Here is a 52,137-nt window from a genome sequence, read left to right as displayed (position 1 = left end):
GTGGTGTGACGAGATACTTCTCCCCCGTCGCCTTCTGCAGGTAGCTGTGGAAGGCCTCCGGCTGGAGCATGCCGGCCAGGGAGACCTCTTGGGTGTAGGTGCTCGCGAACGTCGTGGTGAGTTCCGCGGCGACGCGGGCCCGCAGCCGGGCGATGGTCTCCGGGCCGGCATGCTCCAGCCGGAGGCCTTCCACAGCTACCTGCAGAAGGCGACGGGGGAGAAGTATCTCGTCACACCACAGGCCTAAGTGCCCAGCTGCTCACCGGTCGGTGATGTCGGCATACTCCGGATGGGCATCGATGTACTCGGCCACCGCCCAGCACGTCGGCACGATCCGCAGCCCGGCCGCCCGCGTCGAACGTAGGGCTTCGGCGATCAGGATCGTGGCCAGACCGCGGCCGCGGTACTGCGGATTGACCTCGGTGTGCGGAAAGATCCGGCGGCCATCGCGATCGTGGAAATCGGCCAGTCCGACGGTGTGGCCCTCGACCTCGATGGTGAATCGGTCGGAGTGTTCGGTCACGGTGGTCGCCGCACCGGTGCGGTCGAGGTGCGTCTCGGAACTCATGTGGGCCTCCATTCGCCTTATTCCACGATAACCACGGCCCTCGAAACCGGCTCATTCCCACGGAGATACGCCTGCCTACACTGCGGACATGACAGACCGTCGTCTCGCCCTCGCCGGCCTGGCATTCGGCATCTTGTCGCTGATCGCCGGGGGTCTGCAGGTGTGGGCGTTCGTCGCCACCGACGGCGTCCGGCACCTGGTTCTGGCGGTGTTTGCGTTGAGTGTCGGGATCTCGGTGGCGGTGGCAGCGGTGCACTCACTGCGCCGAAAATCGGGCGATTGAGAGTACTAGCTGCCCATCTCGGTATCTCGGTTTCTGCTGACGCGTCGTTGTCCCCGGTGTTACGTTCGGGAAATGAACCCAAAGCTGATCAAACGCACAGGTGTGCTAGCTGCAGCTTTCGCCATCGCCGGCGCGACTGTCGTTGCATGCTCGGAAGAATCGAAGGACCAGACAAGGGATGCCTTGTCGAGTGCGACGAGTGCCGCGTCGTCGGCGGTCGACGCCGGCACGAGTGCGGTGAAATCCGGGGCCAGCTCGGCCTCGACCGCGGTTTCGTCGGCCGTCGAAGGTGCGCCCACCACGATCAACGCTCCCGGTGTCGGCGAGGTGACGCTCGACGCTCCGACTGCGAAGGCCTATTCCGACGCCGGCGGCGAGGGTGCATTGGGCGCTCCGACAGCGCAGCCACAGAAGGTCGGCGACGGCACGGTGCAGGCGTTCGCCAACGGCACCATCTTCTCCTCACCGTCGACAGGTGCCCATGTGGTGCAGGGTGAGATCTTGCGGGTGTACAACGAAAATGGCGGCCCCGCAGGCACCTTGGGCTTCCCGACCGACGACGAATCCGAGACGGGCGGCGGTCCGGATGCCACCAACGGCGGCTGGGTCACCGAGTTCCAGCACGGCAGCATCAGCTGGCTGAACAAGGGCGGCGGCACGTTCGCCGAGACCGTCACTCCGAAGTAGCGGCCACGCCGCCGCAGAACCAGCCCTCGGGAACGGCGGCGGCGCTGAACAACTCGGCCAGTTCGTCGAGGTCGCCCTGCGCCAGGGTGCCGTCGGCCTGCGGGTAGAGGATTCGCTCTTCCTTCATGTTGTGGGTGTTGAGCTGTTCCAGCAGGTCTCGACACAGCTGCGCGGCGGCGGCGTCTTCGTCGTCGACAACCAGCCGCTCGAGTTTGTCGAGAAGTGGCCACATCAATCCGTGTTCGTGCACCATCACCAGCACCGGACCGAACAGGCCGGCCGCGCGTAGTGGCGGAAACAAGTACTCCTCTTCGATGTAGATATGGCGCCGGAGCAGCGCGATGGCATCCCGTAGGCCGGTGCGCTTTTCAGGGGTGACTGTCGAGGCGTCGGAGCGAAGGAAATCGATGATGCCCTCGTCGATGGTGCGGTGTTCGCGTTCGAGGGTGGCGCTCACAGTCATTCGAGTTCGGCTTCCACGCTGATCTTGGCTCCGGCGAACAACCGGGACACCGGGCACAACGCAGCGGCCTCGTCGACGATCCGCTGGAAACTTTCGCCGTCGACGCCGTCGACCTGCGCTTTGACGGTCAAGGCCGAGGTGACGATGGTGGGCAGGCCGTCGATCTCGTCGAGCGTCACGGTGGCCTGCACGTCGAGCCGGCGCGGGCTCAGATGGTGCTCGCCGAGCTTGAGTGCGAGCGCCATCGAGAAGCACGACGAGTGCGCGGCCGCGGCCAGCTCCTCCGGACTGGTTTTGCCGCCGGGCGCCTCGGTGCGGGCCGCCCAGGTGACGTCGAGCCCGGTCAATGCCCCGCTGCCGGAGGTCAGTTGCCCCGTTCCTGACGCGAGCGGTCCCTGCCAGACGGTGCCGGTGCTGCGTTCGGCGATGCTCATTACCCACCCTCCGCGTTTTTACAATATGGACTTGTAGAAAAACTACGCCGAAGTCCCGGGTAAGGCCAGAGCCAAGGCCGAGATGGCTACAGCGGTATCGGCCTCGGCGCATCGGCGTGGCCATCACCGAACCGTTCGTGCAGGGCGGCGAGGACGGCCGCGCAGGCGGCCCGCTGGGCGGGGTCGATCTGGTCCAGGACTCGGCTCAGCTCGCGGCGACGGCGGGTCGCGGCCCGTTTGACCAGCTTGCGTCCCTGCGGCGTCAGCTCCAAGGCGACGATTCTGCGGTTCGACGGGTCGGTGACCCGCACCAGATGGCCCGAAGCGTGCAGCCGATCGGCCAGGCGGGTAACCGATGACCCGGCCACTCCGAGCGCCTTCGCGCACTGCGTGGACGTGGACCGACCCCGGTCCTGCAACGCAGCCAGCAGCCGGAACTGTGGCAGCGAAACCTCAAGCTGCTCCAGGCTGCGCAACGCCACCCCGACCAGATCGCGGGTCGCCGTTTCGAAGGCCAGCAACTCGTCGACGGCGGTCTTGGTCATCCGCGTTCGGCAAGCTGACGGCGTAGTTCGCGGGTTTCCTCGAAACGGGCGGTGACATCACGCAACGTGGCGGCGATACCGAGGAGTTGGCCCTGGTTGTCGGCCAGCGGGTGGATGACGAACTCCACCGAGATCGTCGAGCCGTCTGCCCGCACGGCCGGCACTGCGAGCATGTCCCCGTCGCCGTAGCGGCTTTTCCCGGTCTCCATGACCTGGTGCCACCCGGCCCAATGCCGGGCGCGCAGCCGCTTCGGGATGATCAGGTCCAGCGACTCACCGATGGCATGCTCGGCGGAAAACCCGAACAGCCGCTCGGCGCCGCCATTCCAGAACGTGATCAACCCGTTTCGGTCTGCGGCCATGATTGCATCAGGTCCGGAAAACAGTGCAGTGGCGATCATCGTCTCGTCCATAAAATTCAGTATTGCACTCAACAACCCTTGCTTTATGCAAGATTAGGGGTCATGGTGAGGCTTGACGTGCCTGGATACCGGATCGACGTGGCGGAAGTGATGTTTTGGGGTACATGCCCCGATTGACAGCCCAGAAAACAGCCCAACTGAACGGAGAATGACATGAGTGCATCCCCAACCGGCTCGACCACCGGCAGCGGAGCGCCGGCCGCCAGTGACCGCAATTCGCTGACCGTCGGGCCCAACGGGCCGATCGTCCTGCACGACGTGCACTTTCTCGAGCAGATGGCACATTTCAACCGCGAACGCGTTCCGGAGCGCAGCCCGCACGCCAAGGGTGCCGGCGCCTTCGGCGTCTTGAAGGTCACCGAGGACGTCTCGCAGTACACCAAGGCCGCGCTTTTCCAGAAGGGCGCCGAAACCGATCTGCTGGTGCGGTTCTCCACCGTCGCCGGGGAGCAGGGCAGCCCGGACACCTGGCGTGACGTACGTGGCTACGCGATGAAGTTCTATACCTCCGAAGGCAATTACGACCTCGTCGGCAACAACACACCGATCTTTTTTCTGCGGGACCCGATGAAGTTTCCGCACTTCATCCGCAGCCAGAAGCGCCTGCCGGATTCCGGGTTGCGCTCGGGCCAGATGCAGTGGGACTTCTGGACCCTCAATCCTGAATCGGCACACCAGGTTACGTATCTGATGGGGCAGCGGGGCCTGCCGCGGACGTGGCGGCACATGAACGGTTACGGATCGCACACGTTCATGTGGGTCAACGCCGGAGGCGAGAAGTTCTGGGTCAAATACCACTTCCACACCGAGCAGGGCATGGAGTTCCTCACCAACGCCGAAGCCGCGGCACTAGCCGGTGAGGACGCCGACTTCCACCGCCGAGACCTGTTCGACGCCATCGAACGCGGCGACCACCCCAGCTGGCGGCTCTCGGTGCAGGTGATGCCCTACGCCGAGGCTGCCGACTATCGGTTCAACCCGTTCGACCTGACCAAGACGTGGTCGCATGCCGACTACCCGTTGATCCAGGTGGGCACCTACACGCTGAATCGAAACCCGGAGAACTTCTTTGCCGAAATCGAACAAGCCGCCTTCTCGCCGGGCAACACCGTGCCCGGCATCGGGCTGTCGCCGGACAAGATGCTGCTCGGCCGCGCCTTCGCCTACAACGACGCCCAACGCAACCGGATCGGCACCAACTTCCACCAATTGCCGGTCAACCAACCGCGCGAGGGTGTCGACGTCAACACCTACATGTTCGACGGCCAGATGACCTACCACCACGCCGGGGCCGCGGCGGTCTACGCACCCAACAGCACCGGCCGTTCGTTCGCAGACATCACCGGACCGGCCGAGGACGGCTGGGAAACCGACGGCGAATTGCTCCGCGCGGCCTACAGCCTGCATTCCGAGGACGACGATTTCGGTCAGCCCGGCACGCTGGTCCGCGAGGTCTGGGACGACGCGCAACGCACCGCGGCCGTCGAGCAGATCGCCGGTGCGCTGGACGGCGCCGTCACCGGCGATGTCTTGGAACGCGCATTTGAGTACTGGCGCAACGTCGACGCCGATCTCGGTGAGCGCATCGAGAAAGCCGTACGCCAGGGCGCTGTCCCCGAACCCGTCGAGGGGATGAGCGAGGCCTGACGCCCGGCTGCGCCAACTGATCTCGGCGAATCCCGCCCGCAAAGCCACCCGCTCCCGTTAGCGTGCCAGAGGTCGAAGTGGACGCACAGGGGGGCGGGAATGACACGAGTCGCAACGTGGGTGGGCGCCGGGGTTTTCACGGCGGGAATATCGGCGGCCATGCTCGCCGGGGCGGCAACCGCCCACGCCGACGAGGACGGGCCGTCGAAGAAGGATGCGGGGTCGGCGGCCACCCACAACGATTCCTCACAGCGATCCCATCAGCGAAAGGCGCACGTCGCGAAACAGCGGGTGAAGCCCGGGATTTCGCGAACCAAGGCCGACAAGCCAGATAAGGCCGAGAAGACAGACAAAGCCGACAAGACGGACAAGACGGACAAGCCCGAAAAAGCAGAGGCCGAGAAGAACCAGAACAAGACCTCGACCGACGCCGCAACGACCGAAGTCACCGATTCGGTTGCGACCAAGGCCCGCACGTTGTTTCGGGATGACAGCCGTGCCACGACCGAGGAGGCGCCGAAGGCCGTCGAAGTCCGGGTGCGGCCGCCGATCAAGATCCGCTCGGCACGGGCTGCAGCCCGCGAGCGGGTGAACCCGCCGACACCGACGCCCACACCGGCAACCGAACCGGCCGCCGAAACCGAGGCATCGATCGGCACGATGTCGCGCAACGTCGTGACGTCGGCGCCGTCAGACCTGGACGGTTCCGCAGGGCGCATCCGCAGCCTCGCTTCGACGACGGCCAACCCGAGCCCCCACGATCCGCTCGAGACGATCCACGATGTGCTGCGCAGTCTCGGGGCGCTCGCCCTCAACCCCGAGCCGCAGAATTACCCGAAGCCGCTGTCGTTTCTCGGGGACGTCGTGTTCGATACGCTCGCCACGCTGGAGCGGGTGGTCGGCGGTGACCCGGTGATTCCCGCGGGCCTGCGGGACTCGGTGCAGGTCAGTACCTCCACGCTGGTGGTCTCCGAAGGCCATGAAGTCGAGTCGAATTGGTATGTCCCCACCACGCAGGAGGGGCAGCCCGCACCCACCCGGATGATCTACCTGCAACACGGGTTCCTGGCCAACGGCCCGCTCTACAGCTACACCGCGTCATACCTGGCGCATTCGACCAACAGCATCGTCGTAACCACCACCTACACCTCGAACCCGTTCGAGGCCGACGGCATGTGGCTCGGAGGCGACAAGCTGCACGAGGCCGTCGCGCAGTTGTTCCTCGATCCGGACCGTACCGCACTCAACGCCAGCCTGGACACCGCCGAACTCAAGGCCGGCCGCACCGGCGATCTCGACGTGCCCTTGGACTTCGTCGTCGTCGGGCACTCGCTCGGTGGTGGCTTCGCCCCCGGGGTCGCCGGGTACTACGCCGAGGGACTGACCCGTCGCCGCGAGGACCCGACCTACACGGGCGACACGACCAACCACCTGGCCGGCGTGGTGACCTATGACGCGGTGCCGATGGGCTCGATCGTCCCGGACGCGATGAGCCGGCTCGACGAGCTGGAAACGAACGGCACCATCGACCCGAGCGACGACGACCCGAACGACTACATCCCGGTCTACGAGATCGGCGCCCCGCTGAACTTCCTCAACGTGTTCAGCGACGTCAACAGTCAACTGTCGCAGGCCAGGCCGGGGCAGTTCACCGGGGTGGTGCTCGAAGACGGCGTGCACATGGATCCCATGCAGGGCGGCAATCCGCTGATCCAGGTGGCCGCCTACCTCATCGCCGGGTTCCCGCAACCGCAGAACCCGCTGGCCGTGCGGGAGCTGTCGTCGGGATGGATCAACGACATGTTCGACGAGAAGATCGATCCCACGACGGGGGCGTGCGAAACCGACTGCGCGGGACAGTACGGCGACGGCGACGACTCGTTCACGATCACCACCGCCGAGGGTGACGCCGTGGCAGTGCTGATCGGCACACAGAAAGCTGCCGATATGACGTCGTTGCGCGCCATCAGCCTGACCGACTTCATCTCCGCCATCCCCGCCGGTGTGCTCAACGGTCTGGAGACCACCTGCGACCTGTTCTCCGGTGGCTCATGCGTGGTGTAACCGACATGCTGGGCGGTATTCGCCAGACGCTGCAGCGGGCGGCCGAGTCCGGGCACGCGGTCCAGCGCCTGACCGCCACCGGCGTGCTCGACCTCAAAGACCTGAAGTCGGCGGTTCGGGCCGCAAAACTCGCCCCCGTGTACGGACCACAGGCCACGATGGCGATCCAGGGCGCCCACCGGTTCCCGACGTTGCCGGCCATCGTCGACGAGCGCGGCACGTTGACCTATCAAGAGATCGACGATCAATCGTGGGCCCTGGCGCATGGACTGCAGTCTCTCGGCGTCGTCGAAGGTTCGGTGGTCGGCGTGCTGTGCCGTGACCACCGCGGCCTGGCGCTCGCGATGGCCGCGTGCGGCAAGCTGGGCGCCCGGATGGTGTTGATGAACACGGGCTTCGCCAAACCACAGTTCGCGCAGGTCTGCGAGCGCGAGAAGGTCAGCGTGATGCTGCACGACAGCGAGTTCCTCGGTCTGCTCGACGCGCTGCCCTCCGACCTGCCGCGCGTGGTGACGTGGGTGGACGACGGTGCCGAGCTGCCACCGGGAGCCCGTACTCTCGATGCCCTCGTCGCCGCGAATTCCACCGAGCCGTTGCCGCCGCCGAGCCGGCCAGGCGGTTCGGTGATCCTCACCAGCGGCACCACCGGGCTACCCAAAGGCGCGCCGCGCGGTTCGGTGTCGCCGCTGGCGACGGCACAGATCATCGACCGAATCCCGTTCCCGCGCAAGGGAACCATGGTCATCGTCTCCCCGATCTTTCACAGCACCGGCTGGGCCACCTACGGGGTGGGCGCGGCGTTGGGCAACAAGGTCGTGACGGCCCGGCGGTTCAATGCCGAGGGCACCCTCAAACTCATCGCCGAGCATTCGGCCGACATGCTGGTGGCCGTGCCGACCATGCTGCACCGGATGGTCGAACTCGGTCCCGACGTCATCGCCAAGTACGACACGTCGTCCCTGAAGGTCATCCTGATCGCCGGGTCGGCGCTGAGCCCCGAGTTGTCCACCCGGGTGCAGGACACGTTCGGCGACGTCCTCTACAACATGTACGGCTCGACGGAATGCGCCATCGCGTCGGTGGCCACCCCGGCCGAGTTGCGTGCCGCACCCGGCACCGCGGGTCGGGCCCCGGTCACCTGCGAGGTGGTGCTCTACGACGAACACGACCAACGCGTCCACGGCCGAAACCGCCGCGGCCGCATCTTCGTCCGCAATGGTGCACCGTTTCAGGGCTACACCGACGGCCGCAGCAAGCAGATCATCGACGGCTACATGTCCAGCGGCGACATGGGCCACTTCGACGACGACGGACTGCTGTTCGTCGACGGCCGCGACGACGACATGATCGTCTCGGGCGGTGAGAACGTCTTTCCGCAGGAAGTGGAGAACCTGCTGGAGCAACGCACCGACGTCGCCGACGTGGCGGTGGTGGGCGTCGACGACGTCGAGTTCGGAAAACGGTTGCGCGCCTTCATCGTTTCCGAGCCCGGCGCGACGCAGAACCCAGCCGACATCAAGCAGTACGTGAAGGACAACCTGGCCCGCCACAAGGTGCCACGCGACGTGGTGTTCATCGACGAACTGCCGCGCAACGCCACCGGAAAGCTACTCCGGCGGGTGCTGACCGAAATGCAGATCGAACCCTGAGCTACCAGACGCGCACGTAGTCCACGAGCATGTCGGCCGGATAGGTGCCCCCGCTGGGATCTTCTCCGCCGGAGCCCGCGACGGCAAGGTTCAGCACGACGAACATCGTGTAGCCCGGTTGATTGAACGGCCAGTCCGGCAGCTGGCTCGCCGCGACCTCGAAATACGGTTTCGCACCGTCGGTGTAGTCCTGCCAGAACCGGGCACCGTTGGCGTCCCACTGCGTGCGCCAGGTGTGCCAGCCGGTGTCGACGGCGATGTTGTGGGTCTCCCACTCGCCACCGTTGGACTTGGCGTGCACGGTGGTGGCCGAGGGCCATTTGCCGTTGCCGTACCACTCGACGATGTCGAGCTCACCCTCACCGAGGGTGCCGAGCCAGAAGGCCGGCCAGGCGCCGGCGGTCAGGCAGTTGAACTTGATCCGCGCCTCCCAGGTGTGCCCGGCGCCGCCCTCCCACACGCTGGCCAGCTTGGCCCCGTAGTAGGTGTCGCCTTCCTTCGTGGCGCGGATGACGAGGTTTCCCTTGCCGTCGAGGAAGGCGTTCTTGCGGTCGTCGCGGTACTGGCCGATGCGACCGGGCTGCTCCCAGTAGGTGGGGTCCTTGATGGTCTCGCGGGCCTTGGCGATGGTCCACTTCGCCGTGTTCGGCGACGAGCCCGCAGGCCCGTCGAACTCGTCGGCGAACACGTAGTTCACCGCGGACGGCGCCGGAACACGCGGGGCCTGGGGCTTGGCGGGAAGCGCGTGGGCCTGCTGGGCGGGTAGCGCCGCCGCCATCACGCCGAGACCCGACAACATCATCATTTTTCGACGGTCCAAGTTGGCCATGGTGGACCACGATAGCCGTGCACCGGGACCGCCCGGCGCCCGTTGGCATGCTCACACCTCCTGCGGTCCGGTTTCAACCCCGAGCGCGATGGCTATCGCTGTGAGGAAGCTGCACCGGAATTGGAGGAGAAGATGAGCACCGACGACACCGGCGCGAGCGCCAATGACCTGGGCGGGGCCGACGACATGTTGAGCCCGATGGAGGCCACCGATTCCGATGACGTGCGCAACGACGACGGCGACGAAGTGGTCGACCCGCCGGAGGACTGGAGTGAGGCCACCAAGTTCGGTGTGTCGGCGGCAGAGGAGCGTGAAGGCGAGTCGTTGGACCAGCGGCTGGCCGAGGAGGAGCCCGATGTGACGGTCGACGACGTCGATCCGCGGGACGCCGACGGGGTGTCGCGCGCCGACGAGTCGATCGGTTCAGATGCAGGCGACGACGGCCCGGGGGAGCACCACGGTCAGATCGACGGGACGCCCGAGGACGGTGACTCGCTGTTCACCGTCGTCGAGGAGTGAGTCGACGAGTGAGCCAGGAGTGCGTCGAAAACGATCAGAAATCGGGTGTGCTGACGTCCTGCAATGACTGCTCGGGCCCCGACGGCGCAACCGATCCGGGCAGCTCAGACCCGGAAGGGCTGGCCTTGCCGCCGGTGGACGGCGTGCACTGCGACCCGCTGACCCCGGGAGGGCACAGGTCCGCGTCCGGCGTCGGCGCAACCGCAGGCGCTTCGGGCGAATTCGGCACCAGGTACGGCGCGCAGGTACCGGTGTAGACGTCGCCATCTTCGCCGGTCGGGCAATCGGCCAGGGGAGCGACCGAATTGGTCGGTGCCGCAGCGATTCCCGTGACCGCCGGGGCGAGCGCCACGACCGCGAATGCGCAGGCGGTCAGGAGCCGGCGGGCCGTCACCAGTATTGCCGTCATCTGTTCCCGCTTTCTGGAGTCCGAACGATGTGAGCGCAGCGATCGACCTGACCGTATCGCGCCGGCGCCGCGTCGGCATCGCAGACGCGGGGGTCAATCAAAGGTCAGTCGATGACCGCGGCGGCCTTGTGCACCGTGATCGGTGCGGCCAACTGCTGCTCGTCACAGATCCGTTGCAGTTTCTCCAGCGTGGCGGCCAAACCTGGACCGCGCCGCGGGCCCGGGGTGAAGGTGGCGGGTAGGTGCTGCATGCCCTGGATGACACCGATGGTCTCGTAGTGCACCGTGCCGGCCGGGTCGCAGTGGTAATCGGGCAACCGGTCGAGCACCCCGGTGAGCATGGCCTTGAACACCGTGCGGGCCACGTTCGAGCCGATGCAGCGGTGTACGCCCAGCCCGAAACTGAAGTGGCGGTTGCCGGTGCGGTCCAGCTGGAGTTCATTCGGCGCGTCGAAGACACGCGGGTCGCGGTTGGCCATCGCCCACGACAGCCAGAGCCGCTCACCCTCTTTGAGCCCGACGCCACCGACCTCGATGTCCTCGGCGACGGTGCGGCCGTCCCCGGGCGCCGGGGTGAAGAACCGGAGGAACTCCTCGGTCGCCGAGTCGAGCAGCCGCACGCGGTCCCGGCTCAACCGCCCGCGCTCGTCGGGATGCTGGGACAGCCATTCCAGTGAGTGCGCGGTGAGCGCCGTGGTGGTGTCGAAGCCGCCGCCGATCAACAGCATGAGCATGCCCATGATCTCGGAGTCCGGGGCGGGTTGGCCGTCGATCCGCATTCGGACCATGGCATCGATCAACCCCGGCCGCGGGTTCTCGCGGATCACCGCGACATGCTCCATCATGTGCACGGCCGAGGCCACCGACAGGTCGAAGACCCGTTTGGCGTCGGGGGAATCGGCGCGGGTGTAGACCGACGCGTGCGCCGGTTCGCAGTAGATCTCCCATTCGGTGAGCGGGACGCCGAGCATCCCGAGCGTCAACACCGCCGGGACGATGTTTGCCAGATCGTCGACGAAATCGATGGTGCCGCTTTCGATTTTCTCGTCCAGACAGGCCCGGACCAGCTCGTCGACCACCGGTCGCCAGCGGGCCACCGCAGCCGGTGAGAGGTAGCCATTGAGCGGCGTGCGGTAGGCGCGGTGTTCGGGATCGTCCATCTCCAACATGCCGCCGCGGAACTTCGTGCTCGACTCGGCGCGTGGAATGCTGATGCCGCGGTAGCCTTTTCGCTCGCCGAGGAAGTCGAAGTCGTTCGAGATGTGCGGGCAGCGGGCGAGTTCGAACACTTCACTGCTGCCGGCGGCCACCCAGTGCCCGCCGTAGGTGTCGGTCCAGGCCAACGGACAGGCGCCCAGCATCTCCGAGGTGATCGGCTCGAACTGATCGCGGTATTGCGGAGTGTGCCGATCGAAGTGGTAGCTGTGACTTTCGCGTCGGGTGTCACCCCGCACCCCGGCGGTCGCACGGTCCGTCATCTGCACCTCCAACGTCGTTGTCGGTATGCAGCTGACAATAGGAACTATGCGCCGCGTCGGGGGCGGATCACGTGAACTACACGCAATCGATGCAGAGCTGCTGCTCACCCTTCTGCAGCGCCAAGCGGTTGCGGTGCTGCACGAGGAAGCAGCTCGAGCAGGTGAACTCGTCCGCCTGCTTGGGGACGACGCGCACGCTCAGCTCCTCGCCGGTGAGGTCCGCGTCAGGTAGGTCGAACGAATCGACCACCTCGTCCTCGTCGATGACCGCGGTGTTGGCCGCGGTGCGCCGCTGCGCAGCCAGCTGTTCGAGGGACTCGTCGGTCGACTCTTCGGTCTCCTTGACCCGCGGCGCGTCGTAATCGGTAGCCATTGATGATCCTCCTGATAACAGACCAATGCTTGGCCAACGCCACAGCGGGACTCGTTGTTCCCCGGGCGAACAGCCTGTAAACGTCGGATGCACGTTAGCGGCTGAGAGCCGGACAGTCGTCATCCCGCGGACGTGATTCTGGGTACAGTCTGTCCCGTGCATGACGATGTCAGAGATCCGGATGCCGAACTCTTCGACGACGCTGAGCTCGACGACTACGACGCCGAGGACCTGGAATCCAACGGACAGGTGATCTCGATCCGCCGCGCGGACGGTGAGGAGATCCTCACCATCGTCGCCCAGGACGACGAGTGGAACGTCGACCTGCAACCCGGCGGCTCCGTGCAGAGCGCGTTCCTGGGTTCCCGACGCGACACCCCGGTCTGGGTCAACAGCCTCGACGGGCAGATCGAGCGCGACGACGACGGCACCTACGTCATCCGGATCGACTGACGGTTGCGCTCGCGCTGAGCGCAAACGTGGTGTTCAGACCCGCGCTCGGCGAGTGTGACGCGGTGTCCACTCTGCGTGTAGTGAAGCTCGGCGCCCACATCGGGGCCCGCATCGACGGAATCGACGTCAACGGAAACCTGGACGCGGCCACGGTGTCCGCGATCAACGAGGCCCTGCTCGAACACAAGGTCATCTTCTTCCGGGGACAACACCACCTCGACGACGACGGCCAGTTGGCATTCGCCCGGTTGCTCGGTATCCCCACCGCAGCCCACCCGACCGTCACCTCACGCGGTGACCGGGTACTGCCCATCGACTCGCGGTATGACAAGGCCAACAGCTGGCACACCGACGTGACGTTCGTCGACCGCATCCCCAAGGCCTCGGTGCTGCGGGCGGTGACGCTGCCCGACTATGGCGGCACGACGACGTGGGCGTCGACCGAGGCCGCCTACGACCGGCTGCCTGAACCGCTGCGCGTGCTGGTGGAGAACCTGTGGGCGGTACACACCAACCAGTACGACTACGCAGCCGATTACGACGGGCGGCATGAGGAGATCGCCGACGGTCACCGGCAGTATCGCGAGGAGTTCGAGTCCGAGTACTACGAGACCGAGCATCCCGTGGTACGGGTGCATCCTGAGACAGGCAAGCGGGTGCTCCTGCTGGGACACTTCATCAAACAGTTCGTCGGGCTCAGCGCCGCCGAGTCGGCCACCCTGTTCCAGCTGCTGCAGAACCGGGTGATCAAGTTGGAGAACACGATTCGGTGGAGCTGGGAGCCCGGCGACCTGGCGATCTGGGACAACCGGGCCACCCAGCACTACGCGGTGGCCGACTACGACGACCAGTTCCGGCGGCTCAGCCGCATCACGCTGGCCGGTGATGTGCCGGTCGACGTGCACGGCCGGCGCAGCCGCCCCATCGCCGGTGACGCGTCGCGCTACTCCGACGTGGTCGCCCCGGTGGTCGCGCTGGCCGGCTGATCAGAGCCGGTCCATCTCGCGGGCCATCAGACTGTGTTCGAGGTAGGGCATCCGCGGCGGGTAGTGCGGGCGGACCTCCCGTGTGCGCCAGTGCGTCACCGCCGATGACATCGCATGGGACATCGCCTGTGACATCGTCGTCATGAGGGTGTGCCGCGACGGGGCCCCCACGGCCGCGGCAGTGCTGAACAGCACCTGCTGTTCGGTGATCAGCACGGGCTCGTGGGTGTGGGCCGCCGGTGTGGTCTGTGGTGCGGCTTCGCGTTTGATGACGGAAACCGGATGGAAAACGCTCATGTCGGACTTCCTCTGAACCAGGCGCTGAACTTTCCGACGCCCTGATGCAGAAAACGTACGGCCGGTGACGGCGTTACCTCACGCGTAGTGCACTACCCCTTTGGGCGGCTTCTCCTCACGCGTCACTGCAGGAACGTCTGGAGCCGACGCGCCACCTCATCCGGCTGGTCCTCGGCCAGGAAATGTGTTGCGTCGACGGCCGCGCCGGACACGTCCTCGGCCCAGCGGGCCCACACCCGCAGCGGCTCGTACCACCTGTCGATCACGCCGCGCGAGCCCCACAGGACCAACAGGGGCACGGTGATCTTTCGACCCGATTCGCGGTCGACGCGATCCAGCTCGGAGTCGATGCCGAACCCGGCGCGGTAGTCCTCGCACATCGCCTCGATCGTGTGCGACCGGCGCCACGAGGAGCGATACGCCTCCAGTGCCTCGGGGGCGAACGTCGTCACCTTCATGAGCGAGCCCTCGAAGAACGCATCCGGGTCATGACCGATCAGCGTCTCCGGGTAGGGCGCAGGTTGAGGCAGGAAGAACCAGTGCCAGTAGCCGAAGCCGAAGTCTCGATCGGCACTCTCGTACATCTCGACAGTCGGCACGATATCGAGCACAGCCAGCCGCGAAACCCGCTGCGGATGGTCCAGTGCCATCCGATAGGCAACCCGTCCGCCGCGATCGTGACCACACACCGCGAACCGGTCGAATCCCAACTCGGCCATCGCCGTCACGAACTGTGCCGCCCAGGCCCGTTTGGAATGCGGCAGATGATCGGCTTGTACCGATGGCGCCTCGGAGGCACCGTAACCGGGGAGATCACCGACGACGACGGTGAAACTGCGCGCCAGCAGCGGGGCAACGGCATGCCACATGACATGCGTCTGTGGATATCCGTGCAACAGCAGCAGCGGCGGTCCACTACCGCCCACCCACAGCGCAATCCCGTTGGCGGCGCGGTGAACCTCGAAGCCATCGAACACCAGCCCATTGTCGCCTGCCGAATTCTCCCGTTCGGCCACGGGCTAGCGATACGGTGGGCTTCGCCATTGCCGCGCCGAGGGGAGTTGCCATATGCGAGCTGGTTCGCCACAGTCGCTTCGCAGTCGACGATCGGGCTCGCGAATACCGCTGCATCTGCTCACGCTTCTGGCCTTGCTGGTCGGCCTGGCCGGCGCCACCATGCTGACCCCGGCTCGAGCTTCGGCCGAGGGGGAAACCTACGTCGTCGCCACCGACATCACGTTCGCACCGTTCGAATTCCAGGACGTGGACGGGAAATTCGTCGGCATCGACATCGATCTGATCAACGAGATCGCGGCGAACCAGAAGTTCAACATCACCATCAAGCCGCTGGGCTTCGACGCCGCACTGCAGGCCGTGCAGGCCAACCAGGCCGACGGGGTGATCGCCGGCATGTCGATCACCGACGAGCGCAAGAAGGTGTTCGACTTCTCCGACCCGTACTTCGAATCCGGCGTGCAGATGGCGGTGTTGGCCACCAACGAGGACATCAAGTCCTACGCCGACCTGCGCGGCAAACGGGTTGCGGTCAAGAACGGCACCGAGGGTGCGGAATTCGCCCAGTCGATCAAGGACAAGTACGGCTTCCAGATCGTCTCGTTCGCCGATTCGGCGTCGATGTTCGAGGAAGTCAAGACGGGTAACTCGGTGGCGATCTTCGAGGACTACCCGGTGCTCAACTACGGCATCCAACAGGGCAACGGGTTCAAGACCGTGACGCCGAAGGAGAAGGGCTCCAGCTATGGCTTCGCGGTCAACAAGGGACACAATGCCGAACTGCTGACCAAGTTCAACGCGGGTCTCAAAGAACTCAAGGAGTCCGGTCGCTACGACGAGATCCTGGAGAAGTACCTCGGCGAGGGGGCCTCCGAGGCGGACAACTCGTTCCTCGGACTGCTCAAGAGCACGTTCCCGTTCCTGATGACCGGTCTGAAGATGACCCTGATCCTGACGGTGGTGTCGATCGCCATCGCATTGGTGCTGGGCATCATCTTCGGGCTCTTTCGGGTGTCACGCTCGGTCATCCTGCGGGCCATCGGCACCACCTATGTCGACATCTTCCGCGGCACCCCGCTGCTGGTGCAGGCCTTCTTCATCTACTTCGGTATCCCCTCGGCGCTGGGCTTCCAGATGTCGGCCCTGACCGCCGGCATCATCACGCTCTCGCTCAACGCCGGGGCCTACATGACCGAGATCGTCCGCGGCGGAATCCAATCCGTCGACAAAGGCCAGATGGAGGCCTCGCGCAGCCTGGGCATCGGCTATCTGCCCACGATGCGCAAAGTGATTCTGCCGCAGGCGGTTCGCACGATGATCCCGTCGTACGTCAACCAGTTCGTCATCACCCTCAAGGACACCTCGATCCTGTCGGTGATCGGGATCGCCGAGTTGACCCAGACCGGGCGGTTGATCATCGCGCGTAACTACCAGTCGTTCACCATGTGGCTGATCATCGGCATCATCTACTTCATCGTCATCATGGCGCTCACGAAGCTCTCGGATCGACTCGAGAAGAGGATCAAATGACGCAGTTGGTACCGGACGCCGCCGCCGCTGAACCCGAAGGCACGGTCAAGATCCGGATCGAAGGGTTGAAGAAATCCTTCGGCGATCTGGTGGTGCTCGACGGCATCGACACCACGATCAGCAAGGGCGAGGTGGTGTGTGTCATCGGGCCCTCGGGTTCGGGCAAATCCACGTTCCTGCGGTGCCTGAACAAGCTCGAGGACATCACCGCGGGCAAGGTCACCGTCGATGATTTCGACCTCACCGACCGGAAGGTCAACCTCGACAAGGTCCGTCAGCACATCGGCATGGTGTTCCAGCACTTCAACCTGTTTCCGCACATGACCGTGATCGACAACGTCACGCTGGCGCCGTTGTTGACCAAGAAGATGGACAAGGCCGGCGCCGAGAAGCGGGCCATGGAGCTGCTGACCCAGGTCGGTCTGGCGGACAAGGCAAACGTCAAGCCGGACACGCTGTCCGGTGGGCAGAAGCAGCGCGTCGCGATCGCGCGGGCGCTGGCGATGAACCCGTCGATCATGCTGTTCGACGAGGCCACCAGCGCGCTGGATCCGGAGATGGTCGGCGACGTGCTGGAAGTGCTGCGTGAGCTGGCCGAGGGCGGCATGACGATGGTGGTGGTCACCCACGAGATGGGCTTCGCCCGGGAGGTGGCCTCACGGGTCATCTTCATGTGCGACGGCAACATCGTCGAGGATGCGCCGCCGGCCGAACTGTTCGACAACCCGAAACACCCGCGGCTGCAAGAGTTTCTGTCGAAGGTGCTGTAGCGCGTCAGCGGGTGAACAAGCCGTCGATCAATGCCCGGGCCACCACGCCGGCATCGCGACGGGCCGCGGCGGGATCGTCTGCCGTCGCGATGAGCAGTGCGGCCTCGTCCAGCGCCCCGATGATCATCGAGGCGAGTGTGTCCACCGGAAGGTCGGGGAGCTCACCGGCGGCAATCGCGGTGCGCAAGCCGTCGCGTAGTGCCCCGAGGTAGTTGCGATTGTCGATCTCGCGCATCTGGCCGAATCCGAGTGCGGCCGGCGCTTCGAGCACGCTGACCCGCGCCACGGTGGGATCCAGACAGCCGTCGAGGAACTCCTCGATACCCGCCTCGAGTTGGGCGCGACCGGTGGTGTGGGCGGCTGCGGCGGGCAGGACCCGTTGCGCCAGTTGCCCTTCGACATCTTCGTAGACCGCCCGGAACACCGCTTCCTTGGTGGGGAAGTGGTAGTAGAGCGCGTTGCGGGTGACCGCCGCGACGCGTGCGATGTCGCCGGTGGACACTGCCGCATATCCGCGCTCGACGAACTGCGCGCGCGCCGCCGCGATCAGTGCCGACCGCGTGGCCTCGCTGCGCTGCTCGCGGCCGTCGCGCGATTCGTTGCCCATCGAGAAATTTTAACAGCCTGTATGTATTGATGTTCGCCGTTCGATGTGTTTGCATACAGTCTGTATTGATTTTCGGTTGCTCGTGGCGAGAGGACAGTCGGATGGACACGCTCAGCTCCCGGCGACTGGTCGAGTTGCCCTACGGTCCGGTCGGCGTGCGTGAATGTGGCAGTGGCCGACCCGTCGTACTCGTGCACGGTCTGGTCGCCAACGGCCGGGTGTGGCGCCACGTGGTGGATGGCCTGGTCCCCGGCTCCGGGGCCGGAATCCGCTGCATCGCACCCGATTTGGCCATGGGATCACACACCCCCGCGCTGCCCGGCGCCGACGTGACCATGCCCGGCCTGGCGCGCACCGTCGTCGACCTACTCGACGCACTCGGGATCGAGCAGGCCGTACTGGTCGGCAACGGTTACGGCGGTGACATCGCCCAGGTGGCCGCCGTGAACCATCCCGAACGGGTCGAGGCGCTGGTTCTCGTCGCCACCAACGCATTCGACTCCGACCCGTGGCCGGTCAAGCTGCTGACCAAACTGGCCGGGCTACCCGGGGCCGGGCTGTTGCAGTCGGTGGGCATCGGGCTCAAGCCGGTGCAGCGGCTGCGGGTGACCTACGGCGGGGCGACCAAACGGCCGATCCCGCCTGACATCATGGCCGAGTATGTGGGGCCGCTGCGCAGCGATCCTCTGGTGCGCAACGATTTCCGTCGCTTCCTGAAGGGGCTGTCGCCGGACTACCTGGCGAAGTATTCACCGCTGCTGGCGGGGTACCACCGTCCGGCCCTGGTGGTGTGGCCGCGTGAGGAGCGGTATTTCCCCGCCGAAGGCGCGACCCGGTTGGCCCGGACATTGCCGAATGTCCGCTTGGAATTTGTCGACGACTCCTACGCCTGGGTCCCGGAGGACAATCCGGCCCCGCTGATCGACCTGCTGCAGACGTTTCTGCGGGGCCTCGACGGTGCGCCCGGGGCGGATCAGGCCGGCTCGACGACGTTGGACTGACCTGAGTTGCTCACCTCGGGTTGCCCGCTGCGGTAGGTGACCCGGTTCTCGAATCCGGAGACGCCGATGGTGTCGGCCGACTCGACCGTGACGACGTTGTTCACCCCGGATACGGTCACGGCGACGCAGTGCCCGGTGATCTCCAACTGATTCTCCACACCGCTGACGATCACGGTGCTGTCCCGGCACTCGACGGTCCGGTGTTCGCCGATGCCCGAGACGATCATGGTCTGTCCGGCCGAAACCTGACCCGGCGCAACGGGTTCCGGTGCCGGGGTGGGATGGGCGGTGGACTTCCGGATGGTGGTGGATCGGCTGTCGGAGGACGCGTCGCCCGAGCCGGACCTGTCGGCGGCGCTGGTGAAGAACACGAAGGCCGCGACGCCACCGGCGATCAGGATCGCCGACAACACCGCGAACAGGATCACCAGCGGTGTCGCGGTGGTCCTGCGCTGCGGCGGGGCGGGATATGGCGGGTACGGCTCATAGCCCGGCCAAGGTGCCGGCGGACCGGCAGGTGGCGGCGGAAAGCTGTTGGAGCCGTGAGTGCCGAGCTCCGAGGTTCGCGCCGCGTCGGCCAGCGGGCGCTCCAGTTCCCGGATGCGCGCCTCGGGGTCGTCCTTCGGGTCCATCCGCAGATGTTCGCACATCGGTGGGGTGCAGATATTGCCTTAGGCTTACCGAACTCGTACGGTAAAAAGCAAAAGATTCCTCTAAATTGGCGAAGCCGCCGACAGCGCCGCCTCGAGCAGGCAAGGGATGACGAGATGACCGGTAAGAACGATCTGCCGCTGGCACAACGATCCGACGCCGATGTGCCCGGGCACTGGCTGCTGGCCCGGCTCGGCAAGCGGGTGCTGCGCCCGGGCGGGCTGGAGCTGACCACGAAGCTGTTGGCCGCCGCACGGATCAACGACGCCGACGTCGTCGAACTCGGCCCTGGCCTGGGCCGGACCGCCACCGACATCGCCGCGCAACGTCCGCGGTCCTACGTCGGCGTCGACGACAACTCGACGACCTCGGCCCCGTTGCAGCAGGTGGTGGCGACCTCGGGTGGGCGACTCGTCGCTGCCGACGCCGCCCACACCGGTCTGGACGCCGGCTCGGCCGACGTCGTCGTCGGCGAGGCGATGCTCACGATGCAGGGGGAGAAGTCCAAGAAAGCCATCGTCGAGGAGGCCTTTCGGGTGCTGCGGCCCGGCGGCCGCTACGCCATTCATGAGCTGGGCCTGACGCCTGATGGACTGGCCGACGAGATCAAGGACGACATCCGTCGGCAGATGGCGCAGGCCATCAAGGTCAATGCCCGTCCGCTCACTGTGGCCGAGTGGACCGAGCTGCTGACCGGTGCCGGATTCGAAGTGGCCAGCGTCGATCACGCGCCGATGGCGCTCCTCGAGCCGCGTCGGATGATCGCCGACGAAGGCTTGTTCGGCGCACTGCGGATCCTGGGGAATGTGCTGACGCACCCGGGGGCCCGCAAGCGGGTGCTGCACATGCGCAAGACCTTCAGCCGCTACCGGCAACAGTTGACCGCAGTGGCGATCGTCGCGGTGGTGCCGGCTACCGAAGTGAAATGACTGCTGCGCCAACCCATCACGGTCCCACGCCCCGGCATGGTGACCGGGCCGAATCGGACCGGGCGGCCGGCCAGCAGCGACAACGGGTGCTCGATCTGCTGCGCGCGGCCGACGGCCCCGTCGATGCCCGCCAGATCGCCGAGAACCTGCAGATCCACGTCACCACCGCGCGGTTTCACCTGAGTGCGCTCCAGGAGCAAGGTGTCATCCGTCGGGGCGGCGCGGCCGTCGGCACCGGACGGGTCGGCCGGCCCCGGGTGACCTACGAGATCGCCCCGCGGCTGGACTACGCCGACATCGTCGCGTTGTTCGCCACGCACCTGGGCGGCACACCCGAGGAACGCGAAGAGCGAGCGTTGCGCATCGGTGCCGACCTGGCGCACCAGGTCCGGGTGGCGCGTCGTCGTGATGAGACGTCGCTCGCCGATCTTGTCGTGGCCACGCTCGGCGAACTGGGATTCCAGGCCCAGTCGGTACTGACCTCCTTCGGCGGGGTGTCGGTCGAGATCTGCACGTGCCCGCTGGCCGAGGTCGCAGCGGCCTCACCCGAGGTGGTCCGCGGCATCCAGCAGGGCATGATCCAGGAAGTGATCGATCTGAACGCCGAGGTGGTCGGGGGTCGATACACCGCGACCGTACGACCCGACTCCCGGCATGGATCGTGCGAGGTGAACCTGGTGCTGCGCCCGGCACATCTTTCACAGCGGTAACACCCGTTACGCGCTTGTCCGGGCGCCGTGATCTTGACGCTGAGGAAAGTTTGCTGGAGTGTCGGGATGTGATCTACCGCTCACTTTTGCCCGCAAGGGTAAGAATCGCTATCGGCGGGTACATTTACGCCGAATAATGTGACGCCGATTAAATTCGGCGAAAAGCCTGGTAACAGGCATTTAATCGATCGAAGCGAAAAGGTAACGAGACGATAACGAAGAATTTCTTAAGCGCATCCTGAGAGACTGTTGTCAGCTTGACGATATTCGCTGCGAAGTCGTTCAGGAGCTGTCGGTTTCGTCGCTAGACTCAATGCAACCGCGCCACTCCCGGCGCAGATGACTGAAATCTAGAGCCGGTGGAACTCTCACCGGTGGAGGTGCCGACAACGATGGCAAAAAACTTTTTGCGTGCGCTGATCGAAGCCGCGCGCTCTGGCCGTGAAGCTCGCCGAAATAACGGAGTCATCGACGACCTGCCGGCCCGCGGTATCACCTTCGACGGCGCACTCGACGACATCGACATCGCCGGCGTCGCCGAGGTCGGTCGTGGCGCCATCGGTGACATCGCCGTCGATCCCGACCGCGAAACCGTGGTGGTCACCAACGTCGGCACGCAGAGTTTGACCGTCATCAATCCGCACACCATGGGTGTGGTGGGTTCGGTCCGCCTCCCCGGAGATCCGTTCCACGTCGTGGTCGCCGACGACCGCGCCTACGTCAGCGTCACCGGCGCCGCGCACGACTCGATCCTGACGGTCGACACCATCACCGGCGCGGTGCTCAGCGAGTACCCGCTGGCCATGACCGTCACCGCCCTGGCCATCAGCCCGGACGGCAAGCGCGTGTTCGCCGGGCGCGCCGGCCACGAGCGCATCGACATCGCCGTGATCGACACCACCGCCGAACGTGTCGGCACCATCGACCTCGCGACCGGCGCCGGCGTCAATCTCGATGCGCTGCAGGTCGACTCGACCGGTAAGCGCCTGCTCGCAGCCACCTCGGATCCGCGCGGCAGCCGCCTCGTCGTCGTCAACACCGAGACCGCTCAGGTGCAGGCCACAGTGTGGATCGGTGCCCCGATCCGCGATGTGGCGATCGGCGACGGCATCGCCTACGTGCTGACCTCGGACCTCGCCCATCGCGGTGTGGTGCACACCGTGGACCTGTCCGCGGCCACCGTGGTGGACGCCGTCGAGGTCGCCGCGGCGCCCACCCAACTGGTGCTGAGCGCCGATGCCACTCGTGCCTATCTCGTCGACTACGACCGCGTCATCGTGTGGTGTGCTCTGACCGGCCAGGTCCAGGGCAGTGTGGACGTGGATGTGGAGCCCACATCGGTCGCCCTGCGCCACGACGGCACCCGGCTGTATGTCGCCGACTACGCCGGGCGGGTGAACATCTTCGAGGTGGCCGAATCCCTGTACTCGCAGCTGGTGGCGACGGACGCGGTCGAGATCGCCGCGATGCCCGCGATGCCCGCGATGCCTGCCCTGGCACCGGCCGGCGCCTGATTCAGCGCCACCGGTAGCGGGTGCGAGGTCGCCCGGCCTTGCCGTATTCGGTGTGCCGGACGACGGTCCCGTCCTCGGCCAGCCGCTCGAGGTAGCGCCACGCCGTCACCCGCGACACCCCGACCCGTTTGGCCGCCTCATCGGCAGTCAACCCGTCGGGTTCATCGCGCACTGCGCCGGCGATCTCTTCGGTGGTCTGCGGAGCCGCACCCTTCGGGGCGGTGGATTTATCCGTGGCCACCCGCAATTCGGCCAGAGCCCGGTCAACTTCGGCCTGGCTGGCGGCATCGGTTCCCGACGGCAACGCCGAACGATAGCGGCGGTAGCGTTCCAGCCGATCCCGAAACGCCGCGAACGTGAACGGTTTGAGCAGGTAAGCCAGGGCGCCGTGGGCCACCGCGGCACGCACCATCTCCAGGTCACGCTCGGAGGTGATCGCGATGATGTCCGGTGCCGGCCGCAGCCCGGAAAGCCTGGACGCCAACGAGATTCCGCTGGCATCGGGCAAACCGATGTCCAGCAGCACCAGATCCACCGGATGCGCGGAGGCTGCCGCCGCGGCCGCCGCCCGCATCGCGTCCCGGGCCGTGTGAGCCACGGCCGCCACCGAAAAACCTTGGAGCCGATCGAGGTAGGCCTGATGAGCCTCGGCGATCAACGAATCGTCCTCGACGATCAACACATTGATCATCATCTGTGCGCCACGGCCGGAATCGTCGCGGTGACCACCGAACCGTACGTGACGTCCGCGGTCAACGTGCCGGAATGCCGTGTGACCACCTGCGCCACCAACGCCAGTCCCAGACCATGGCCGGCCGCATCGCCGGATTTCGTGGAATAGCCGCGCTGCATGGCCTTTTCGAAGGTATCGGCATCCATGCCCGGACCGCTGTCGGCGACCTGGATCACCAACTGCCGATCCTCCTGCCGCACCGTGACCTCGATCCACGGATCGTCTCGGTCACAGGCATCCATCGCATTGTCGATCAGATTACCCAGCACCGTCACCATCTCCTGCCCCGATAACACCGCGTCAGCGGACAACTGGGTGTCCTCGGTGACGGTCAGGGTGATCCCGCGCTCGTCGGCCTGAGCCGTCTTGCCCAGCAGCAACGCCACCAGGGCCGGCTCACCCACGGCCGCCGACAGCCGGTCCACCAGGCGCTGTGACAACTCCAACTCACTGGTGGCGAACCGGACCGCGTCGTCGGGCCGGCCCATCTCCACCATGGTGATCACGGTGTGCAGCTTGTTGGCCGACTCGTGCGCCTGTGCCCGCAACGAGTCGGCGAGCCCCTGCAGCGAGTTGAGTTCGCCGAGGGCGCCCTGCAGTTCGGTGCGATCGCGGATCGTGACGACCTCCGACCTGACTCCCCGGTCGCTTCGCTCCTGCCCGCCGGAAGCCGAATCGGTGACGCGGGCCCGGTTGACCACCAGCACCCGCTCGGCGGTGACGTGGACCTCGTCGCGGGCGCCCGGGTCGGCGCGGCGAAGGAACTCCGGCAGATCCGGTACCCCGACCGGTCCGGGTGGCAGGCCGAGCAATCGGCGTGCTTCGTCGTTCACCAATGCCACCCCGTCGCGATCGAGCACGATGAGCCCCTCGGACACCGAATGCAGGATCGCGTCGTGGTGGTCGTACATCACGCGCAGCTCGGCCGGGCCCAGGCCGTGGGTCTGACGCAACAGCCGGCGCCGGATCGCCCAACCGCCGATCAGCGAAACACCCAGTGCAGCCGCGGTTACCACGGCGATCACCGGAACCTGTGCCCGCCAACGTTGGGCCAACGTCTGCTGGGTGATCCCGGCCGAGACCAGTCCCACGATGCGTCCGTCGCGGCCACGAACCGGTGCGATCGTGCGCACCGACGGGCCCAGCGTCCCCGTGTAGACCTCGGTGAACGTCTCCCCGCGCAGCGCGGGCGCGACCGTGCCCAGGTAATGCCCCCCGATCTCGCCGGGATCGGTGTGGGTGAACCGGATACCCTCCGGGGACATGATCGTGATGAACGCGATATCGGTGCTCGTGCGCACGGCCTCGGTTACCGGCTGCAAAACCTCTGTGGCCGTTCCGGATTCGATGGCCGCCGCGGTCGAAGGTGAATCGGCCAGCGCCGTGGCGATCCCGATCACCTGCTGGCGCGCCGCATCGGCACCGTCGCGGCGGGCATCGAGCAGCGCCAGGGTGGAACCGGCCAGCACCACGACCGCCACGACGAGGATCTGCAGCGCGATGGCCTGCCCGGCCAACGAATGCGGCCAGGCCCGGCCGGACAGACGCCGCCACCAGTGCGCCACCACATCTCCGATCGCATGAACGTAATGAACTAAATCGTGACCTGGCTCACCCTATGGTCGAAAGTACTTGTACAGCCCATTCGAAGTCGAACTGGAGGTGGCACCGATGACCGTGTCGACAGACCCGCAATCAGAGCCGGCGTCCCCGCGTCGCGACCGCACACACTGGCTCTACATTGCGGTCATCGCGGCCGTCGTCGTCGGTGTGGTGGTCGGGCTGGTGGCGCCCGAGGTGGGCAAGAGCGTCGGCGTGCTCGGCACCATGTTCGTCAACCTGATCAAGATGATGATCGGCCCCATCATCTTCTGCACGATCGTGTTGGGGATCGGCTCGGTACGCAAGGCCGCCACGGTCGGAAAAGTCGGTGGCCTGGCCTTCGGCTACTTCCTGGCGATGTCCACGATCGCGCTGACCATCGGTCTGGTGGTCGGCAATCTGATCCACCCGGGCAGCGGCATGCATCTGACGGAGAGCTCGGCAGGCAAGGGCGCCGAGCTTGCCGAGAAGGCGCACGAGTCCGGCGGACTCATGGACTTCGTCCAGGGCATCATTCCCGAGACGCTGTTCTCGTCGTTGACCGCCGGAAGCGTGCTGCAGGCCTTGTTCGTCGCGCTGCTGGTCGGATTCGCGCTGCAGGGCATGGGCAGCGCCGGTGAACCGATCCTGCGCGGGATCGAGCATCTGCAGAAGCTCGTGTTCAAGGTGCTGATCATGATCCTGTGGCTGGCGCCCATCGGCGCCTTCGGCGCGATCGCCAACGTCGTCGGACAGACCGGCTGGACCGCCGTCACCCAGCTGCTGACCCTGATGCTCGGCTTCTACGTGACCTGCGTGCTGTTCGTGTTCGGCGTGCTCGGCATCCTGCTGCGCGCGGTGGCGGGGGTGTCCATCTTCAAACTGGTGCGGTACCTGGCCCGCGAGTACCTGCTGATCTTCTCGACGTCCTCCTCGGAATCGGCGTTGCCGCGGCTCATCGCCAAGATGGAGCATCTCGGCGTCGACCGCAGCACCGTCGGAGTCGTTGTGCCCACCGGATATTCGTTCAACCTCGACGGCACTGCGATCTACCTGACCATGGCGGCGCTGTTCATCGCCGACGCACTGAGCGCCCCGATGTCCGTCGGCCAGCAGATCGGTCTGCTCGTGTTCATGATCATCGCGTCGAAGGGGGCGGCCGGGGTGACCGGCGCCGGACTGGCCACGCTGGCCGGCGGCCTGCAGGCCCATCGCCCCGATCTGCTCGACGGCGTCGGTCTGATCGTCGGGATCGACCGGTTCATGTCCGAAGCCCGCGCGGTGACCAACTTTTCCGGCAACGCGGTGGCCACCCTGCTCGTCGGCTCGTGGACACACACCGTGGACAAGGACAAGGTGGACGCGGTGTTGCGCGGTGACCGTCCCTTCGACGAACTCACCATGGTTGACGACGACGCCGACCGCACCCCCGAACCCGCTCCGGCCTAGGAGGCGGCTGCGTTGAACTCGCCGGCGTTCTCACCCGTAACAACAGGGAGGACATCACCGAAAGAGTGAATGCGAGAACGTAGAAAGAAGACACGGTCATGCGAGCATCTGTCGTCATGCTGGCCGCGTCGGGGGCGGCAATGAGTGCGGTTCTGTCGACCGCCGTTCCGGCACACGCCGATTCACCGGTGGTGACCATCGGTCAGCTGGAAGCCGAAGGCTTCCACGTCAACGTCGACCGCGTCGGCAACGCGCCCCTGGATCAGTGCACCGTCACCAGTGTGCGCAATCCCCAGGACCAGACCAGGCTCGTGCGGGTCGAACGGTTCGGCAAGAACGGCAAAGAATTCGATCTCATACCGGTGGTGGTGCGACGCACCATCACCGTGTCACTGGATTGCTCGGGGTGATCCTCAGCGCTGGCAGTTCAGCGAGACCGACACCGTCTGGCTGGTGATCGCCGGCACCAGGATGCGATCACCCCCGAGCCCCGGCCCGACGTAGGGCACCAACTGACCGACGCGCTGCGGGTTGCGCACGCTGGTGACCGTGCACTGATCCAGCGGCGCGGTACCGATCTTGTCGATGTTGACGGTGTAACCCTCGGACTGCAACCGGCTGATCGTCTCCTGGGCCGTCTCGTCAGCCGTGGCCACCGCCGACGACACGCTGAACATCCCGAACACAGCCATCATGACCGCCACCGGGGACCACTTCATGCGCATCGACCGCACCCTTCCGTCGTTACCGGTTCATTCTTCCCTACCTACATCCTCGGAGGGAATTCGAATCGTTCCCGCCGGCGCACACCGGCGAACGCATACCATCGCGCCCGTGGACAGCACTATGCAGAACTGGCCGTTGACGATCACCGCAATCCTGCGGCATGCCTGCGGAGTCAACGGCGACCGAACCGTGACCACCGCCGTCGGCGAAGGCCGCTACCGCACCATCAGCTACTCCGAACTCGGTGAACAGGCGGCACGGTTGGCCCACGCCCTGCGCGGTCTTGGGGTCGGCGGTGACGACCGCGTCGGCACCTTCATGTGGAACAACACCGAACACCTGGCCGCCTATCTCGCCGTGCCGGCCATGGGTGCGGTGCTGCACACCCTGAACATCCGGTTGTCCCCGGAACAGATCGCCTACATCGCCAACGAGGCAGCCGACCGCGTGGTCGTCACCGACGCATCGTTGGTCGGCCTGCTGGCCCCGGTCCTGCCGCTGCTGGAGACCGTGCACACGGTGATCGTGGTGGGCGACGGCGACACGTCGGCGTTGACCGGCGTGACCGTGCTGCGCTGGGAGGAACTGCTGGCCGCGCAGCCCACCGAGTTCGACTGGCCCGCGATCGACGAAAACTCCGCCGCGGCAATGTGTTACACGAGCGGCACTACCGGAAACCCGAAGGGTGTGGTGTACAGCCACCGGTCGAGCTATCTGCACGCCCTGAGCACCTGTACCGGCAACGCGCTCGACGTCAGCTGCAGTGACACCGTGCTGCCCATCGTGCCGATGTTCCACGCCAACGCGTGGGGCCTGCCCTACGCCGCCTTGATGGCCGGTGCCAACCTGGTGATGCCTGACCGATTCATGACCGGGCCCGCGCTGATCGAGCTGATCGAATCACAACGCCCGACGCTGGCCGGTGCCGTGCCGACCATTTGGAACGACGTCATGCACTGCCTGGAAAAGAATCCCGGACATGACGTTTCATCGTTGCGTCTGGTCGCCTGCGGAGGTTCGGCGGTGCCGCTGTCGTTGATGCAGACCTTCCAGGAGCGCCACGGCGTCTACATCCAGCAGGCCTGGGGGATGACCGAGACCTCGCCGCTGGCGACGGTCGCCAAACCGCTGCCCGGGGTGACCGAGGAACAGCATTGGGACATGCGGGTCAGCCAGGGCCGGCCGATGTGCGGAGTCGAGGTGCGCATCGTCGACGACGCGGGCGCACCGCTGCCCAACGACGACAAGGCCGTCGGTGAACTGGAGGTCCGCGGACCATGGATCACCGGCGGCTACTACCTGGGCCGCGACGCCGAGAAGTTCGACAGCGGCTGGCTGCGCACCGGTGATGTCGGTTCGATCGACCCACATGGCTATGTGACGTTGACCGACCGGGCCAAGGACGTCATCAAGTCTGGAGGAGAGTGGATCTCCTCGGTGGAGTTGGAAAACCTTCTGATCGCCCACCCTGCGGTGTTGGAGGCCGCCGTCGTCGGAGTGCCCGACGAGCGATGGCAGGAACGCCCGCTGGCCGTGGTGGTGCTGCAGGAAGGGGCCTCGGCGGAACCGAGTGAACTGCGAGAGTTCCTGGCGGACAAGGTGGTTCGCTGGTGGCTGCCCGAGCGGTGGACCTTCGTCGACCAGGTGCCCCGCACCAGCGTCGGCAAATACGACAAGAAGATCATCCGGGCCCGGCACGCCGACGGTGCCTACGAGGTGTTCGAGCTCTGATCTGTGGCGCCCGCGGCGTGCCCGTGCCGTGCCCGCCCCTGCCGCGCCATTGTCACGCCAGAGTGGCTGCCGCCGTCCAGAGCCACTCTGGCGTGACAAAATGGAGACAGGCCGGCCCGCCCCGTCACTCCAGTGTGACGCTCGAGCTCGAGGGCCACTCTGGCGTGACGAAGCAGGGCGTGACAAAGCGGGGCACGCCGAAGGCACCCCGCACGCGGCGAGGAAAAGTTACCGTTCGGCGCGCTGGAACGCGGTCATGACGGCCGCGCCGCCCAGACCGATGTTGTGCTGCAGCGCCGCGGTGACATTGTCGACCTGACGCTTGTCGGCGGTGCCACGCAACTGCCAGGTCAGCTCGGCGCACTGGGCCAGACCCGTCGCGCCCAGCGGGTGGCCCTTGGAGATCAGCCCGCCGGACGGATTGACCACCCACCGACCGCCATAGGTGGTGTCATTGTTGTCGATCAGCCGCGGCGCCTCGCCCTCCTCGCACAAGCCAAGCGCTTCGTACAGCAGCAGCTCGTTGGCGGAGAAGCAGTCGTGCAGCTCGATGACCTGGAAGTCCTCGGGTCCGAGGCCGGACTGCGCGTAAACCTGCTGGGCGGCTTGCACGTTCATGTCATAGCCGATGATGTTGGCGGCGCTGCCGTCGAACGTGGAGGCGAAGTCGGTGGTCATCGCCTGCCCGACGATCTCGACGGCCTGAGATGCCAGCCCGTGCTTGTCGACGAAGGCCTCGCTGGCGACGATCGCCGCACCCGACCCGTCGGAGGTGGGGGAGCACTGCAGCTTGGTCAGCGGATCGGAGATCATCTTGGCGGCCAGGATGTCATCGAGGGTGTACTCGTCCTGGAACTGCGCATATGGGTTGTTCACCGAATGCTTGTGGTTCTTGTAGCCGATCTTCGCAAAATGCTCGGCGGTGGTGCCGTACTTCTTCATGTGTTCGCGTCCGGCCGCGCCGAACATCCACGGTGCGACGGGGAAGGCGAACTCGTCGATCTCGGCCAGCGCCTTGACGTGCTTCCCGAGCGGGGATTCGCGGTCCTGCGCACCCGCCTGAAGCGAGCCCGGCTGCATCTTCTCGAAGCCCAGCGCGATGGTGCAGTCGGCCAGGCCACCGCGGATCGCCTGTGCGGCAAGGTAAAGCGCGGTCGATCCGGTCGAACAGTTGTTGTTGACGTTGACGATCGGGATGCCCGTCATGCCCAGCTCGTAGAGCGCGCGCTGGCCCGAGGTGGAATCACCCGAGCAGTACCCGACGTAGCCCTGCTGCACCTGGTCATAGGAGATGCCCGCGTCCTCAAGTGCCTTGGTGCCGGACTCGCGAGCCATATCCGGGTAATCCCAGCCCTCTTTCCGGCCGGGCTTCTCGAACTTCGTCATACCCACGCCCACGACGAAAACTTTGTTAGCCATGTCGAGAAACATACAGATCGTCGTTTCTGTCGTGTAGAGATAGTTGGAACACGTTCTAGTTCTCGAAAGGGTGTGCCGTGCTCAAAGTCGTGCAGTGGGCTACCGGTGGAGTCGGCGTCGCCGCGATCAAGGGCGTACTCGAGCATCCTGACCTGGAGCTGGCGGGCTGCTGGGTGCATTCCGAGGCCAAGAACGGCAAGGACGTCGGCGAGATCATCGGCACCGAACCGCTCGGCGTCACCGCCACCACCAGCGTCGACGACATTCTGGCGCTCGATGCGGACGCGGTGATCTACGCACCGTTGATCCCCAACCCGGACGAGGTGGCGGCGCTGCTGCGCTCGGGCAAGAACGTGATCACCCCCGTGGGCTGGCTGTACCCGAGCGAGAAGCAGGCCGCGCCGATGCGTGCCGCCGCGCTGGAGGGCAACGCCACACTGCACGGCACCGGTATTGCGCCGGGCGGGATCAGCGAGAAGTTTCCGCTGGCGTTCTCTGCGATGGCGACTGGGGTGAAATTCGTTCGGGCCGAGGAGTTTTCCGACTTGCGAACCTATGACGCACCCGATGTGGTGCGTCACGTCATGGGGTTCGGCGGCGCGCCCGACACCGCACTGAGCGGGCCGATGCAGAAGATGCTCGACGGCGGCTTCATCCAGGCGGTCAAGATGGTCGTCGACCACGTCGGCTTCACAATCGATCCGCGGATTCGGGCCACCCAGGAGATCGCCGTGGCCACCGCACCCATCGACTCGCCGATCGGGGTGATCGAACCCGGTCAGGTGGCCGGCCGCAAGTTCCACTGGGAGGCGCTCGTGGACGGCGAGCCCGTTGTTCGAGTCACGGTGAACTGGCTGATGGGCGAGGAAAACCTAGATCCGCCATGGACTTTCGGACCGGCCGGGCAACGCTACGAGATGGAGGTCCGCGGCAACCCGGACTTCACGGTGATCATCAAGGGCTTCCAATCCGAGGCCGGCGAGGACGGCCCGGAGGCCGGTGTCGTCGCCACTGCCGCGCACTGCGTCAACTCCGTGCCCGCGGTGTGTGCGGCCGAACCTGGTGTGGTGACCTACCCGGATCTGCCGCTGATCAGCGGGAAGGCCGCACCAAACCTGCGATGAGAGTGTCCTTCGACCTCAAGGCCGCACCAGGATCCGGATCGGATTGCCCTCCTGGCGCTCCAGCTTGTCGATGCCCACTGCGACATCTTCCAATGACACGATCTCGCTGACGGAGCGCGACAGGTCCAGCCGGCCCAGGGACACCAGCGCCGCCAGCGTGGAGATGTCGACGTTCTGATAGCCCAGATGGCCGAGCACCTGCTTCTGGGTGAGCCCGAACATCGAGGTCGGACCGATCGTCGGCTCCTGCGCGCTCATCCCGACCGCGACCAGCCGGCCCCCGACCGTCAGCTGACCCAGCGCCTGCTCGAACGTCGACTTCAAACCGACCGCATCGAATGCCACGTCCAGCCCCCGTCCGCCGGTGACCTCGCCGATCTTCTCGCCCAGATGCTCGTCGTCGGCAAGGAAGGCGTAATCGGCGCCCAACTCCAGGGCCCGCTCCAGCACCTCGGGTTTGATGTCGACGGCCACCACCGGCACCGCACCGACCAGGCGGGCCAGCTGCACGATGTGGGTGCCGACGCCGCCCAGGCCCCACACCCCGACCGACTCGCCGACGCCGACTTTGCCGGTACGCACCACCGCGCCGTACGGCGTCGACACCGCATCGGCCAGGATCGCGGCCTGCTCCAGCGGCACGTTGTCGGGCACCCGGGTCAGCCCGACCGCCTGAGCCAGGGTGTATTCGGCCCACGCCCCGTCATAGGCGAACGCCATCAACCGGATTCGCATGCAGTTGGCGATGTCGCCGCGCCGGCAGTTGGGACATTCCAGGCACGGGCGGCCGGCCGCGACGATCACCCGATCCCCCTCGGCCCATCCGGTGACGTCGGGCCCCAGCTTGGCGATGGTGCCCGACGCCTCATGCCCCTGCGTCACCACCGGGGCCTGCGCCGGAAACGTCCCGTTGATCAGGCTCAGGTCCGAATGGCAGATACCGCAGAACGCCACCTTCACCAGGACCTCGCCCGGACCCGGTTCGGGAATCGGAACATCCTCCACCACAACCCGTTTGGTATCGGCATAGAAACGCTCGGCTCGCATCGTCGGCCCCAGATCAGAAGTCATGGCGTTCCCTTCGTCCACGCGGCTACTATCGGAAATCATGGCACTTCATCGGGTGGGCTGAGGGCATGTGCCGATTGTTCGGTCTGCACGCAGGCGATCGGTTGATTTCCGCGACCTTCTGGCTGCTCGACGCGCCGGACAATCTTGCCGAGCAGAGCCGGAAAAACCCCGATGGCACCGGCCTCGGCGTGTTCGGGCCAGACGGTAGGCCAGTACTGCACAAAGAACCCGTCGCGGCCTGGCAGGACAGCGAATTCGCCACGGAGGCACACGATGTCACCGCGACGACGTTCATCGCGCACGTCCGCTATGCCTCGACCGGGTCACTTGACGCGGTGAACACCCATCCCTTCCTGCAGGACGGCCGGATCTTCGCCCACAACGGTGTGGTCGAAGGCCTCGATCTGCTCGACGAGCGGCTGCGCGAACTGGGCGTGTCAGCCCTCGTCGAAGGCCAGACCGACTCCGAACGCGTCTTCGCGCTCATCACCGCCGCCGTCCGCGCGCATGACGGCGATGTGGGCGCCGGCATCGTCGACGCGATCGGCTGGCTGGCCGAGACCGTGCCGCTCTACGCCGTCAATCTGCTGCTCAGCACGGCCACCGACCTGTGGGCGTTGCGCTACCCGGACACCCACGAGCTCTTCCTGCTCGACCGCAGCGACCCCGACGAACGGCTGGCGCTGCGCACAACCCGCATCCGGGCCGAATCGGAGCACCTGACGTCCCAGCCGTCGGTGGTCTTCGCCACCGAGGCGATGGACGACGAGGACTGGCAGCTCATCGCCCCCGGCGAGCTGGTGCACGTCGACGCCCAGTTGCGGATCGAGCGCCGGGTCGTGCTTCCGGATCCACCCCGCCACCTGCTGCGCATCGAGGACCTCTCGGCCACGGCGGCGGCGTCGCAGCACCCGTGAAGCGGCCCTGGCACACTCGACGTTCGTGACCTCCAAACGTGCTCTGGTGCTCGCCGGTGGTGGTATCGCGGGAATCGCCTGGGAAACCGGTGTCCTGCAGGGCATCGCCGACGAGTCGCCCGCAACGGCCGATGCGCTGCTCTCCTCGGACGTGCTGGTCGGCACGTCGGCGGGCTCGACGGTCTCGGCGCAGCTCAGCAGCGGGCTGAGCCTGAGCGACCTGTTCGCGCGTCAGATCGGTGCCGAATCCGCCGAACTCGACCCCGGCGTCAGCATCGACAACGTCACCGACCTGTTCGTCAAGGCGATGCTGACACCCAACACCACCAAGGCCCAGAAACTGCAAGGAATCGGAGCCGTGGCAGCGAACACCGCCACGGTCGCCCCGGCGGTCCGGCGCAAGGTCATCGAACAACGCCTGCCCGCCCATGAGTGGCCCGACCGGGTGCTGCGGATCTCCGCCATCGACATCGACACCGGTGAGCTCGTGACGCTCGACGGTGACTCCGGGGTGTCGCTGGTCGACGCCGTGGCCGCCAGCTGCGCAGTGCCCGGGGTGTGGCCGGTCGTGACGATCAGTGGTCGCCGCTTCATGGACGGCGGCATCGGCAGCGCGGTCAACATGGTGCTGGCTGCCGACTGTGACACCGCGGTGGCGCTCGTGCCGCAAGGCCGCACGACGCCGTCGCCGTTCGGGACCGGCGCGGCCGAGGAGGTCGACGGGTTCGCCGGACGCTCGCTCGGGGTCTTCGCCGACGACGACGCCCTGGCCGCGTTCGGCAAGAACCCGCTCGATCCCGTCTGCCGGGTGCCCTCGGCACAGGCCGGGCGGGCCCAGGGCCGCCGCGTGGCCGCCCAGGTTGCCCAGTTCCTACTCGGGTAGCGCGGGTGGCTCGGCGTCGTCGCGAGCGTCGAGAGCTTGAGCGGCCAACACACGGCCGATGTCGATCACCTCGGCGGCCCGATGGAAATCCAGGCTGCGGCACGCCGACCGCGGCACCTCGATCAGCAGATCGGGCGGGTGCGCCGCCAACGTGTGCCGAGCGAGCGCGGCCTGAGCGATGTCGATGGTGCGGTTCATCACCTCGAAGTTGCCCAACTTGGGTACCGGCACTTCCTTCGCGCTGTCGACGAGCTGACTCTCGGCGTCGTCCGCGTCCTCCCCGGCGTCACCGTCGGGGTCGCCACTGCTGCCGAACAGCGCAGTCGTGCTGCGCAACAACCGATTCAGCCATTCCGCGGTGGGACGAGGATCGGTGTCCTTCGTTTCTGGGCCTCTGTCTTCTGGGCCCCTGGGCATCTCCCGACCCCCCGACTCACTACCGGCCAGGCTGACGGCGATGGTGAGGTCGGCGTTGACCGCCGCGATCGGCGCCATCGGCAGCGGGTCGAGGATGCCGCCGTCGGCGAGCAGGCGGCCGTCGAGCACGTGCGGGGCGATGACACCGGGGATGGCGATCGACGCGCGGATCGCGGCATCCACCGGGCCGCGTTGCAACCACACCGACTTACCGGCGATCAGATCCGTCGCGACCGCGGTGTAGGGGATGGGCAGCTCGTCGATGACGACGTCGCCGAGGATGTCGCGGACCGCGTCGAGGATCTTCTCGGCACGCAGGATGCCGGCCGCGGTGATCGAGGGATCCAACAACCTCAGCACCGCCCGCTGGGTCAAGGATTTCGCCCACTCGGCGAAATCATCGAGCTTGCCTGCCGCATGCAGGCCACCGACCAGGGCGCCCATCGACGAGCCGGACACCCCGACGATCTCGTATCCCCGCGCCTGCAGCTCGTCGATCACCCCGATGTGCGCGTAGCCGCGGGCGCCACCACTGCCGAGGGCAAGGGCAACTCGCATGTGGTCCATTGTGGTGCACCCGCGGCTCGGGGATACCAGACTGGGGTACATGGCTGAGTTCAAGGGCACCATCGATCTGGACATCCGTCACTCGACGCCCGACTGGAGCGCGTTCACCGCCAAGCCGGCGGCCCACGGCGCGCCCAACGTTCTGGTGGTGCTCTACGACGACACGGGTTGTGCCTCATGGTCGACCTACGGCGGCCGCGTGAACATGCCGACGCTGGACCGGCTGGCAGCCAACGGACTGACCTACAGCCAGTGGCACACCACGGCATTGTGCTCGCCGACCCGCTCTACGTTTCTGACCGGTCGTAACCACCACCTCAACGGCTTCGCATCGATATCCGAAGCCGCCAGCGGGTTTCCCGGCTACAGCTCGCACATACCGCCGTCGAATGCGACGATCGCGTCCGTGCTGCGCGATGCCGGCTACGGCACGTATTGGGTAGGCAAGAACCACAACGTGCCGATCGACGCCTGGACTGCCGGCGGGTCGAAGAAGGAATGGCCACTGGCCCAAGGCTTCGACCGGTTCTACGGCTTCATCGGCGGTGAAACCAACCAGTGGTTCCCGTCATTGGCCGAAGACAACCACTACATCGATCAGCCCTATGGTCCCGAGGACGGCTATCATCTGTCGAAAGACCTGGCGGACAAGGCAATCTCGTTCCTGCAGGATTCCCGGCAGACCGAACCGGGCAAGCCGTGGTATTTGTGGTTCTGCCCGGGTGCCAACCATGCCCCGCACCACGCTCCCAAGGACTACATCGACAAGTACAAGGGCATGTTCGACGACGGCTATGAGGCGTACCGGGAGTGGGTCCTGCCCCGCATGATCGAACGCGGCATCCTGCCGGAAGGCACCGAGCTGACACCGCTGAATCCGATGCCGTCGGGCACCTTCGCCGAAGGCGATTCGGTACGCCCGTGGGACTCGCTGAGCGTCGACGAGAAGCGGCTGTTCTCCCGGATGGCCGAGGTCTTCGCCGGTTTCTCCGAATACACCGACGCCCAAGTGGGGCGGATCATCGACTATCTGGAGGAATCCGGACAACTGGACAACACGTTGGTCATCTACGCCTCGGACAACGGCGCATCAGGGGAGGGCAGTCCGAACGGTTCGGTCAACGAGAACAAGTTCTTCAACGGCTGGCCCGACGACATGGCGGAAAACCTCGCGCTGATCGACGAATTGGGCACGCCGAACACCTACAACCATTACCCGACAGGGTGGGCGGTGGCGTTCTCCACGCCGTACAAGATGTTCAAGCGCTACACCTACCAGGGCGGGGTGTGCGACCCGCTGGTGATCAGCTGGCCCAAGGGCATCAAGTCCCGCGGAGAGGTCCGCGGACAGTACCACCACTGCACCGACATCGTGCCGACCATCCTCGAATGCTGTGGTGTTGCGATGCCCGACGTCGTCAACGGTGTACAGCAGCATCCACTTTCGGGGGTATCGATGCGGTATTCGTTCGATGACGCCACTGCGCCGACGCACAAGGAAACTCAGTACTTCGAGATGCACGGTCAGCGCGGTATCTGGCACCAAGGTTGGAAGGCGGTCACCGAGCACGGGCCGATCAGCGGACTGGGCAACTTCGACAAAGACCACTGGCAGCTGTACCACACCGATGTCGACCGCGCAGAAGCCCACGATCTGTCGGCGCAGTATCCCGATAAGGTCGTCGAACTCGCCGACCTGTGGATGAGTGAGGCCAAGGCCAACAATGTGTTGCCTCTCAACGACCTTGGCACCACGGGTGAGGACCTGAAGAAGTTCCTCGCGCTGGAGTTCCAGGTACCGGTCTCACCGAGCGGCCAGTATGTCTACTACCCGGGAACCAGCCCGGTTCCCGAGCGGTCCGCGGCCAACACCCACGCGGTCTCGTTCAAGGTGCTGGCAGACGTCGAGGTGGAACCGGGGACCCAGGGCGTGATCTTCGCGCAGGGCTCTCGGTTCGGTGGGCACGCGCTCTACGTCAAGGACGGCAAGGTTCGCTACGTCAACAACTTCCTGGGTATCGCTCCGATGCAGGTCCTCGAGGCGCCCCTGCCTGCGGCCGGACGCCACATCATCGGGGTCGACTTCACGAAAGTGCGCAGCGGCGAGCACGGCGAGTCCTATGGCAACGCGACGCTGTACCTCGACGAAGCCGCGTCGGCCGGCAAGGAGATACGGACGATGTCGGGCCACTACGCGTTGTGCGGTGAGGGCCTGTGCATCGGGTACGACAGTTCCGATCCGGTGACCACCGATTACAACGGCCCGTTCGACTACACCGGCGGCCGGATCGTCAAGGTGGTGTTCGACGTCGCGGACGACGCCTACATCGATGTGGAAAGGCATTTCGCCGCGGCGATGTCGCGGGACTAGTCGTCCGCGGTTTCGTCGACGTAGCGTCAGCAGCACCCGGCCGCCACGGCGGGCAGCACGTCGGCGCGGAGCCACTCCCGCTGATACGGAAGGATTCCCGGCGCGCGCACGTTCGCAGTATCGCCCACGGCGCAGGCATTCGTGGGAGGGTTGATCCGTGGGAGCGCCGTCGTTCGCCCGAAAGCTGGGTCGCCCCAAGCCCCGCGATGTGATCGCCGGGCTGGTGACGGGCCTGTTCTCCATCCCGGAAGGCATGGCGTACGCGAGCATCGGCGGCTTCAACCCGGTCACCGGCATCTACGCCGGCGTCGTCCCCGGCATCATCGGGTCACTGTTCGCCCGCACGGTGCTGATGGTGACCACGTTGACGAGTGCCATCGCGCTGACGTCGCGCAGCGTCCTCAAAGAGGCCGGGCTGGATCCGCAGGACCCGGCCAACGTCGCCGCTCTGGCCGTCGTGGTCGGTGTGGTGATGCTGGTGTTCGGTCTGCTGCGGTTCGGCTCGATCATGAATTTCGTGTCCAACGCCGTGATGACCGGTTTCTCCACCGGCATCGCCCTGCAGATCATCGCCGGCGTCCTCGGCGACTCCACGGGCTACAAACCCGACAGCGGCAACACGATCGGCAAGTTCGTCGACTCGTTAGCCCACATCGGCCTGTGGCAACCGGCGGCCGTGGCCGTCTCGCTGGGTACCGTCGCGGTGTGGGCGGTGTTCCGCTTCGTCAAACCGCTCGAATCGTTTGCGACCTTGCTGGCCCTCGTCGTGGTCACTGCGATCGTGGCCGTCGCGCACATCGACGTCGAAACGGTCGGTGACATCGCCTCGATCGCCAATGCGCTTCCGCCGGTGACCGTTCCGAACTTCGCCGCCATGCCGGAGCTGCTCGTCGGCGGGGTCGCCGTCGCACTCGTCGCGCTGGCCCAGGCTGCCGGAATCTCGGCTGCGGTACCCAACCCGGACGGCAGCCGCACCAACATGAACGGCGACTTCCTGGCCCAGGGCGCGGCCAACGTGGCGGGCGGGATGTTCGGCGCGCTGCCGGCCGGCGGCTCCCTGTCGCGCACCGGGGTGGCCACCTCGGCGGGCGCGCAGACCAGGTGGGCCGGCATCTTCGCCGGAATCTGGCTCGCAGTGCTGGTGCTGGTGGCCGGGTCGGCCGCCGAGATCATCCCGATGGCGGTCATCGGCGGACTGATCCTGGTGATCGGCGCCGAGCTGGTGGTGGGCCGGCTGCCCGACATCAAGCTGGTGCTGCGGGTCGCGCCGCTCTCGGCGCTGGCCATGCTGGTGACCTTCGCGGCCACCACACAGCTGCCGCTGCACACCGCGATCCTGATCGGCGTGATCACCTCACTGGTGCTCTACTGCGCCAAGGCCGCCGAGACGGCACAACTGGTGGCGTTGACCCCCTCGCCCGACGGTGGCTGGCAGGAAGGCCCGGTGCCGCAGCGGTGCGCCGGCGACGACGTCACCGTGCTGCACTACGCCGGAGTCGGGCTGTTCGCCGAGGTGGCCCGCATCGATGAAACCTGGCCGCGGGCTGAGGGCACGGAGAACGCCGTGGTCGTGCTCAGCCTGCGCGCCCTGCCCGATGTGCCGTCGTCGGTGACGATCAAGGCGCTGCGCCGATGGGCCGGGCAGTTGGCGGCCAACCATGGCAGGTTGATGATCGCCGGGGTCAATCCGGGCACCGCGGAGGTGCTGCGTCGCGGTGGGCTGGACGACCTTCTTGGCGACGACGGCATCGTGCCCGCGACCGACCGCATCTTCGGCGCACTCGACATCGCGGTCGAGCGCGGCCGGGCGTGGGTGGCGGACCGGGGTGGGGATTTACCGCAGCGTGATTCGAACTAGCTGCAGAGCTCGTCGGCCGCGGCTTGTGCCGCCACGATGACGGCGGCCTGACGGCCCGGCTCGAGCTCGGCCCAGGCCACGTTGTAGGTCCCCGGACCCGGTACCGCGTCGGGCGCTTGCACGCTCGCCAGATACGGCTCGATCTGGGCCTTGAGGTCCCCGCCCTTGCCCTCCATCCAGATCTTCGCGGCATGACAGGCCTGGAAGTACTCCTCTTCGGTGGACTGCGCGTCGGCGCCGACCGCAGTGGTGACCCCGCCGGGGGAGACCGCAACCTCGCCCGGCTTGGCCGTCGGGGGTGGGGCTTCGCCGGTCGTGGTGGCCTGGGGGGACGGCGCCGTGGATTCCGTCGGTTGCTCCTTGCCGGCCTGCGTCGAGCATCCGATCAGCAGGCTCAGCCCGGCGGCGACGACGGTGCCGGCGGTCAAGCGTGAGGTCCACCTGTAACTGCGCATGGGGCCAATCTATGCAACACTGGCCGCCGTGACCGAAGGGACCGGATTCCAGGAGTGTTGTCGGGCTCGCTAGCGCGCCCGTCCGACCTGTTCCGTCGTCACCTCTGGAGTTCTTCCGATGCTGTCCACCCTTACGTCCGTTCCTGCCGTCTCCGCACCGACGCGGCTGCGACTGCCCGACCTGCTGCACATCACCGACCGCGCCGCCGACGACGTGTTGTCCGGCCGCTACGACCGGTTCCTGCGAAAACTGCCCCGCGACGACCGGTGGTACACCCGGCTGTCCGGTGACGACGAGGTCGAGGTCTGGCTGATCAGCTGGGTGCCCGACAAGTCGACCGAACTGCACGATCACGGCGGCTCCCTGGGTGCGTTGACCGTCGTGTCCGGTGAACTGGCCGAAACACGTTGGGACGGTGAACTGTTGCGGTATCGCCGGCTGTCGGCCGGGGATCAGGCGGCGTTCCCGCTGGGCTGGGTGCACGACGTGGTGAAGGCGCCGGGGCCGATCACCGTGGGTGCCCCGACGGTCAGCGTGCACGCCTACTCACCGCCGCTGACCGCGATGTCCTATTACGAGGTGACGCCGCAGAACACCTTGCGCCGCAACCGCACCGAGCTCACCGACGCGCCGGAAGGATAGAGATGAGCCGCATCGACGACGTGCTGGCACAGGCGCGCGCCCGCCTGCACCGATTGCCGGCCGCCGACCTGCCCGCCGCCTTGGACTCCGGCGCGGTGCTCGTCGACATTCGTCCGGCCGCGCAGCGCGCCGCCGAGGGCGACGTGCCCGGGGCGCTGGTCATCGAGCGCAACGTGCTGGAGTGGCGCTGCGACCCGACCAGCGACGCGCGAATCCCGCAGGCGGTCGACGACGACGTCTACTGGGTGATCCTGTGCTCGGAGGGCTACACCTCGAGCCTGGCCGCCGCCGCGCTGCTGGATCTCGGCCTGCACCGGTCCACCGATGTGGTCGGCGGTTACCATGCGCTGGTGGCTGCTTCTCAGGTGTAAAAGCTGGCGGCTCAGCCGTTTTCGCCGCTGTGCAGCAATGGGCGCAGCTTTTCGGTCTTCTCCGGCGTCCAGCCCGGCGGCTGCAGGATGGCCGACCAGGCATTGGCGACATCCTTGACGTAGACGTGGCCATGCCCGTCGGGCACGTCGACGGCCACCGCCATGTCCGCCGACACCTGCAGGAACGTCACCACCGGGATCCATTCCATGCGCGGGGACACGTCGTAGCCACGCGGTTCACGCAACCAATCCGGTTTGGCGAACAGCAGATCGGTGCTCCACCACGCGATGGGATCGGAGGCGTGCTGCAGATAGACCGCGCGCGGATGACCCCACGGGGCGTCGGGCCGGGCCAGGTTGTCCGGCCTGGCCACGAACCGGGCGTTCTCCCCGTCGTCGAAGATCGGCAGCCACTGCGGTGAACCGGGATCGCGGTCACGGGTCAGCGTGGTCCAGATGGTGTTCTGGAACGTCGGCCCGGAAAAGAGCGCCCCGTCGGTGCGGGCCACCAGATTGTTCAGGGCCAGGAACGGGGCCTCACCGCCGAAGGACCCCAGACTCTCGCCGAAGACCACCAACTTGGGGCGTCGGTTCTCCGGCATCGCGCGCACCAACTCGTCGACCGCCTCGAACAACGCCTGACCGGCCTGTCGCGCGTTCTCCTTGTCCACCAGAAACGACAACCAGCTCGGCAGAAACGAGTACTGCATCGACACGATCGCTGTGTCGCCGTTGTACATGTATTCCAGGGCGGAGGCCTCGGCCTCGTTGATCCAACCGGTGCCCGTGGTGGTGGCCACCGCGACCACCGCGCGGTCCAGCCCACCCGTGCGCTGCAGCTCCCGCGCGGCCAACACGGCGGTGGCCTTGATGCCGTCCGCGGAGTGCAGGCCCGCGTAGGCGCGGATCGGCTCGACCGCAGGTTTGCCGTTGAACTGCGAAAGTTGTTGCACTGTGGGCCCTGCCGAGACGAACATCCGGCCCTGATGGCCCAGCGACTCCCAGGTGGCCAGGGACTGTGGGCCACCCGACCGCAGGGTCGATGTCGGTGCCGCGGTATCCGGACTCGTCTCGTCGTTGACCGCGGAGAACGTCGTGTTGATGGTGTGCATCGCAAACCGCACCACGACACCGTTGAGCAGGGCGATGCTCAACGCGAGCAACAGTGAAACCGTGATGACCGCCGAAACCCGCGGCGGCAGAAAGCGATCCAGACGCACATCGAGGAACCGCACCAGCCGGCCCACCAGCTGCCCGAGCTCGACGAAGAAGAACAACACCACGATCGAGAGCACCGCGGTCAGCGGGTGATCCCAGAAGCCGAGCCGCGGGACGCCCATGAAATCACGAACCTCGTCCTGCCAGTTGTGGAAGTAGACGATCATCAGGATCTGGCCGACGATGCCCACCGCGACCAACGTCAGCCACGCCCACTTCGGCGCCCGCGGAGTGCTCTCGGCAGACCGCATGTAACGCACCAGCCACACCCCGAAAACCCCGAGGCCGTAACCGATCGCGCCGGCCCCGCCGCTGACCAGACCCTGGAACAGCGGGCCGCGGGGCAACAGCGACGGGGTCAGCGAGAACCAGATGAACACCAGACCTACCGCGGTACCGAAGAACGTGTAGTGGCGCAGCCACCACATCGGCTTGGCCGCGGGTGCGTCCCCAGCTTCGACGACGGTGTCGGCAGCCGGTGCGGGCGAGTCGGTGTCGGTCACCCGTCGACCTTAGCGATGGGTGAAGTTTGCGGCGCGCTTCTCGGAGAACGCCGCCATGCCTTCCTTTTGATCGGCGGTGGCGAACGCCGAGTGGAACAGCCGGCGCTCGTAGAGCAGGCCCTCGGCCAGCGTGGACTCGAACGCGCGGTTGACCGCCTCCTTGGCCATCCGCGACGCCGACAGCGACATCCCGGCGATGGTCGTGGCCACGGCCAGGGCCTCGTCGATCAGGGAGTCGGCGGGCACCAGACGTGAAACCAGACCGGCGCGTTCGGCTTCTGTCGCGTCGATGGTGCGGCCGGTCAGGATCAGATCCATGGCCTTGGCCTTGCCGATCGCCCGGGTCAGCCGCTGCGAACCGCCCATGCCCGGCAGCACACCGAGTTTGATCTCGGGCTGACCGAATTTGGCCGAATCTGCGGCGATCAGGATGTCGCACATCATCGCCAACTCACACCCGCCGCCCAGCGCGTAGCCGGCGACCGCGGCGATCGTCGGGGTGCGGGTGGCGGCGAACTTCGACCACAGCTCGAAGAAATCGGCCTCGTAGACCTCGGCGAAAGAGAGGTCGGCCATCTCCTTGATGTCGGCGCCGGCGGCGAACGCCTTCTCGTTGCCGGTGACGATGATCGCGCCGACGCCGGGATCCCGGTCGAGTTCGGCTGCGGCCGTGGTCACTTCGGTCATCACCTGGCTGTTGAGCGCATTGAGCGCCTTGGGCCGGTTGAGCTTGATGGTGGCGACCCGGTCGGTGCGGGTCACCAGGATCGTCTCGAACTCGCTCATTATGTTCTCCTCTCAGAACGTCAGTTCGCGGTCTGCCGGAACGAAATACGCCTCGACATCAGCGACGGTCACCGCTTCGATCGAGGAGGGGGACCACTGCGGATTGCGGTCCTTGTCGACGAGCTGAGCCCGGATGCCCTCGACAAAATCATGGGATTTCAGGGACGCACACGAGGTGCGGTACTCCTGGCGCAGCACGTCTTCCAACGTGTCGAGCTTGGCGGCGCGGCGTACCGCCTCCAGCGTCACGGCCAGGGAGACCGGGGAGCGGGTCGCGATCAACGTGGCGGCCTCGCCGGCGGCGGTGCTGCCAGTGTCGGCCGCCGGGGCCGCGTCGTGGGCGCGCAACGCCGCGACGATGTCGGCGACGGTCTCACCGGCGTAGCACTCGTCGATCCAGTCCCGCTGTTGCAGCAGGGGGCTGGCCGGCGGTTCCGAGGCGTAGGCGGCCAGGGCTTTCTGCACGCCCCCGTCGATCAGCGCCTCGGTGAAAGCGGCCAGTTGGTCGTGGGGCACATAGTGATCGGCGAAACCCATCGCGATCGCATCGGCCCCGGTGAACGGCGCACCGGTGAGGGCGGCATGCAGGCCGAGAGCTCCGGGAGCCCGCGACAGCAGATAGGTGCCGCCGACGTCGGGGATGAAGCCGATCCCGACCTCGGGCATCGCCATCTTGGTGGTGTCGGTGGCCACCCGGACGCTGCCGTGGGCCGCGACGCCGACGCCGCCGCCCATCACGATGCCGTCCATCAGCGCCACATAGGGTTTCGGGTAGCTCCCGATGTAGGCGTTGAGCAGGTATTCGTCGTACCAGAACCGGCGTGCATCGCCGCCGCCGGCCTTCGCGCTGTGATAGAGCGCCACCACATCACCGCCCGCGCACAGCCCACGTTCCCCGGCCCCGGTGAGCAGCACGGTGTGAACGGAGTCGTCGTGCTCCCAGGCGTGCAGCGCCTCCGAGATTCCCGCGACCATGCCCTCGGTGAGAGAGTTGATCGCCTTGGGCCGGTTCAGCGTGAGGATGCCGACGCCGTTGCGGACACTTACTAGGACGTCCTCGTTTTCTGTCACGAGTTGCAATCTAGTTCGGCCTCCCAGGGATGGCGCGCTACGGGTAGGGTTTGCCCCAAGATCGAACCTGGAAGTTTCCTGAGAGTTGGTAGTCCTCGTCGGGAACCTGCCCGGAACATCGATCGTTGAGCCAGTAGTTCGTAATCGAACATCTCATAGGAGAGGAACCCGACGGTGCGCGAAACCAGCAACCCGGTATTCCGCAGCCTGCCGAAGACGCAGGGCGGATACGCACAATTCGGTACCGGAGCCGCCGGCTTCGGTGCACAGCAGGTGCAGGCGCAGCCCTACGCGCAGGAGTACCTGGACCAGCCGCAGACCGGCGTTTCTCGTCCACTGACCATCGACGACGTCGTCACCAAGACCGGCGTCTCGCTGGCCATCGTGTCGCTGGTCGGCATCGTCTCGTACTTCCTGGTCTCGGCGAACATCGCGCTGATGATGCCGACGTTCTTCATCGGCTCGATCGGCGGCCTGGTCCTCGTCCTGATCGCGACGTTCGGCCGCAAGCAGGACAACCCAGCCATCGTGTTGGCGTACGCGGCATTCGAAGGCCTGTTCGTCGGCTCGGCATCGTTCCTGTTCGCCAACCTGGTTTCCAGCGGCGGGCCCGCGATGATCTTCCAGGCCGTGGTGGCCACCTTCGGCGTGTTCTTCGGCATGCTCGTCGTCTACAAGACCGGCGCCATCCGCGTGACGCCCAAGCTGACCCGGATGATCGTCGCCGGTCTGTTCGGTGTCGTGGCGCTGGCCCTGGTCAACATCCTGTTCGCGATCTTCACCGGTAATGCCCCGCTGACCGACGGCGGCCCGCTCGCCATCGGCTTCTCGCTGCTGTGCATCGGTCTGGCCGCGTTCAGCTTCCTGATCGACTTCGACGCCGCCGACCAGATGATCCGCGCCGGTGCTCCGGAGAAGGCCGCCTGGGGTATCGCCCTGGGCCTGACCGTCACCCTGGTCTGGCTGTACATCGAGATCCTCCGGTTGCTGTCGTACTTCAACAACGACTAGCAACCCTGCCCCGAGAAAGGCGTCCGCGATTGCGGGCGCCTTTTTCTTTTGGGTTGACTCTGCGGTGAGGGCGTTGGCCACTCGTACTTTTGCGCCGTGGGTGCAGAGTCAGCCAGCGTGAGAGCGACCAGCGCCGTGTAATCCCCACCGTGGGATTCATCCACAGCCTGGCGCCTAGTGCGTCTCGAGACAGCGCGAGTGTCGGTAACCGAAACCAGCCTGCTGTCATGAAGATTGGCAGTGAACCGTTCATTGGCAGCGAGGCGCTGGCATGCGGCGTGCTGAACCGCTACGAATTACGGCGCCATTACCGGCCGCTGATGCCGAATGTGTATCTGGACAAAGGGATTTCCCCGACTCTGCTGCGAAGAACCCAGGCGGCATGGTTATGGTCGCAGCGGGAAGCGGTGGTCGCCGGGCTTGCGGCTTCGGCGCTGCATCGGGCCAAGTGGGTCGAGGACGACGCTCCCGTCGAGTTGATCTGGAGGAACGCGAGGGCTCCGAAAAAGGTGATCACCCGTGCCGATCTCTTGTTGCCCGGGGAGTGTCAGCCGCTCGCCGGACTCAGCGCGACAACACCTGAGCGGACAGCCTTTGATCTCGGCCGGCGCGGCCCACTGGGTGCTGCGGTGGCTCGGCTCGACGCACTTGGCAATGCGACAGGATTCAAGGCCGCCGACGTCCTGACGCTGGCGGAGCGTCATCGGCACGTGCGCGGGTTGCGTCAGCTGGAGACGGCGCTCGATCTGTATGACCCAGGTGCCGGGTCGCCCAAGGAGACGTGGCTTCGCCTCATGATCATCGACGATGGCTACCCGCGGCCGCAGACACAGATCCCGGTGGCTGGCCCAAACGGTCAACCGCGGTACTACCTCGACATGGGTTGGGAAGAACACCTGCTTGCGGTTGAATACGACGGCGTACAGCATGCCGACGCGCTCGGCTACGACATCGTCCGCCACGAATACCTCAGGCGAGCAGGTTGGACCACCATCCAAGTGGCCGCGGGTCACCGACGGCCGGATGTCCTACGGCGTCTGCGTTATGCGTGGGATGAGGTCGTCACGCCGTTGGCTCTGCGGTGAGGGCGCGGCTTACTCGTACTTTTGCGCCATCACCGCAGAGTCAACATCACAACTAGCTCAAGCGCTCCACGACCATCGCCATACCCTGACCGCCACCGACACACATGGTCTCGATGCCGAAGGTCTTGTCGTGGGTCTGCAGGTTGTTGAGCAGCGTGGCGGTGATGCGCGCACCGGTCATGCCGAACGGGTGACCCAGTGCGATCGCGCCGCCGGACACGTTGAGCTTGTCCTCGTCCATGCCCAGGGCGCGGGCCGAACCGAGCACCTGCACCGCGAACGCCTCGTTGATCTCGTACAGGTCGATGTCGCCGATGCTCATCTTGGCCTGCGCCAATGCCTTCTTGACGGCCTCGATCGGGCCCAGGCCCATGATCTCCGGCGACAGACCCGACACACCGGTCGACACGATGCGCGCCAGCGGGGTCAGGCCGAGCTCCTTGGCCCGCACATCGCTCATCACCACGAGTGCCGCGGCACCGTCGTTCAGCGGGCACGCGTTGCCGGCGGTGATGGTGCCGTTGGGCCGGAACACCGGCTTGAGCTGGCTGATCTTCTCGTACGTGGTGCCGGCGCGAGGGCCGTCATCGGTGGAGACCACGGTGCCGTCGGGCAGCGTCACCGGAACGATCTCGCGCTCGAAGAAGCCACTCTTGATGGCTTCCTCGGCCCGGTTCTGCGACCGCACGCCCCAGTGGTCCTGGTCCTCACGGCTGATGCCGGTGTGCAGTGCGACGTTCTCGGCGGTCTGGCCCATGGCGATGTAGACGTCGGGCACCAGGCCGTCTTCGCGCGGGTCATGCCACTCGTCGGCGCCCTCGGCAGCCTTGGTGGAGCGGGCCATGGCGTCGGCGTACAGCGGGTTCTTGGTGTCGGGCCAGCCGTCGGCATTGCCGCTGGCGAAGTTCGACACGGTCTCCACACCGGCGGAGATGAACGCGTGGCCCTCGCCGGCCTTGATCGCGTGGAACGCCATGCGGGTGCTCTGCAACGACGACGAGCAGTAGCGGTTGACGGTGGTGCCCGGCAGGAAGTCGTAACCCAACTGCACAGCCACGGTGCGGCCGATGTTGAAGCCGGACATACCGCCGGGCTGGCCACACCCCATGATCAGGTCGTCGATGTCGCGCGGATCCAGCGCCGGAACCTTGTCCAGGACGGCCTTGACCATCTGCGCGGCCAGGTCGTCGGGTCGCATGCTGACCAGCGATCCCTTGTTGGCCCGGCCGATCGGCGAGCGGGCGGTGGCGACGATGACGGCTTCAGGCATGACGGCTCCCGGGAGATCGAATGGCGTAAAAACTCAGCTTGAAACTAACCCGCGTGCACCACGATGGGCGCGGGCACCCCGGTCGAGCGGCGCCACAGCCTGCTCACGCCGCCCAGCCTGGTCAACCATGAGGCCCGGTCTGCTGCGCCTGATTCCAACGCCTGGTCGCCGTCCCACTCGCCCAGGGCGCCGCACAGCGCGGGCAGCAACTGCTTGGCCGCCAGCGCATAGCCGGCCGCCGACGGATGGAACATGTCCTCGGAGAACAGCAGCTCAGGAGCCTTGTAGAAGTCGGGGGCCAGCAGATCCGAGAATGGCACGGGCACGCCGCCGGCGGCACGCACCACCGCGGCCTGGGCGCGGGCCAGCCGCAGCCCACGGTTGCGGGTGAACGCGCGCAACGGCTGGGGGATCGCGGTGACCACCCCGAAATCCGGGCAGGTGCCGACCACGACGACGGCGCCGGCCGCGCGCAGTCGACGCACGGCGTCCCCGAGCCGGCGGGCCGACGGGCCGATGCCGTTGGGTTTGGTGATGTCGTTGGCGCCGATCATGATCACCGCGGCGTCGGGTGGCGGCCCGGCCACGAACATGGCGTCGATCTGACCGGACAGCCCCTTGGAGGTGGCGCCGACAATTGCCTTGGTGCTCAAGCGGACTCGCTTGTCGAGCTGCTCGGCGACACCGCGCGCGATCAACACCCCGGGCACTTCGTCGGCGATCCGGCAGCCGTAGCCGGTGGCCGTCGAGTCGCCGAAGATCATCAGGTGTATGTCGAACGGGACGTCGCGCTCCCACTTCTCCACCAGACCGCCGCCCGGCAGGTACACGCCGTCGGCGCGGGGCGGGATGTCCCAGGCTTTGGGGATCACCTGACGGGCCTGATCGGCCTGTCCGGTCAAGAGGTTGCGTGCTCCGAGATAGGCGGTAGACACCAACGCCGTCGCGGCGAGGGCAATGGCTGACCGGCGCGGGACGCGCACGTGAGGAGCACTTCGGCTGGAACCCACACCGATCAGTTTAGGCGGATCGCCCGCTGAGACCGCGTGGCGAAACTGCGTGGCGGTCACGGTGCTGTATCAAGTCCGGTATCAATTCAGTTTATTTGACTGTTGAACTGTTTACGGGTGTCAAGCTAAGTTACCCGGGTTGTCTGAGTAACGAACTTCACCTAGCACTACAAAGACGTAGGAAGTGGTGACATGACTGCACCGAGCAAGGTAACCAGGTCTCATCACGCTGGCATAAGCGCAGCTAGAGCCTATCGGCGCCGGTATCCGGTCAGTGACGGCGCGCCCGTCGAGGTGACGGAGGACGGGCCGAGCCTGGCGGGCCGATTGGTTTCGCTGGCGGCGACTCTGACAATCAAGCCAACCTTGGCGATCGGTAGCCACGTACCGCATCTGCCGTGGCCGTTCGGCGTGCTCAACTTCGCCGCGCGGATGATCCGTCCGGTCCCCGGGACCATCAAGGCCACGATCGCGCTGCCGCACTGCACCGCGCAGCTGGTCCGGGCCGACGGTGTCCTGCCCGCCGACGGGAAGCGCAGCGTCATCCTGTACCTGCACGGCGGCGCGTTCTTGACGTGCGGGGCCAACACGCACTCGGGCATCGTGACCGCGTTGTCCGGTTACGCCGACAGCCCGGTGCTCGTGGTCGATTACCGGATGGTGCCCAAGCATTCGGTGGGCACCGCGATCGACGACTGCTACGACGCGTACCAGTGGCTGCGGCTGACCGGTTACGAGCCCGACCAGATCGTGCTGGCCGGAGATTCGGCCGGCGGCTACCTGTCGCTGGCGCTGGCCGAGCGACTTCTCGACGAGGGCGAGACGCCCGCCGCGATCGTGACGATGTCGCCGCTGTTCGAGATCGACAACGAGACGCGGGCCAACCACCCGAACATCCACTCCGACGCGATGTTCCCGGCGAAGGCGTTCGACGCGCTCGTCGAACTCGTCGAGGCGGCCGCCCAGCGTAAGGGTGAGAGCGTCTACGAGCCGCTCGACCACGTCGAGCCCGGTCTGCCGCGCACGCTCATCCACGCGTCGGGCTCGGAGGTTCTGCTCAGCGATGCGCGCAAGGCCGCGCACATGCTGGCGGCCGCCGGCGTCCCCGTCGAACTGCGGATCTGGCCCGGCCAGATGCACGTTTTCCAGCTCGCCTCGCCTCTGGTGTCGGAAGCGAAGCGCTCGCTGCGGCAGATCGGCGAATACATTCGAGAGGCCACCTGGTAAGCCGTTCCGGCGCCTGGGACGATGGACGTATGCGCATCGCCAGGCACATCAGTGAGCTCATCGGTAACACCCCTCTGGTCCAGTTGAACTCGGTTGTCCCGGAGGGCTCGGGCAAGGTCCTGGCCAAGATCGAGTACCTCAACCCCGGTGGCAGCTCGAAAGACCGCATCGCGGCCAAGATGATCGACGCCGCCGAGGCCAGCGGTGAACTCAAGCCCGGTGGCACCATCGTCGAGCCGACGTCCGGCAACACCGGTGTGGGCCTGGCATTGGTGGCCCAGCAGCGCGGCTACAAGTGCATCTTCGTCTGCCCCGACAAGGTCAGCGAAGACAAGCAGAATGTGTTGCGCGCCTACGGCGCCGAGGTCGTGGTGTGCCCGACGGCGGTCCCGCCGGACCATCCCGACAGCTACTACAGCGTCTCCAACCGGCTGGTCACCGAGATCGACGGTGCCTGGAAGCCCGATCAGTACTCCAACCCCATGGGACCGGAGTCGCATTACGAGACGACAGGTCCGGAGATCTGGGCCGACACCGACGGCACCGTGACGCATTTCGTGGCCGGCGTCGGCACCGGCGGCACCATCACCGGTACCGGCCGCTACCTCAAGGAGGTCTCCGAGGGCCGGGTGAAGATCGTCGGGGCCGACCCGGAGGGCTCGGTGTACTCCGGCGGCACCGGCCGGCCCTACCTCGTCGAGGGTGTCGGTGAGGATTTCTGGCCGTCCGCCTACGACCCCGAGGTGCCCGACGAGATCATCGCGGTCTCGGACGCCGACTCCTTCGACATGACGCGGCGCCTGGCCCGCGAAGAGGCGCTGCTGGTCGGCGGCTCCTGCGGCATGGCCGTGGTGGCCGCCCTCGAGGTGGCGCGCAAGGCCGGGCCGGACTCGGTCGTCGTGGTATTGCTGCCCGACGGCGGACGCGGTTACCTGTCAAAGATTTTCAACGACGCCTGGATGTCGTCCTATGGCTTCCTGCGTAATCGGCTCGACGGGTCGATCGAGCAGTCCACCGTCGGCGACGTGCTGCGGGGCAAGTCCGGTGCGCTCCCCGATCTGGTGCACACCCACCCGTCAGAGACCGTGCGCGACGCGATCGGCATCTTGCGGGAATACGGTGTCTCCCAGATGCCGGTCGTCGGTGCCGAGCCGCCGGTGATGGCGGGTGAGGTGGCCGGCAGCGTGTCCGAGCGGGAGCTCCTGTCCGCGGTGTTCGAGGGCCGGGCCAAACTGGCCGACGCGGTAGCCGAACACATGAGTCCGCCGCTGCCGTTGATCGGCGCGGGGGAGTTGGTGTCCACCGCGGCCAAGTCCCTGGCCGACGGCGACGCGGTGATGGTCGTCGAGGAGGGCAAACCCGTCGGTGTGCTGACCCGTCACGATCTGCTCGGGTTCTTGTCCGACGGTGGCGGTCGGCATTAGTCGGCACACACCTCGTCGCGTCGGCGCAGCCTGAAATCCCAAGCTGCCAGCGACTTCTCAGATAAAGTGAGGCGGCCTAGGCCCAGCAAACTTCGTCACGGTGATCGTCCGTGGTGAATGACCGGCCGCAACGCCGAGCGAACGCGGTCCGTGTCGTCCTGCCGAAGCGGGTCGGCGGTGCGTAATCTGCCTGTGGAGCAGTACCGCCCGCTGAACATCTAGGTGCCGGCAGAAAGTAGCGTCCGTTCGCGGATCGCTATCGGAAGATGAGGAGAGCTTTCGACGTGACCGATCAACCGCCCCCGCCCGGGAATTACCCGCCGCCGCCCGAGGGTGGATATCCGCCGCCACCTCCGCCGCAGCAGGGCGTCTTCAACCCGCCGC

General features: G+C 66.3%; 53 protein-coding genes and 1 pseudogene. 28 read left to right on the top strand and 26 right to left on the bottom strand.

Going from position 1 to position 52,137, the window contains the following annotated elements:
• Both A5740_RS28385 and A5740_RS14480 read right to left on the bottom strand, forming a co-directional pair.
• Positions 1-178 (bottom strand): annotated as a pseudogene (locus A5740_RS28385) (NADH oxidase); the annotation flags it as partial.
• Between the two features lie 81 nt (positions 179-259).
• Positions 260-568, bottom strand: a complete 309-nt coding sequence (locus tag A5740_RS14480; RefSeq protein WP_076195113.1) for a GNAT family N-acetyltransferase — start codon at positions 566-568, stop codon at positions 260-262.
• 88 nt (positions 569-656) lie between these two features.
• Here A5740_RS14480 and A5740_RS14475 point away from each other — a divergent pair, with 88 nt between their 5' ends.
• Positions 657-851: a hypothetical protein gene (locus A5740_RS14475; RefSeq protein WP_076195091.1), complete on the top strand. Its 195-nt coding sequence runs from the start codon at positions 657-659 to the stop codon at positions 849-851.
• 72 nt (positions 852-923) lie between these two features.
• Positions 924-1,538, top strand: coding sequence for an LGFP repeat-containing protein (locus tag A5740_RS14470; RefSeq protein ID WP_076195089.1), 615 nt, complete (start codon positions 924-926; stop codon positions 1,536-1,538).
• Here A5740_RS14470 and A5740_RS14465 read toward each other — a convergent pair.
• The 4 genes from A5740_RS14465 to A5740_RS14450 form a co-directional block, all read right to left on the bottom strand.
• Positions 1,525-2,001 carry a hemerythrin domain-containing protein gene (locus A5740_RS14465; protein WP_076195087.1) on the bottom strand — a complete coding sequence of 159 codons (477 nt, stop codon included), beginning with the start codon at positions 1,999-2,001 and terminating at the stop codon, positions 1,525-1,527. The two genes, A5740_RS14470 and A5740_RS14465, sit on opposite strands and share 14 nt — an antisense overlap.
• Complete coding sequence (locus A5740_RS14460) at positions 1,998-2,435, bottom strand: OsmC family peroxiredoxin (RefSeq protein ID WP_076195085.1); 438 nt, start codon at positions 2,433-2,435, stop codon at positions 1,998-2,000. Before A5740_RS14460 ends, A5740_RS14465 begins: the two co-directional genes overlap by 4 nt.
• 86 nt (positions 2,436-2,521) lie before the next feature.
• A complete protein-coding gene (locus A5740_RS14455) occupies positions 2,522-2,980 on the bottom strand; it encodes a MarR family winged helix-turn-helix transcriptional regulator (RefSeq protein ID WP_076195083.1) in 459 nt (152 codons plus the stop codon).
• Positions 2,977-3,393, bottom strand: coding sequence for a PAS domain S-box protein (locus A5740_RS14450; protein WP_076195081.1), 417 nt, complete (start codon positions 3,391-3,393; stop codon positions 2,977-2,979). Before A5740_RS14450 ends, A5740_RS14455 begins: the two co-directional genes overlap by 4 nt.
• Positions 3,394-3,555: 162 nt before the next feature.
• Between A5740_RS14450 and A5740_RS14445 the strand changes: the two genes are divergently transcribed.
• From A5740_RS14445 to A5740_RS14430, 3 genes are all read left to right on the top strand, one after another.
• Positions 3,556-5,049 (top strand): catalase, encoded by a 1,494-nt coding sequence (locus A5740_RS14445; protein WP_076195079.1) that lies wholly within the window; start codon positions 3,556-3,558, stop codon positions 5,047-5,049.
• 99 nt (positions 5,050-5,148) lie between these two features.
• On the top strand, positions 5,149-7,113 hold the full coding sequence (locus tag A5740_RS28745; RefSeq protein WP_175616254.1) for a hypothetical protein: 1,965 nt from the start codon (positions 5,149-5,151) through the stop codon (positions 7,111-7,113).
• Positions 7,101-8,762 carry an acyl-CoA synthetase gene (locus A5740_RS14430; RefSeq protein ID WP_076195073.1) on the top strand — a complete coding sequence of 554 codons (1,662 nt, stop codon included), beginning with the start codon at positions 7,101-7,103 and terminating at the stop codon, positions 8,760-8,762. Before A5740_RS28745 ends, A5740_RS14430 begins: the two co-directional genes overlap by 13 nt.
• 1 nt (position 8,763) lies before the next feature.
• Here the strand turns inward: A5740_RS14430 and A5740_RS14425 are convergent, their stop codons facing one another.
• Entirely contained in the window at positions 8,764-9,591 is an 828-nt protein-coding gene (locus A5740_RS14425; protein ID WP_067773710.1) for a family 16 glycosylhydrolase, read from the bottom strand.
• 132 nt (positions 9,592-9,723) lie between these two features.
• On the opposite strand from A5740_RS14425, the gene A5740_RS14420 reads away from it, so the two are divergent.
• Entirely contained in the window at positions 9,724-10,110 is a 387-nt protein-coding gene (locus A5740_RS14420) for a hypothetical protein (protein ID WP_076195072.1), read from the top strand.
• Positions 10,111-10,144: 34 nt separating this feature from the next.
• Here A5740_RS14420 and A5740_RS14415 read toward each other — a convergent pair whose 3' ends face one another.
• From A5740_RS14415 to A5740_RS14405, 3 genes are all read right to left on the bottom strand, one after another.
• Positions 10,145-10,519, bottom strand: a complete 375-nt coding sequence (locus tag A5740_RS14415; RefSeq protein WP_076195070.1) for a hypothetical protein — start codon at positions 10,517-10,519, stop codon at positions 10,145-10,147.
• A gap of 104 nt (positions 10,520-10,623) precedes the next feature.
• Positions 10,624-11,997 carry a cytochrome P450 gene (locus A5740_RS14410; RefSeq protein WP_076195069.1) on the bottom strand — a complete coding sequence of 458 codons (1,374 nt, stop codon included), beginning with the start codon at positions 11,995-11,997 and terminating at the stop codon, positions 10,624-10,626.
• 76 nt (positions 11,998-12,073) lie between these two features.
• A complete protein-coding gene (locus tag A5740_RS14405; RefSeq protein WP_076195067.1) occupies positions 12,074-12,370 on the bottom strand; it encodes a DUF4193 domain-containing protein in 297 nt (98 codons plus the stop codon).
• 156 nt (positions 12,371-12,526) lie between these two features.
• Here A5740_RS14405 and A5740_RS14400 point away from each other — a divergent pair, with 156 nt between their 5' ends.
• Both A5740_RS14400 and A5740_RS14395 read left to right on the top strand, forming a co-directional pair.
• A complete protein-coding gene (locus A5740_RS14400) occupies positions 12,527-12,823 on the top strand; it encodes a hypothetical protein (RefSeq protein ID WP_254849190.1) in 297 nt (98 codons plus the stop codon).
• 62 nt (positions 12,824-12,885) lie between these two features.
• Positions 12,886-13,809, top strand: a complete 924-nt coding sequence (locus A5740_RS14395; protein WP_076195110.1) for a TauD/TfdA family dioxygenase — start codon at positions 12,886-12,888, stop codon at positions 13,807-13,809.
• On the opposite strand, the gene A5740_RS14390 is transcribed toward A5740_RS14395, so the two are convergent.
• Together A5740_RS14390 and A5740_RS14385 are read right to left on the bottom strand one after the other, a co-directional pair.
• Positions 13,810-14,106 carry a hypothetical protein gene (locus A5740_RS14390; RefSeq protein ID WP_076195065.1) on the bottom strand — a complete coding sequence of 99 codons (297 nt, stop codon included), beginning with the start codon at positions 14,104-14,106 and terminating at the stop codon, positions 13,810-13,812.
• A gap of 122 nt (positions 14,107-14,228) precedes the next feature.
• Entirely contained in the window at positions 14,229-15,122 is an 894-nt protein-coding gene (locus A5740_RS14385) for an alpha/beta fold hydrolase (RefSeq protein WP_076195063.1), read from the bottom strand.
• 52 nt (positions 15,123-15,174) lie between these two features.
• Here A5740_RS14385 and A5740_RS14380 point away from each other — a divergent pair, with 52 nt between their 5' ends.
• Both A5740_RS14380 and A5740_RS14375 read left to right on the top strand, forming a co-directional pair.
• The gene (locus A5740_RS14380; RefSeq protein WP_175616253.1) at positions 15,175-16,650 is read left to right on the top strand and encodes an amino acid ABC transporter substrate-binding protein/permease; all 1,476 of its coding nucleotides are present in this window, start codon (positions 15,175-15,177) and stop codon (positions 16,648-16,650) included.
• Positions 16,647-17,420 (top strand): amino acid ABC transporter ATP-binding protein, encoded by a 774-nt coding sequence (locus A5740_RS14375; protein WP_076195062.1) that lies wholly within the window; start codon positions 16,647-16,649, stop codon positions 17,418-17,420. Before A5740_RS14380 ends, A5740_RS14375 begins: the two co-directional genes overlap by 4 nt.
• 4 nt (positions 17,421-17,424) lie before the next feature.
• Here A5740_RS14375 and A5740_RS14370 read toward each other — a convergent pair whose 3' ends face one another.
• The gene (locus A5740_RS14370) at positions 17,425-18,027 is read right to left on the bottom strand and encodes a TetR/AcrR family transcriptional regulator (protein WP_076195060.1); all 603 of its coding nucleotides are present in this window, start codon (positions 18,025-18,027) and stop codon (positions 17,425-17,427) included.
• A gap of 101 nt (positions 18,028-18,128) precedes the next feature.
• On the opposite strand from A5740_RS14370, the gene A5740_RS14365 reads away from it, so the two are divergent.
• A complete protein-coding gene (locus tag A5740_RS14365; RefSeq protein ID WP_175616252.1) occupies positions 18,129-19,028 on the top strand; it encodes an alpha/beta fold hydrolase in 900 nt (299 codons plus the stop codon).
• On the opposite strand, the gene A5740_RS14360 is transcribed toward A5740_RS14365, so the two are convergent.
• Positions 19,001-19,660, bottom strand: a complete 660-nt coding sequence (locus tag A5740_RS14360; protein ID WP_175616251.1) for a DUF3060 domain-containing protein — start codon at positions 19,658-19,660, stop codon at positions 19,001-19,003. The genes A5740_RS14365 and A5740_RS14360 overlap by 28 nt on opposite strands.
• A 135-nt stretch (positions 19,661-19,795) precedes the next feature.
• On the opposite strand from A5740_RS14360, the gene A5740_RS14355 reads away from it, so the two are divergent.
• The 3 genes from A5740_RS14355 (at position 19,796) to A5740_RS14345 (ending at position 22,832) form a co-directional block, all read left to right on the top strand.
• Positions 19,796-20,608, top strand: a complete 813-nt coding sequence (locus A5740_RS14355) for a class I SAM-dependent methyltransferase (RefSeq protein ID WP_076195057.1) — start codon at positions 19,796-19,798, stop codon at positions 20,606-20,608.
• Positions 20,605-21,318 carry a metalloregulator ArsR/SmtB family transcription factor gene (locus A5740_RS14350; RefSeq protein WP_076195055.1) on the top strand — a complete coding sequence of 238 codons (714 nt, stop codon included), beginning with the start codon at positions 20,605-20,607 and terminating at the stop codon, positions 21,316-21,318. Before A5740_RS14355 ends, A5740_RS14350 begins: the two co-directional genes overlap by 4 nt.
• Positions 21,319-21,710: 392 nt before the next feature.
• A complete protein-coding gene (locus A5740_RS14345; RefSeq protein ID WP_076195104.1) occupies positions 21,711-22,832 on the top strand; it encodes a YncE family protein in 1,122 nt (373 codons plus the stop codon).
• 1 nt (position 22,833) lies between these two features.
• On the opposite strand, the gene A5740_RS14340 is transcribed toward A5740_RS14345, so the two are convergent.
• Together A5740_RS14340 and A5740_RS14335 are read right to left on the bottom strand one after the other, a co-directional pair.
• Entirely contained in the window at positions 22,834-23,523 is a 690-nt protein-coding gene (locus A5740_RS14340; RefSeq protein WP_175616257.1) for a response regulator, read from the bottom strand.
• Positions 23,523-25,130, bottom strand: coding sequence for a sensor histidine kinase (locus A5740_RS14335; RefSeq protein WP_076195102.1), 1,608 nt, complete (start codon positions 25,128-25,130; stop codon positions 23,523-23,525). The genes A5740_RS14340 and A5740_RS14335 overlap by 1 nt, the downstream gene beginning before the upstream one ends.
• 106 nt (positions 25,131-25,236) lie before the next feature.
• Here A5740_RS14335 and A5740_RS14330 point away from each other — a divergent pair, with 106 nt between their 5' ends.
• Both A5740_RS14330 and A5740_RS14325 read left to right on the top strand, forming a co-directional pair.
• A complete protein-coding gene (locus A5740_RS14330) occupies positions 25,237-26,595 on the top strand; it encodes a cation:dicarboxylate symporter family transporter (protein WP_076195101.1) in 1,359 nt (452 codons plus the stop codon).
• Between the two features lie 98 nt (positions 26,596-26,693).
• Positions 26,694-27,005 (top strand): hypothetical protein, encoded by a 312-nt coding sequence (locus A5740_RS14325; RefSeq protein ID WP_076195052.1) that lies wholly within the window; start codon positions 26,694-26,696, stop codon positions 27,003-27,005.
• A 3-nt stretch (positions 27,006-27,008) separates the two neighbouring features.
• Here A5740_RS14325 and A5740_RS14320 read toward each other — a convergent pair whose 3' ends face one another.
• On the bottom strand, positions 27,009-27,320 hold the full coding sequence (locus tag A5740_RS14320) for a hypothetical protein (protein ID WP_076195050.1): 312 nt from the start codon (positions 27,318-27,320) through the stop codon (positions 27,009-27,011).
• 109 nt (positions 27,321-27,429) lie between these two features.
• Between A5740_RS14320 and A5740_RS14315 the strand changes: the two genes are divergently transcribed.
• Positions 27,430-29,052, top strand: a complete 1,623-nt coding sequence (locus A5740_RS14315; RefSeq protein WP_076195049.1) for a fatty acid--CoA ligase — start codon at positions 27,430-27,432, stop codon at positions 29,050-29,052.
• Between the two features lie 228 nt (positions 29,053-29,280).
• Here the strand turns inward: A5740_RS14315 and A5740_RS14310 are convergent, their stop codons facing one another.
• Positions 29,281-30,471, bottom strand: coding sequence for a lipid-transfer protein (locus A5740_RS14310; protein ID WP_076195099.1), 1,191 nt, complete (start codon positions 30,469-30,471; stop codon positions 29,281-29,283).
• Between the two features lie 77 nt (positions 30,472-30,548).
• On the opposite strand from A5740_RS14310, the gene A5740_RS14305 reads away from it, so the two are divergent.
• Positions 30,549-31,595, top strand: coding sequence for a dihydrodipicolinate reductase (locus A5740_RS14305; protein ID WP_076195047.1), 1,047 nt, complete (start codon positions 30,549-30,551; stop codon positions 31,593-31,595).
• Positions 31,596-31,610: 15 nt separating this feature from the next.
• Here A5740_RS14305 and A5740_RS14300 read toward each other — a convergent pair whose 3' ends face one another.
• The gene (locus tag A5740_RS14300) at positions 31,611-32,654 is read right to left on the bottom strand and encodes a zinc-binding dehydrogenase (protein WP_139335126.1); all 1,044 of its coding nucleotides are present in this window, start codon (positions 32,652-32,654) and stop codon (positions 31,611-31,613) included.
• Between the two features lie 77 nt (positions 32,655-32,731).
• Between A5740_RS14300 and A5740_RS14295 the strand changes: the two genes are divergently transcribed.
• Positions 32,732-33,583 (top strand): class II glutamine amidotransferase, encoded by an 852-nt coding sequence (locus A5740_RS14295; RefSeq protein ID WP_076195046.1) that lies wholly within the window; start codon positions 32,732-32,734, stop codon positions 33,581-33,583.
• A gap of 25 nt (positions 33,584-33,608) precedes the next feature.
• Entirely contained in the window at positions 33,609-34,466 is an 858-nt protein-coding gene (locus tag A5740_RS14290) for a patatin-like phospholipase family protein (protein ID WP_076195045.1), read from the top strand.
• On the opposite strand, the gene A5740_RS14285 is transcribed toward A5740_RS14290, so the two are convergent.
• Positions 34,455-35,450, bottom strand: coding sequence for a patatin-like phospholipase family protein (locus A5740_RS14285; protein ID WP_076195043.1), 996 nt, complete (start codon positions 35,448-35,450; stop codon positions 34,455-34,457). The genes A5740_RS14290 and A5740_RS14285 overlap by 12 nt on opposite strands.
• Before the next feature lie 40 nt (positions 35,451-35,490).
• Here A5740_RS14285 and A5740_RS14280 point away from each other — a divergent pair, with 40 nt between their 5' ends.
• Complete coding sequence (locus A5740_RS14280; protein ID WP_076195095.1) at positions 35,491-37,821, top strand: arylsulfatase; 2,331 nt, start codon at positions 35,491-35,493, stop codon at positions 37,819-37,821.
• A 157-nt stretch (positions 37,822-37,978) separates the two neighbouring features.
• On the top strand, positions 37,979-39,679 hold the full coding sequence (locus tag A5740_RS14275) for a SulP family inorganic anion transporter (protein WP_076195041.1): 1,701 nt from the start codon (positions 37,979-37,981) through the stop codon (positions 39,677-39,679).
• Here the strand turns inward: A5740_RS14275 and lpqV are convergent.
• A complete protein-coding gene (gene lpqV / locus A5740_RS14270; RefSeq protein ID WP_076195039.1) occupies positions 39,676-40,134 on the bottom strand; it encodes a lipoprotein LpqV in 459 nt (152 codons plus the stop codon). The two genes, A5740_RS14275 and lpqV, sit on opposite strands and share 4 nt — an antisense overlap.
• A gap of 118 nt (positions 40,135-40,252) precedes the next feature.
• Between lpqV and A5740_RS14265 the strand changes: the two genes are divergently transcribed.
• Together A5740_RS14265 and A5740_RS14260 are read left to right on the top strand one after the other, a co-directional pair.
• The gene (locus tag A5740_RS14265) at positions 40,253-40,777 is read left to right on the top strand and encodes a cysteine dioxygenase family protein (protein WP_076195037.1); all 525 of its coding nucleotides are present in this window, start codon (positions 40,253-40,255) and stop codon (positions 40,775-40,777) included.
• Between the two features lie 2 nt (positions 40,778-40,779).
• Positions 40,780-41,148: a rhodanese-like domain-containing protein gene (locus A5740_RS14260; protein ID WP_076195035.1), complete on the top strand. Its 369-nt coding sequence runs from the start codon at positions 40,780-40,782 to the stop codon at positions 41,146-41,148.
• 11 nt (positions 41,149-41,159) lie between these two features.
• On the opposite strand, the gene A5740_RS14255 is transcribed toward A5740_RS14260, so the two are convergent.
• Genes A5740_RS14255 through A5740_RS14245 form a run of 3 tightly spaced genes read right to left on the bottom strand, consistent with a single transcriptional unit; the run spans position 41,160 to position 44,726 of the window.
• Positions 41,160-42,869 carry an alpha/beta-hydrolase family protein gene (locus A5740_RS14255; protein ID WP_076195033.1) on the bottom strand — a complete coding sequence of 570 codons (1,710 nt, stop codon included), beginning with the start codon at positions 42,867-42,869 and terminating at the stop codon, positions 41,160-41,162.
• Between the two features lie 9 nt (positions 42,870-42,878).
• The gene (locus A5740_RS14250) at positions 42,879-43,655 is read right to left on the bottom strand and encodes an enoyl-CoA hydratase (RefSeq protein ID WP_076195031.1); all 777 of its coding nucleotides are present in this window, start codon (positions 43,653-43,655) and stop codon (positions 42,879-42,881) included.
• A 12-nt stretch (positions 43,656-43,667) separates the two neighbouring features.
• Positions 43,668-44,726: an enoyl-CoA hydratase/isomerase family protein gene (locus A5740_RS14245; protein ID WP_076195029.1), complete on the bottom strand. Its 1,059-nt coding sequence runs from the start codon at positions 44,724-44,726 to the stop codon at positions 43,668-43,670.
• A gap of 174 nt (positions 44,727-44,900) precedes the next feature.
• Between A5740_RS14245 and A5740_RS14240 the strand changes: the two genes are divergently transcribed.
• Together A5740_RS14240 and A5740_RS14235 are read left to right on the top strand one after the other, a co-directional pair.
• On the top strand, positions 44,901-45,737 hold the full coding sequence (locus A5740_RS14240; RefSeq protein WP_076195027.1) for a Bax inhibitor-1/YccA family protein: 837 nt from the start codon (positions 44,901-44,903) through the stop codon (positions 45,735-45,737).
• 227 nt (positions 45,738-45,964) lie between these two features.
• On the top strand, positions 45,965-46,822 hold the full coding sequence (locus tag A5740_RS14235) for a DUF559 domain-containing protein (RefSeq protein WP_076195025.1): 858 nt from the start codon (positions 45,965-45,967) through the stop codon (positions 46,820-46,822).
• 52 nt (positions 46,823-46,874) lie between these two features.
• Here A5740_RS14235 and A5740_RS14230 read toward each other — a convergent pair whose 3' ends face one another.
• Together A5740_RS14230 and A5740_RS14225 are read right to left on the bottom strand one after the other, a co-directional pair.
• A complete protein-coding gene (locus A5740_RS14230; protein ID WP_076195023.1) occupies positions 46,875-48,092 on the bottom strand; it encodes an acetyl-CoA C-acetyltransferase in 1,218 nt (405 codons plus the stop codon).
• Positions 48,093-48,136: 44 nt separating this feature from the next.
• Positions 48,137-49,075: an SGNH/GDSL hydrolase family protein gene (locus A5740_RS14225; protein ID WP_076195021.1), complete on the bottom strand. Its 939-nt coding sequence runs from the start codon at positions 49,073-49,075 to the stop codon at positions 48,137-48,139.
• Between the two features lie 219 nt (positions 49,076-49,294).
• Here A5740_RS14225 and A5740_RS14220 point away from each other — a divergent pair, with 219 nt between their 5' ends.
• Together A5740_RS14220 and A5740_RS14215 are read left to right on the top strand one after the other, a co-directional pair.
• Positions 49,295-50,329, top strand: a complete 1,035-nt coding sequence (locus A5740_RS14220; RefSeq protein ID WP_076195019.1) for an alpha/beta hydrolase — start codon at positions 49,295-49,297, stop codon at positions 50,327-50,329.
• A 29-nt stretch (positions 50,330-50,358) separates the two neighbouring features.
• Positions 50,359-51,753, top strand: a complete 1,395-nt coding sequence (locus A5740_RS14215) for a cystathionine beta-synthase (RefSeq protein WP_076195017.1) — start codon at positions 50,359-50,361, stop codon at positions 51,751-51,753.
• The last annotated feature ends 384 nt before the right edge of the window (positions 51,754-52,137 follow it).

It is taken from the genome of Mycobacterium sp. GA-1841, assembly GCF_001954135.1.
In the GTDB taxonomy this organism is placed as follows: domain Bacteria; phylum Actinomycetota; class Actinomycetes; order Mycobacteriales; family Mycobacteriaceae; genus Mycobacterium.
Note: the sequence above shows the minus strand (reverse complement) of the source record. Positions and strands in the feature narration are given on the sequence as shown.

Coding starts and splice junctions, on each gene's coding strand:
- A5740_RS14480 (WP_076195113.1), bottom strand. CDS start 568: ATGAGTTCCGAGACGCACCTCGACCGCACCGGTGCGGCGACCACCGTG.
- A5740_RS14475 (WP_076195091.1), top strand. CDS start 657: ATGACAGACCGTCGTCTCGCCCTCGCCGGCCTGGCATTCGGCATCTTG.
- A5740_RS14470 (WP_076195089.1), top strand. CDS start 924: ATGAACCCAAAGCTGATCAAACGCACAGGTGTGCTAGCTGCAGCTTTC.
- A5740_RS14465 (WP_076195087.1), bottom strand. CDS start 2,001: ATGACTGTGAGCGCCACCCTCGAACGCGAACACCGCACCATCGACGAG.
- A5740_RS14460 (WP_076195085.1), bottom strand. CDS start 2,435: ATGAGCATCGCCGAACGCAGCACCGGCACCGTCTGGCAGGGACCGCTC.
- A5740_RS14455 (WP_076195083.1), bottom strand. CDS start 2,980: ATGACCAAGACCGCCGTCGACGAGTTGCTGGCCTTCGAAACGGCGACC.
- A5740_RS14450 (WP_076195081.1), bottom strand. CDS start 3,393: ATGGACGAGACGATGATCGCCACTGCACTGTTTTCCGGACCTGATGCA.
- A5740_RS14445 (WP_076195079.1), top strand. CDS start 3,556: ATGAGTGCATCCCCAACCGGCTCGACCACCGGCAGCGGAGCGCCGGCC.
- A5740_RS28745 (WP_175616254.1), top strand. CDS start 5,149: ATGACACGAGTCGCAACGTGGGTGGGCGCCGGGGTTTTCACGGCGGGA.
- A5740_RS14430 (WP_076195073.1), top strand. CDS start 7,101: ATGCGTGGTGTAACCGACATGCTGGGCGGTATTCGCCAGACGCTGCAG.
- A5740_RS14425 (WP_067773710.1), bottom strand. CDS start 9,591: ATGGCCAACTTGGACCGTCGAAAAATGATGATGTTGTCGGGTCTCGGC.
- A5740_RS14420 (WP_076195072.1), top strand. CDS start 9,724: ATGAGCACCGACGACACCGGCGCGAGCGCCAATGACCTGGGCGGGGCC.
- A5740_RS14415 (WP_076195070.1), bottom strand. CDS start 10,519: ATGACGGCAATACTGGTGACGGCCCGCCGGCTCCTGACCGCCTGCGCA.
- A5740_RS14410 (WP_076195069.1), bottom strand. CDS start 11,997: ATGACGGACCGTGCGACCGCCGGGGTGCGGGGTGACACCCGACGCGAA.
- A5740_RS14405 (WP_076195067.1), bottom strand. CDS start 12,370: ATGGCTACCGATTACGACGCGCCGCGGGTCAAGGAGACCGAAGAGTCG.
- A5740_RS14390 (WP_076195065.1), bottom strand. CDS start 14,106: ATGAGCGTTTTCCATCCGGTTTCCGTCATCAAACGCGAAGCCGCACCA.
- A5740_RS14380 (WP_175616253.1), top strand. CDS start 15,175: ATGCGAGCTGGTTCGCCACAGTCGCTTCGCAGTCGACGATCGGGCTCG.
- A5740_RS14375 (WP_076195062.1), top strand. CDS start 16,647: ATGACGCAGTTGGTACCGGACGCCGCCGCCGCTGAACCCGAAGGCACG.
- A5740_RS14370 (WP_076195060.1), bottom strand. CDS start 18,027: ATGGGCAACGAATCGCGCGACGGCCGCGAGCAGCGCAGCGAGGCCACG.
- A5740_RS14365 (WP_175616252.1), top strand. CDS start 18,129: ATGGACACGCTCAGCTCCCGGCGACTGGTCGAGTTGCCCTACGGTCCG.
- A5740_RS14360 (WP_175616251.1), bottom strand. CDS start 19,660: ATGGACCCGAAGGACGACCCCGAGGCGCGCATCCGGGAACTGGAGCGC.
- A5740_RS14355 (WP_076195057.1), top strand. CDS start 19,796: ATGACCGGTAAGAACGATCTGCCGCTGGCACAACGATCCGACGCCGAT.
- A5740_RS14350 (WP_076195055.1), top strand. CDS start 20,605: ATGACTGCTGCGCCAACCCATCACGGTCCCACGCCCCGGCATGGTGAC.
- A5740_RS14345 (WP_076195104.1), top strand. CDS start 21,711: ATGGCAAAAAACTTTTTGCGTGCGCTGATCGAAGCCGCGCGCTCTGGC.
- A5740_RS14340 (WP_175616257.1), bottom strand. CDS start 23,523: ATGATCAATGTGTTGATCGTCGAGGACGATTCGTTGATCGCCGAGGCT.
- A5740_RS14330 (WP_076195101.1), top strand. CDS start 25,237: ATGACCGTGTCGACAGACCCGCAATCAGAGCCGGCGTCCCCGCGTCGC.
- A5740_RS14325 (WP_076195052.1), top strand. CDS start 26,694: ATGCGAGCATCTGTCGTCATGCTGGCCGCGTCGGGGGCGGCAATGAGT.
- A5740_RS14320 (WP_076195050.1), bottom strand. CDS start 27,320: ATGCGCATGAAGTGGTCCCCGGTGGCGGTCATGATGGCTGTGTTCGGG.
- A5740_RS14310 (WP_076195099.1), bottom strand. CDS start 30,471: ATGGCTAACAAAGTTTTCGTCGTGGGCGTGGGTATGACGAAGTTCGAG.
- A5740_RS14295 (WP_076195046.1), top strand. CDS start 32,732: ATGTGCCGATTGTTCGGTCTGCACGCAGGCGATCGGTTGATTTCCGCG.
- A5740_RS14285 (WP_076195043.1), bottom strand. CDS start 35,450: ATGGACCACATGCGAGTTGCCCTTGCCCTCGGCAGTGGTGGCGCCCGC.
- A5740_RS14280 (WP_076195095.1), top strand. CDS start 35,491: ATGGCTGAGTTCAAGGGCACCATCGATCTGGACATCCGTCACTCGACG.
- lpqV (WP_076195039.1), bottom strand. CDS start 40,134: ATGCGCAGTTACAGGTGGACCTCACGCTTGACCGCCGGCACCGTCGTC.
- A5740_RS14265 (WP_076195037.1), top strand. CDS start 40,253: ATGCTGTCCACCCTTACGTCCGTTCCTGCCGTCTCCGCACCGACGCGG.
- A5740_RS14260 (WP_076195035.1), top strand. CDS start 40,780: ATGAGCCGCATCGACGACGTGCTGGCACAGGCGCGCGCCCGCCTGCAC.
- A5740_RS14250 (WP_076195031.1), bottom strand. CDS start 43,655: ATGAGCGAGTTCGAGACGATCCTGGTGACCCGCACCGACCGGGTCGCC.
- A5740_RS14235 (WP_076195025.1), top strand. CDS start 45,965: ATGAAGATTGGCAGTGAACCGTTCATTGGCAGCGAGGCGCTGGCATGC.
- A5740_RS14230 (WP_076195023.1), bottom strand. CDS start 48,092: ATGCCTGAAGCCGTCATCGTCGCCACCGCCCGCTCGCCGATCGGCCGG.
- A5740_RS14220 (WP_076195019.1), top strand. CDS start 49,295: ATGACTGCACCGAGCAAGGTAACCAGGTCTCATCACGCTGGCATAAGC.
- A5740_RS14215 (WP_076195017.1), top strand. CDS start 50,359: ATGCGCATCGCCAGGCACATCAGTGAGCTCATCGGTAACACCCCTCTG.